Genomic DNA, 56011 nt, shown 5'->3' on the forward strand with positions numbered 1-56011 from the left:
TTCTTCGCTGCGGTCATCGGCTATGCCGTCACTGCCATGGCCAGCCGCAAACCCCTTGCAAGCTAAAAAACAGCGGCAATAAAAAACCCCGACTGGCGTGGCCATGTCGGGGTTTTTTATTGCCGCACTACAACCGGGTCAAGGCTTAGTGCGAGACGCGGCTGGTACCGTCGACGGTCATGATGCGAACACGGTCGCCAACCCGGAAAATCTCGTTTTCCTGAACGGCCTGCACATAGGCACGCATGCTGCCGTCATCTTCACGCACGGTGATTTCAACACCCTGGGTGCGAGTGATGCCTTCCTCGGCGGCAGAACCAGCCAGGCCACCGGCCACTGCACCAATCACGGCCGCAACGATGCTACCGCGGCCCCCACCGACTGCACTGCCGGCAACGCCACCAACAATGGCGCCAGCGCCACCGCCGATTGGGGTCTTGGTGCCTTCGATCTTGACCGGACGGAGGGATTCGATGGTACCCATACGCACTGTCTGCACGCGACGGGCCTCATCACGGGAGTAGCTATCGCCGGTCAGGCTCGAGGCACAGCCCCCCAGCAACAGCGACATGGTGGTAAAGGTCGCCACCAGCAAAGCGGATTTACGCATAGGTAAAATCTCCAAAAGTCATCGGTGTCCATTAGACGCTGCGCGTTGACGGCTGTCACGACGCAGACGCAATAAAATTGTTTTCATTCAGCCTGGGTACAGCCTGCATGGACTGTATCGTGGGGCCTTTCAAGTGAGACCAAGGATAGCCATGGATTACTTCATCGTCGTGGTGACAACTGTCGCAGGGCTGTACTTCCATGGGTGGCTGTATGTGCGCATGCGCCGCTGGATGGACCGCGACCTGGCGCTGTCGATGGCCGGGAAGGATGCGCAGAAGCGTGACTACATGTTGCAGCGGCTGGAGCAGGCACGCCGAGAGAAGGTCAAGCGCAAGGCGCTGGCGAGTTGGTTGGCACGTGAGGCCGAGGCTTATGCCGGCGTAGGGGAATAAACACCTGGGGCCGCAAGCGGCCCCAGGGTTTTCAAGGCGCCAGCCGCTCTCGCAGCCATTGCCCATCGACCAGGCGGTAATTCAACCGGTCATGCAGGCGGCTCGCCCGCCCCTGCCAGAACTCGATACGCTCAGGCAACAGACGGTACCCTCCCCAATGCTCGGGGCAATGCGGCTGAGTGTCACAGAACCGCGCCTCGGTCGCCTTTACCAGCGCTTCCAACGCTTCGCGGCCGGCTATTACCTGGCTTTGCGGCGAGGCCCAAGCCCCCAGGCGGCTGCCCAGCGGGCGCACCTGGTAGTAGTCGTCCGACTCCTTGGCCGTGACCTTTTCCACACGCCCTTCGATGCGTACCTGGCGCTCCAGCGCCGGCCAGAAGAATGTCATGGCGGCGAAAGGGTTGGCCTGCAGTTGCTGGCCCTTGGCACTTTCGTAGTTGGTGAAGAAGGTAAAACCACGGTCATCGAGCCCCTTGAGCAGCAAGACGCGGCAATGGGGCCGGCCCTCGCCATCGACCGTGGCGAGGGTCAAGGCGTTAGCCTCGACCGGGGGTTGTTCAGTCTTCACCGCATCGGCGAACCACTGGTGGAACAAAGCGAACGGCTCCCCCGGGGCCTGGGCTTCTGCCAGGCCATCACGGGTGTAGTCGCGGCGCATATCGGCCAGGGTTTGAGTCATGGCTGCGTTTCCTTGACGATCAGTTGGTCTTCGCAGGGCTGTTGGCGGCTACTTTCTTGTCGGTGGTCGCCTTCTTGGCAGCGGGCTTGGCCGGCGCGGCTTTGCTTTTTGCAGCCGTCTTGGCGGGTGCCTTGGCTTTGGCGACAGGCTTTTTCGCGGCCGGTTTGGCAGCGGCCTTGGCAGCCGGTTTGGTGCTCACGGCCTTGGCGGCAGGTGCCTTGGCATCCTGAACCGCGACCATCGACGCTGGGGTCGGTGCCGGCGCGGCCTGTTGGTATTTGGCCAGCAGCGCGACCATGGTGTTCTGAGGCGTCAGCAGCAATTCCACACGGCGGTTCAGTGCACGGCCTTCGGCACTGTCGTTGGCGGCGCGCGGCATCACCGACCCCATCCCCTTCAGGCTCAGGCGATCACGTTGCAGGCCGCTGAGGCGGAAAATCGCCGACACCGAGGCGGCGCGCTCCAGGCTGAGCTTCTGGTTAGCCGCTGCAACACCGCTGCTGTCGGCATGGCCCAGTACCAACACGGCAGTCTTGGAATCGCCCTCGACGGTCTTGGCCACACGCGTGATCGGGCCCAGGGTCATCGGCAACAGCATGTTCGGGCGGTCAGGGTTGTACGAGCTGTCCACCGGAATGGTCACAGCCAGCACGTTGTCACGGCGCTCCAGCTCCAGCTTGCTGTCCTTGATGGCTTCACGCAGCTTGGGCTCGTATTCGTCCAACCAGGCCTGAGTGGCTTTCTGGTCGATCTTCGGTACAACAGGCCCTTTGGCCGTGTCGTCGCCGCCAAACGGCCACCACCAGCGGCTTGCGCTTTCGGACTTGGCATCGGCCTTGGCGACCTTTTCGGTGACGGCTTGCTTCACTTCCTGCTCGGCAACCTGGTCCGACCCAAAAGGCCACCAGTTGAAACCACTGTCCTTCGCGGCGTCCGGGGAGTGACTGGCGCAGCCGGTAACGGCGGTCAGGCACAGGGCGAGTGCTAAGGTTTTATGTGAAGACATCAGCGATACACCATGAAATAGAAGGAAATTTTGCCAACGCACTTAACGCGTAGACATTGAGGATAGTCAAAGGGGTCAGCCAATACCCGCATTACCCGATCAAAGGCAACTGGCAAGGACCCGTACCAGCTTCTGGGCTCTTGGGTCCATGAGCACATATGGGCCAAGGGTATTGACCACAAAACCGAATGCCACATCATGCTCCGGGTCGGCGAAGCCTACCGAGCCGCCTGCGCCGGGATGCCCGAAGGCACGGGCCCCGAGGCCAAAGGTAGCATTGGCCACCTCGGGCTGATCAAGCATGCAGCCCAGGCCGAAACGGGTCTGGGTCAGCAGGGTGCGATCCTGGCCAATACTGTGCTCGCGGGTCAGTTCGTCGAGCAGTTCGGACTCGAGCAGGCTGCCATCGAGCAGCCCGGCATAAAAACCTGCCAGGCTGCGGGCATTGCCGTGGCCATTGGCCGCCGGCTGCTGCATGCGCCGCCACTCGGGTTTGTTGGTACTGGTGAGAATCGCTGGCGGGTTGGTGAACGCACGGGTCGACAGCGCCTCTGGCTCACGCATGGTCACCTGCAGCAAGCGCTGGGCCGCGGCATCGCCGGGGTTGCCCTTGCCGCGTGCGATATGCGCCACACGGTAAAACGCTTCATCCGCCAGGCCGACATGGAAGTCCAGCCCCAACGGCCGGGCCGTACGGGCTACGATCGAATCGCCGGGGCCACGGCCGTCTGCACGGCGGATCAGCTCGCCGATCAGCCAGCCATAAGTGATAGCGGCGTAGCCGTGTTCGGTGCCGGGCGCCCACCACGGGGTTTCGGCGGCCAAGGCATCGACCATCGCCTGCCAGTCATACAACGCCTCTGCAGGCAGCAACTCACGGATGGCCGGCAGGCCAGCACGATGGCTGAGCAACTGGCGCAGGGTGATGGACTGCTTGCCGGCCTGAGCGAATTCGGGCCAGTAACGCGCGACCGGAACATCCAGCGCCAATTTGCCTTCGCCTACCAGTTGCAAGGCGGTGACGGCGGTGAAGGTCTTGGTGCAGGAGAACAGGTTGGCGATGGTGTCGCTGTGCCAGGCCTGCTGCCCGTCCTTGTCGCTGCTGCCCGCCCACAGGTCGATCACGGTCTCGCCGCCCACCTGGATGCACAGCGCCGCGCCACGCTCCTGGGGATCATCGAACAACTCGGCGAAGGCTGCACGCACCGCCTCGAACTTCAGCTCATAGTGACCCTGGATCTGCACCCACTGTTCTCCGTACGACCTTCTGAAAATGGCGTGCATTGTTTCAGTAGTTGGCGGTTTTGCAAACTGGCTTAGGCTGGGTGGTCGCAGGTAAAAGGGCCGTTTGACGGCCCCGATGGCTCACGGCTGCGGCTTGGCCAACTGCGCGCGCAACTGACCAATGGCCTGCTGGTTGTTTTTACGCACCGCCTCGACGAACCCTGGGTAGGGCACATCGGTGATGGCCACCAGCCCCAAGTGCCCATTCTCACCATCGAGCAGCCGCCCACTGGCCGGTTGGTCCAGGTACTGGAACCAATGCGCGCCGACGATCATCGGCTGCGCCAGCGCGGCCTTGAGGAAGTTGCCATAGGCCGGCCCACGGTCTTCTTCACGCGCCACCTCCAACGGCCCCGGCCAGAACGGCCCGCGGTCGCGGGAGCCAAACTGGAACTCGGACACCAGCACCGGCTTGTCCAGCTCGGCAAGGCGGGCGAAGTCGTAACCGTCCTCAGGTTTGAGGGTATAGAAGTTGAAACTCAGCACGTCGCAGAACTCCGCGCAGGCCTTCACCGCTTCAGGCGTGCTCACCGCATAGCGGCCGCCGAGCAGCAGGTGATTGGGCGCGTGCCACTTCAACGAATCGGCGATGGTCTTGAAATAGGTCTCGGCGAACACCTGTTGGAAGTACTGGTAATCCCGCTCGATTTCCGGGTGCTCCGGGTTGGGCAAGGGGGCCTCGAAACCGGGGTCTTCCATCAATTCCCAGGCAGACAGTTCGATCCCCCAAGCCTTGGACAGCCCCTCCTGGTTGCGGTATTTGTCCCGCAGTTGCTTGAGGAAGGCGCGCTTGGCGGGCACATCGGTGGTCAGGCGCAGTGTGCCGTAGGCCAGCCCGTAGCGGGCCTTGGGGTCATTGCCCGGTGCGGCCCAGGCCAGCTCATTATCAGCGAAGTAGCCAATCAGCCACGGGTCATCACGGTGGTCCCGGGCGGCGATGGCGACCGCGCGCTCAGTGGCCATGGCGAACCGGGGGTCGAAGGGGTCGGGCATGCTGCCCCACCAGTCCATGCCCGTACTGATGCTGGCGTAGTCACCGACAATAGACAGCGGCAAGGTGTAGGGCATGCGCTTGGCCTGGCCCAACGCCGAATCGCTCCAGTTACCCAGGGTGTTGAAACCCCAGGCTTGCAGGCGATCGAGCGCGTGCGTCTGCCAGCGCGAGGCATCCAGCACCCATGGCGGGCACTCTACTGCAGGCTGCCCCTCAACGCTGGGCGGGCAAGGTTTGCCATAGGTGCGCTGGATATTGGCGGCATAGAAGTCGAACCAACGCCCCTGCTTGAAGTTGCGCCCTTGCGACGAGGCATTGCCGTCGTCGTTGTTACCCTTGCCATAGAACGCCGCCAGCGGATCATTATCGCCGGGCAGCGCCTTGAACATGCCGTCACGGCCTTCGACGTAGGTGCGCCCGCCATCCGCAGCCACGGCGTTGACACCCAGCGAGTAGAACGGGTGGCCATCCGGCGTTACCAGGTACCAGCGCCCATCACGCTTCTCGGTTCGGAAAAAGCCCTTGGCCTCGAACGCCACCCCGTCCAGCAGCCCGCCATAGGTGTCCAAGGGCTGCTTGCCAAGCTCTGCCAGCCAGCCCTTGAGTTGCTGCTGTTCGCGCACATCGGCAGCCTTGAGCTGCTCGTCGCTGCCGATTTTTTCAGGCCATTGGCCACGCGTGGACTGGCCATAAGCGTCAATCAGCTCGTGGTAGGCCGCTTTGTAGGCCTGGTCGTCATCCTGAATACCCACTTTCTCGATCAGCAGGCTCTGCGCCACCTTGGGGTTGGGGATCGTCAGGCTGACAGAGGCCACTTGCTTGAGGTCTACCGCGCCCGCGCTACTGGTCAGCAGCAGGCGCTGGCCTGCATACGTCCACGGCATTGGCGGGCCAGCGCGCATACCCTGGCTCAACGGCGAGGTGGCCGTGAGCGGCACCATGACCGTCTGGGCCGGCCCGGCTGGCAGGTCAATGCGGCTGGTCAGCGTGCGGCCATCAGTGCCCAGCACGGTGACATCCACAGTCAGCGCCCAATCCATGGCGCTTTGCAGGCGCAAGGTCAGGAACTGCCCGGCCGACCAGTCCCAGGCACCACTCTGCGGGCTCAGGCGCAGGGTCGGCCGCTCGACTGGGTTGAACACCACGCGCCGCAGCACCTCCCCCCCGGCCGTTTGCTCTGCGTTGTACTGCGGCATGCCGGCATCTTCGGTCACCACATTGACCACCGAGGCCGGGCGCACGAAGCTGAACAGCGTCTGCTGCCCAGCCAGCAAGGGCGAGCTGAACAACAGGGCGAATACGACAGGCAGGGTACGGCGGACCATAGGGCTGGGGCTCTCCTTCAGGGCCCTCGTGAGCCCAAGACTGAGTGATGGACAACAAGCCGGAGCAGTGTGCTCCGGCCGTCAGGAAATCTCCCGCCGGAAGGGCGGCAGCGCATTGAGAATAGCCTTGCCGTAGCGCTGGGTGACCAAGCGCCGATCAAGCAAGGTGATGACGCCGCGATCTTGCTCGGTCCGCAGCAACCGGCCACAGGCCTGGATCAGCCGCAACGAAGCATCGGGCACGGCAATTTCCATGAACGGGTTGCCGCCACGGGCTTCGATCCACTCGGCCAGGGCCGCCTCGACCGGGTCGTCGGGCACGGCGAAGGGGATCTTGGCGATCACCACATGCTCGCAATAGGCACCGGGCAAATCGACACCTTCGGCAAAGCTGGCCAGGCCGAACAACACGCTGTGCTGGCCATCATCGACCCGCGCCTTGTGCTTGTTCAAGGTCTCCTGCTTGGACAGGTTGCCCTGGATCAGCACCAGCTTGCGCCAGTCCCGGTCCAGGCCGTCGAACACATCCTGCATCTGCTTGCGCGACGAGAACAGCACCAGCGCACCGCGGGCATCGTCGAGCATGTTGGGTAACTCGCGGATGATGGCGGCGGTGTGCGCCGCCGCATCACGTGGGTCGGCGCCCAGGTCGGGCACCCGCAGCAGGCCGGCATCGCCATGCACGAACGGGCTGGGGACCACGCAGGTAACGGCATCACGCGGCAGGCCCGAACGCATGCGGTAGCGGTCGAACTTGCCCAGGGCGGTGAGCGTGGCCGAGGTCACCAGCGCGCCGTGGGCGACACTCCACAGGCTGCGACGGAGCATTTCGGCGGCGAGAATGGGGCTGGCGTTGACTTCGATGTCGAACAACGCCCCACTTTCGGCCAGGGTCAGCCAACGCGCCATGGGCGGGCTGTCTTCGGGGTCTTCGGCGGTGAAGGCCGTCCACAGCTCCCAGTTGCCCTGTGCGCGGGTCACCAGGCTGCCGAACAGCGGGTACCATTCTTCGGCCTGGTGGCTGGCGATACCGATATTCACTTCACCGTCCATGCCTTCCTTCAGCAGGTCGGCCAGGCGAGTGAACAGGTCGTTGAGGCGGGCGAAGCCCTTTTTCAGTTCGATGCCCACCTCGCGGATCTGCTCCGGCACCACGCCCCCTTCGAAGCGATAGCGCGGGCGTTCACGGCCCTCGGTGTCTTCGCTGGGGCGGAAGTCGGCGACCTGTTCGCACAGGGTGAACATGAACTGCTGCTGGGTGCGGATCTCCCGTGCCAGCTCCGGCACCTGTTCGATCAGTTTGCCCAGGTCACCCGGCAACGGGTGCTGGGCCAGCAGCTTGGTGAGGTTCTTGGCGGTCTGCTCCAGCCAGTCGGCGGTGGAGCGCAGGCGCGAGTAATGCGCGAAGTGGCCAATGGCTTTGTCTGGCAGGTGGTGGCCTTCGTCGAACACGTACATGGTGTCGCGAGGGTCGGGCAACACCGCGCCGCCCCCCAGGGCCAGGTCAGCCAGGACCATGTCATGGTTGGTGACGATCACGTCGACCTTGCCCATGCCCTCGCGCGCTTTATAGAACACGCACTGCTGGAAGTTCGGGCAGTGGCGGCCGGTGCATTGGCTGTGATCGGTCGTCAGGCGTGCCCAGTCCTGGTCTTCCAGGGCTTCGGACCAGCTGTCGCGGTCGCCGTCCCAGCGGTTGCCCGCCAGTTTCTCGATCATGCTGTTGAACAGTTTCTGGCTGCGCTCGTCGACTTCGATGTGGAAGCCTTCTTCCTCGAACAACTGCGCAGTGGCCGATTGGGCGTGGCCTTCTTGCAGCAGCACATCGAGCTTGGACAGGCACAGGTAGCGGCCGCGCCCCTTGGCCAGGGCGAAGCTGAAATTCAGCCCGCTGCTGCGCATCAGGTCGGGCAGGTCCTTGAAGACGATCTGCTCTTGCAGGGCGACGGTCGCGGTGGCGATGACCAGGCGCTTGCCGGCAGCCTTGGCGGCCGGGATCGCGGCCAGCGCATAGGCAACCGTCTTGCCGGTACCGGTACCCGCCTCGACGGCGACAACGGCGGGCTCGCCGGCACGGCGGCCTTCATCGTCGCAGGCGATGTCGCCGAGCACCTTGGCCACTTCGGCGATCATCAGGCGCTGGCCGTAGCGCGGCTTGAGGCTCTTGGCTTCGAGAAAACGCGAGTAGGCGCCCTGGATGGTGGCTTTGAGTTCGTTGCTGATCATGGTCTGCAGGCGCCCGGAGGGCTGGATATATTTTCAGTGTTTCGCATGGGCGGCTATCATACCCCGCTATTGCCCTTTATGCCGCATGGAGATCCGGATGCTTGCCTTTGCCCTCCCCTACACACTGCATGTCCTGGCCGCGCTGGTCTGGGTCGGCGGCATGTTCTTCGCCTGGCTGGTGCTGCGCCCGGCAACGGTTGCAGCCCTCGACGGGCCTGCGCGCCTGCGGTTGTGGGTGGAAGTTTTCCGACGCTTCTTCAGATGGGTCTGGCTGGCTGTCGCGATCTTGGCGATCAGTGGTATCGGCATGTTGCACATGCGCTTCACAAGCTTCGAGACCGCGCCCAAGTACGTGCATGTGATGATCGGTGGCGGCATTGCCATGTTCGCCCTGTTCATGCGCATCCAGGCCTTGCTGCTGCCAGAGCTGAAAACAGCCGTGCAAGCCGAGGACTGGGCGACGGGGGCCGCGGTATTGGGAAGGATTCGACGGATGGTCGGCATCAACCTGCTGCTGGGCATCGCGGTAGTGGCAGTGGCCAGTTCGCGGTGGGTGCTGTAGGCGACGCGACCCTGGGCCGCGCCGCCCGCGCGGTTCAAAGGCGCTGCAGGATCAACTCACCCGAGGCACCGGCCAGGCCTGGCTGGCCCGGTTGCCCCGGCCGGCCGCTGGCACCGGCATCGGTGCGATAGACCAAACACCCTTTACTCGCCCCGCCTTTGCCTGCCTTGCCCGCTGTCCCGGCCTGGCCCGGGGCACCGCCATCCAGGCGCACCACAATGCGCGATTGAGCAAAGCCCTGCGGCACACTCAGGCGAATTCGCCCACCCGCCGCACCGTCATGCCCGTTGCCGCCATCATCGCCATTGGCACCGCGGCTGGCTTGGCCCCAGGTGCAGCCCCCGGCCTGGCCGTTGGCACCATCGAGGCCTGCATAACCCGGCGCGCCGGCGCCGCCTCGGGCATCGATCGACAGTTGCTCGGCCTCTAACGCATCCAGCTTCAAGTCCAGGCTTCGCCCGGAACGGGCCGCACGCTGGTAGGTGCCTGGCGCACCCGGGGCACTGATCTCGCTACCCTCACCCAGCCGGGCGCTGCGTGCTTCGATGCGCAGCGGGTGGTCAGCCGGGGCAATGGCGATACGCGCCTCACGCCCCAGTTGCAGGTGATCGACCTTCAACTCGGTAAGCGTGGCAGGCAAGAGCAACGTTGCCGAGTCGGCCACGCGCAGAGACTCAAGGTGCACGCTGGCCGACTTGCCGGGCAAGCGCAGCATGGAATTGGAAGCCACTTCAAGGCTTTCGGCCTGGGCCAAGGGCACGGCCAACACCGCCAGCAACAGCAGATTCAGATTACGCATTGCGCGGCGCCTCCTGCGCACGAGGAATGGACATGACATGGAAGATCCCCGTCAACAGGATCTGCAAGCGGTCGAACCAACGGTGGCTGCGCCCACGCAGGCTGGCGTTGAAGAACAACACCTCGAGCACATGCAGGCTCAGCAAGACAATGCCTGCCGCGTTGATCAGAAGATTGAATGGCAAGGGTTGCGGCATCAACAGATTGAACAGCGCCACGCCCCAGAAGATAACGGTCAGGACCTTACCCAGGCCCAAGATGAACTTCATAGCCCCGCCCCTCTACATTTATTGTTATGTCGAAGCGGCCCGTTCGAGCGAGCCGTGCGACCAACAGTACCTGTAATGCCAAGGCGTGCGCCAGAGGCCCTGCAGTGACGCTTGTCGGATCGAACTGCCCAGCAGCCTGCGCCCGCGCCACTGCTCCAGGCGCGGACGCTGGTGCTGGCCGTCACCGCTGGATCTTGATCTCGGTGCGACGGTTCATGGCGCGCCCATCGGCCGTGGCGTTGTCAGCCACTGGCTGGGTTTCACCGGCACCCACTATCGAGACGAAGCTGCTGCGCGGCACACCGCTCTCGACCAGGTAATCGGTCACCGAATGGGCACGGCGCTCGGACAGTTTCTGGTTGTAGGTGTCAGAACCCACGCTGTCGGTATGGCCGCTGACACTCAGGCGGGCACTCGGTGCTTCCTGTTTGAGGCGGGTGGCGATAGTGTTCAGCCGCTCTTTATCCTTGGCGGTCAGACGCGCAGAGTCGAACTCGAAGTGCACATCGCGGATGACGATGACTTCTTCCTTCTGCACCACGACTTCCTCGACCACCGCGACCGGTTCTGGCGGGCAGCCATTGGCGTCGACCTGCACACCGCGTGGGGTGCCGGGGCACTTGTCACGGCTGTCCGGCACGCCGTCACCATCCTCGTCGCCATCGCCATGGGCCCAGCAATAGCCCGCCGCCAGGCCACCGCCCAACAGCGCGCCCCAGCCAGCCCAGCTGGAACTCTCGATGGCACCCAAGGCGGCGCCGCCTACGCCCCCGACGGCAGCACACTTCGGCCAGTCGGTTTTTTGCAAACCTGCACAACCAGTCAACACACTGGTGAGCAGTACCAGGGGTATCGCTGTGCGTACTATGCTCATTTTCGTTGCTTCTCCTAGGGGAATCGGCATAAGGCCGATCTCTGGGAGTAAAGACCGCGCAATCCATCCCTGCCAGCAATAAGCCACGACACGGTCACATGCCGCTTTGCCCAGGCGCTGCGGCCCGTTAGTCTTGGATGACTTGAACGAGGATTGGCAATGACCGACGGTTTTTCCCAGCGCACGCCCCAGCAGGCCTTGGCGGCCCTGCTCGAGCGTTTTACCCCTCAACGCCTGTTGCTGGTAGGCACGCGCTTCCCTGCACTGGACGCCTTTGCCGAAGCACACCCGCAGGTGGCCATCGCAACGGCGGCACCCGGCCCGTTGCCGGCAGACCTTGCCGGTCAACGCTTTGACCTGGCGGTGCTGGTGGACTGCCTAGAGCACCTGCCCAAGCGTACCGGCCTGGAGCTGCTGGGGGGCATTCGTAACCTCAATGCCAGCCGGGTTGCGGTGCTGGCCGACCTCTCGGCCTGCGGCTGGCAAGACACCGACTTTTTCGCCCTGGCCCTGTCTGCCAGCGAAAAATTCCGTCGTGAAGAGCAGGTGTTGAGCCTCTTCACCTATGATCTACATGACTACAAGCAAGTCCCGGACTGGCTCAATGCGCGATTCTGGGCCAACCCTGAAAATTTTGGAAAGTACTGGTGGTGATGATGAGTGTCTCGGTCTGCCCTTGCGGCAGTGGCAACCTGCTCGACGCCTGCTGCGGGCACTACCATGCCGGAACCCCGGCGCCGGATGCCCAGACGCTGATGCGCTCGCGCTACAGCGCTTACGTGCTGGGCCTGATCGACTACCTGGTGAGCACCACCCTGCCGGCTCAACAAGCGGCGCTGGACCGCGCCGCGATGGCCAGCTGGAGCGCCCAGAGCACCTGGTTGGGGCTGGAGGTGGAAAGCGCAGAGGTGCTGGGTGGCCAACCCGAGCACGGTTTTGTCACCTTCACCGCGCGCTGGCACGATGAGGACGGCGATCACCAGCACCGCGAGCGCTCGGCGTTCGTCCAGCATGAGGGGCGCTGGTACTTCATCGACCCCACAGTTGGGCTGAAGGCCGGTCGCAACGACCCTTGCCCTTGCGCCAGCGGTCAGAAGTTCAAGAAATGCTGCGCCAGTTACGTGGCCAGCTGAGCATGATCGCCCAGGCCCGCGCACTGCTGCTCGGCGCCCTGCTGGCACTGCTGGCGGGCTGCGTCAGCTGGGGCGGTGACGACTGGCGCGAACCTGAGGTGCACCTGGTCAGGGTAGAAACGGTCAAGGCCAGGCTGCTTGAGCAGGAGTTCGTGCTGCATTTGCGTGTCGACAACCCGAATGACAGCCGCTTGTTCATCCGCAGCCTGGCGTATTCGATACGGCTCAACGACCTGCTGCTGGTGCAGGATGAGACCAGTGTGTGGCGCAGCGTCGGCGGCCATGCCCGGCGCACCTTCAAGATCACGGCGCGGACCAACCTGTGGCAGCACCTCAAGCCGCTGGCCAAGCTGCTTAAAAGCGAGCAACCGCTGCATTACACCTTGCAGGGCGAACTGGCCACCGGGTTGCTGTTCCACCGGGACCTGCACTTGTCGCGCAGTGGTGAGATAATCCCCGGTGATTTCATACCGGAGTAACCTTGCAATGACCCAGCAACCTCATGTTCATGGCCCTGACTGCAACCACGATCATGATCACCACCACGATCACGACCATGGCCATGTGCACGGCCCGCACTGCAACCACGGCCATCAGGAGCCTGTTCGTAACGCCCTGAAGGACGTTGGCCGCAACGATCCTTGCCCTTGCGGCAGCGAGAAGAAGTTCAAGAAGTGCCACGGCGCTTGATCGGCACGTTGTGCTGAGGGCCTGGTGTAGGGCTTTAGTGTGAGGGTGGCGTTGCGATCGAGCGCCGCCCGCGCGGCGCTTCGCAGCACAAGGCTGCTCCTACATCTGTTTCGGGCCAATTATTCCTGTGGCATGAGCACGCGGTCCCTTGGCGCCTGACACGGTATCGAGTCGAACAAACAAGGCGGTCGCGCGCCTCTCTCACAGGCTGTACTGGCCCGAAACAGATGTAGGAGCAGCCTTGTGCTGCGATGCGCCGCGCGGGCGGCGCTCGATCTTGAGAACACCACATCACTCAAGCCCACACCTGCCGCCCCTCGCCCATCGCCCCTCCCACATACCATTCGTAAATAAACCGCCTCAGCACCTTGCACCGCGCCTGCGTGCTCACTACCTTAGCGCCTTCCAAACCCCCGCCACGCCTTGCAGGAGCCCTTGTCATGGCCGCCCCCGCCTTACCTCCCTTCCGCCTGCGGTTCACGACCGCTGCCACGCTGCTCGGCATGCTCGGACTCGCCGGTTGCCAGATGGGCGGCTACCAGGACAGCGTGCCACCGACCACCGGCGTACAGCCGCTCAAAGGCCTGGCACAAAACGTCTCGGTACGGCGTAATGCCATGGGCGCGCCGTTGATCGAGAGCGGCAACTTCCATGACGCGCTGTTCAGCCTCGGTTACGTACACGCCGGGGATCGTATCGAGCAGATGGTCGCCATGCGCCTGCTCGCCCAAGGCCGCCTGGCCGAACTTGCCGGCAGCGATGCACTCGACATCGACCGCTTGATGCGCGCCGCCAACCTCAAGCAAAGCGCTGCCCAGCAATACGCCGACGCCTCGCCACGGCTCAAGCGCTTCTTCGAGGTCTACGCCCGCGGCGTCAACGCCTACCTGTTCCGCTACCGCGACAAGCTGCCCGCCAGCCTGGCCAGCAGCGGCCATCGCCCTGAGTACTGGAAGCCAGAAGACTCTGCGCTGATCTTCAGCCTGTACGCCTTCAGCCAATCGGTGAACCTGCAAGAAGAACTCAGTGCCCTGACCCTGGCGCAGAAGGTCGGCAGCGACAAGCTGGCCTGGCTGCTGCCCGGCGCACCGGACGAACCGTTGGCCGACAGCGAAGTGGACAAGCTCAAGGGCCTCAACCTTGCAAGCCAGTTACCCGGCTTGCCTGCCCTGGCGGCAGCCAGCCAAAAGCTCGCCGACCTCGACCTGCTCGGCAGCCCAGGCTCGGCCAACCTGGCCTTGGCAGGCCAACGCAGCCGCAGCGGCAAGAGCCTGCTGGCCAGCGACAGCCAGGCCGCCTGGGCGCTAAGCCCGGTGCAGATCCACACTGGCAAATACCAGGTCGCCGGCCTGTCGCTGCCGGGCCTGCCGATCGTGCTGGCCGGCTACAACGGCAAGATCGCCTGGAGCAGCAGCGCCGTGATGGCCGACAACCAGGACCTGTACCTGGAGCAACTGCGCCGCCAAGGCAACCAACTGAGCTACCTGGCCGACGGCAAATGGCTGCCAGCACGGGCACGCAGCGAAACCTTCTTCGTGCGTGGCCAACGCCCGCTGCGCGAGGTCATGTACGACACGCGCCACGGCACCCTGCTTGCCCAGCCGGCAAGCGCCAGCCTGGGCCTGGCTCTGAACCTGCCTCAATTCAAGGGCGACCGCAGCCTCGACGCGCTGTTCGACCTGACCCGCGCCAAGACCGTCGAACGGGCATTCGACAGCACCCGCGAAGTCGCCGCCGCGGCGCTCAACTTCGTCTTCGCCGAGCCAGAGCACATCGGCTGGCAAGTCAGCGGGCGCTACCCTAACCGCCGCGAAGGCCAGGGCCTGCTGCCTTCGCCCGGCTGGGACGGCCGTTACGACTGGGACGGTTACGCTGACCCGATGCTGCACCCTTACGATCAGGACCCGCCCGCTGGCTGGATCGGCCACGCCAACCAGCGCAGCCTGCCGCGCGGCTACGGCATGCAGTTGTCCAACACCTGGTACTACCCCGAGCGCGCCGAGCGCCTGGCCCAGTTGGCAGGCAACGGCCGTCACGACAGCCGCAGCCTGATGGCCCTGCAAAACGATCAAGTCACCCTGCTGGCCGACAAGCTCAAGCAGATGTTCGACGCTCCGGGCATGGCTCAACCACTCAAGCAAGCCATCGATGCCCTGCCACCCGCTCAGCGTGACAAGGCCCGCGACGCCTTGGCCCGGCTCAAGGCATTCGATGGCCGGCTGAGCCCGGTGTCGGCAGATGCCGCGCTGTACGAGCTGTTCCTTCAGGCCTTCGCCCGCGAAACCTTCCTCGACGACCTCGGGCCCGAATCCAGCCCTGCCTGGCAGGCGTTCGTCAGCAACGCGCGGCTCTCCTACTCGGCACAGGCCGACCACCTGCTGGGCCGCGAAGACAGCCCGTTCTGGGATGACCGCAGCACCCCGCAGAAAGAAGACAAACCGGTGATTCTCGCCCGCAGCCTGGCCGCTGCGGTGGACGCCGGCACTGCGCAACTCGGCGCCGACCGCCGCGCTTGGCAGTGGGGCAAGCTGCACCAGTACCGCTGGCCGGCACCGGCCTACCATGGCCTGGGTGACGCCCTCAGCCGTTCACCGCTGGCTGCCGGCGGCGACTTCAGTACCCTGGCCCTCACCCCCTACGCCTGGGGCAGTGACTTCGACACCCGCCTGCCAGCGTCGGCACGCATGGTCGTCGATTTCGGCCAGGCCGAACCGTTACAGGTGCTGACCAGCAGTGGCCAGTCCGGCAACTCGGCCAGCCCACACTACAGCGACGGGTTGGATGCCTGGTTCAAAGGGCGCTTCATGAGCCTGCCGCTGCAACCGCAGAACTTTGGGCGGGCCTATGGGAGCCAGCGGCTGACCTTGGTACCGGGTCGGTAAAGGGGATGGTGTGATGCCGTGAGTGCATGACGCCTCCCTTGTAGCGCCTGTGAGATCGAGCGCCGCCCGCGCGGCGCTTCGCAGCACAAGGCTGCTCCTACATCTGTTTCGGGCCAATTATTCCTGAGACGAGGGCACGCGACCTTCTTGGCGTAAACGTAAAAATGTAGGAGCAGCCTTGTGCTGCGAAGCGCCGCACGGGCGGCGCTCGATTTCACAGGCGCCACAACCCCCACGACGAACTCACTCGAACTTCCCATCGCCCACCGCGCTCCTAACTGGTAACCCACCACCGGCGCCCGTGCCATGGACCTCGTTATCGCCCGCCCCGAAGGCCTCTACTGCCCGCCCGGTGATTTCTACATCGACCCCTGGCGGCCGGTGGACCGTGCCATCATCACCCACGGCCACGGCGACCACGCCCGCACCGGCAATAACCACTACCTGAGCGCCGCGCCCGGCGCAGGCATCCTGCGCAGCCGACTGGGCCAGGACATCAACCTGCAAACCTTGGCCTACGGCGAGCGCATTCTCCACCACGGTGTCACCCTAAGCTTGCACCCCGCCGGCCATGTGCTGGGCTCGGCGCAAGTACGCCTGGAATACCAGGGCCAGGTTTGGGTCGCTTCGGGCGACTACAAAGTCGAACCCGATGGCACCTGCGCCCCCTTCGAGCCAGTGCGTTGCCACACCTTCATCACCGAGTCGACCTTCGGCCTCCCTATCTACCGCTGGCCCCGCCAGCCTGAGGTGTTCGCCGGTATCAACGCCTGGTGGCGCGCCAATTGCGCACAGGGCAAGGCCAGCGTGCTGTTCTGCTACGCCTTCGGCAAAGCGCAGCGCATTCTCCACGGGCTAGACGCGAGTATCGGGCCGATTCTGGTACACGGCGCGGTCGAGCCGTTGAACCGGGTGTACCGCGAAGCGGGTGTGCACCTGCCGGAGACTCGCTATGCCGGCGACATCCCGCGCAACGACCCGTTGATGCGCCAAGCCTTGGTCCTGGCCCCGCCCTCTGCCGGAGGCAGTAGCTGGATGCGGCGCTTCGGCGATTACAGCGATGCCTTCGCCAGCGGCTGGATGCTGCTGCGCGGCACACGCCGGCGGCGTGGCGTCGACCGCGGCTTCGTGCTGTCGGACCACGCCGACTGGCCGGGCCTGCTGTGGGCCATTGGCCAGACCGGCGCGGAGCGCGTGATGGTCACCCATGGTTCGGTCAATGTGCTGGTGCGCTACTTGAACGAACAGGGCCTGGATGCCCGCGCCTTCGCCACCGAATACGGCGACGAAGACGAGCCAGCGCCCTCGGAGCCCGAGGCATGAAAGCCTTCGCCGCACTGTACCTGCGCCTGGACGCGACCACCTCCAGCAACGCCAAGCTCGACGCCTTGCGCGACTACTTTGCCCAGGCGCCTGCCGAGGATGCGGCCTGGGCCGTGTACTTCCTGGCCGGCGGCCGCCCGCGGCAACTGGTGCCAACCCGTGTGTTGCGCGAACTGGCGACTGAGCTGGCAGAACTGCCTGAATGGCTGTTCGAAGAGAGCTATCAAGCCGTGGGCGACCTGGCCGAAACGATCTCGTTGCTGCTGCCCGAGAACAGCCATGGCAGCGACGAGGGGTTGGCCCACTGGGTCGAGACACACCTGCTGCCCCTTCGTGGCCTGCCGCCCGACGTGATCCGCCAGCGCCTGCCGCCGCTCTGGGCGCAGCTCGACCGGCCAAGCCTGATGCTGTGCCTGAAGCTGATCACCGGCAGCTTTCGCGTCGGCGTGTCCAAGCTATTGGTCACCCGCGCCCTGGCGCAACTGGCCGGCCTGGACGCCAAGCGCGTGGCCCAGCGCCTGGTCGGCTACACCGACATCAGCCACCGCCCTACCGCCGCCGGTTACCAGCAGTTGATCGCTGCCGAGTCGGCAGATGAACACCGCCAGCGTGGCGGTCAGCCCTATCCTTTTTTTCTGGCTCACCCGCTGCAGGCGCCCGTCGAGCAGTTTGACGCGCTGCTCGGCCCGCCGAGCGACTGGCAGATCGAATGGAAGTGGGATGGCATCCGCGCGCAGGTGGTCAAGCGTGACGGCCAGCTGTGGGTCTGGTCGCGTGGCGAAGAGCTCGTCACCGATCGCTTCCCCGAGCTGCACAGCCTGGCGCAAACGCTGCCGGACGGCGTCGTGCTCGATGGCGAGATCCTGGTGTGGAAACCAGGGGCCACGGACGATGCCCTGGCCGTGCAACCCTTCGCCCTGTTGCAGCAACGCCTTGGCCGCAAGACGCTTGGCAAGAAGCTGCTGGCCGACGCGCCCGTGGTGCTGCAGGCCTATGACCTGCTGGAATGGCAGGGCGAGGATTGGCGCAACCAGGCGCAGCACGTACGTCGTCAGCAGTTGCAACGCCTGGTAGCGGATTACCCCCTGGCGCCCGTGCTGCTGTCGCCCTTGCTCGAAGGGCAAACCTGGGCCGAGCTGGCCGAACAGCGCGAGCAGTCACGCAGCCTGGGCGTGGAAGGGCTGATGCTCAAGCAGCGCGAGGCCTTGTATGGCGTGGGGCGCACCAAAGACATGGGCACCTGGTGGAAGTGGAAAATCGACCCCTTCAGCGTCGATGCCGTGTTGATCTACGCCCAGCGTGGCCACGGCCGCCGCGCCAGCCTCTACAGCGACTACACCTTCGCCGTCTGGGACGCGCCGCCCGGCACGGCCGGGCGGGCATTGGTGCCCTTCGCCAAGGCGTATTCTGGGCTGAGCGACGAAGAGATGCGCAAGGTTGACGCGATCATCCGCAAAACCACCGTGGAAACGTTCGGCCCGGTGCGCAGCGTGACCCCAACCTTGGTGTTCGAACTAGGTTTCGAAGGCATTGCCCTGTCCAAACGCCATAAAAGCGGCATCGCCGTGCGCTTTCCACGCATGCTGCGCTGGCGCCTGGACAAACCGGTCGAAGAAGCCGACGACCTCGCCACGCTGCAGGCACTGCTGATCTGACAGCGCCTAATTCGCACAGGCGCAGACGCAAAAATTATGCTTCTATCTTTGTGCCGACCCGTGTCGCAGACCGTATTCGCCACGTAGCCAGGACTACCATGCACCATTCGACCCACGACCTGCTTTCTCCCGTACCGGGCATTTCACGCCAACTGCACAGTTTTCACTTTGGCCCACGCGGTGGCGGCAAGGTGTACATCCAGGCCTCGCTGCATGCCGACGAACTGCCCGGCATGCTGGTGGCCTGGCACCTCAAGCGCAGGCTGGCCGAGCTGGAACAACAGGGCCGTCTGCAGCGGGAAATTATCCTGGTGCCGGTGGCCAACCCGGTCGGTCTCGAACAGGTGCTGCTGGACGCCCCGCTGGGGCGCTTCGAACTGCAGAGTGGCGAGAATTTCAATCGCAACTTCGTCGATCTGTCCGATTCCATCGGCGATCAGATCGAAGAGCACCTGACCCAGGACGCCGCACACAACGTCGCCTTGATCCGCGAATACCTGCGCCGCGGGCTAGACGCCCACCCCGCACGCACCCCACTCCAGGCCCAACGCCTGATCTTGCAACGCCTGGCTTGCGACGCCGACCTGATACTCGACCTGCACTGCGACTTCGAAGCCGTCGAGCACCTGTACACGACGCCCGATGCCTGGCCACAGATCGAGCCACTGGCCCGCTACCTGGGCGCCCAGGCCAGCCTGCTCGCCACCGATTCAGGCGGGCAATCGTTCGATGAATGCTTCAGCCTGGTCTGGTGGCAGTTGCAGCAACGCTTCGGCAAGCGTTTCCCGATTCCGCTGGGCTGTTGCTCGGTCACTGTCGAATTGCGCGGGCAGGCGGATGTGAGCCATGACTTGGCCAGCAAGGACTGCCAGGCAATCCTCGACTTCCTGACCCACAACGGCGTCATAGAAGGCACCTGCGCCCCCCTTCCTCCACTGCCCCGCGCGGCCACGCCTCTGGCGGCCGTAGAGCCCGTGTCGACGCCGCTTGGCGGGTTGCTGGTGTACCACGCGCGCCCAGGCCAGCACCTGCAAGCCGACCAGTTGATCGCCGAAGTCATCGACCCGCTCAACGACCGGGTGACTGCGGTGCGCAACAGCCAACCCGGCCTGCTGTACGCCCGTAGCGTGCGCCGCATGGCGACGGCAGGCATGGTCATCGCCCACGTGGCGGGCGAGCAGGTGTGCCGCAGCGGCTACCTGTTGGGTAATTGATCCGGTAAAACCAATGCCCCTGGCGGGCGGTCAGTAGAAGCACAGCCTTCGAAGGATCACCCGCCCCATGGCCGCCTCCACCGACCTCGCCAACGCCTGGTTCGCCCTGCGCGGCTGGAAACCCTTCGCCTTTCAGCGCCGTGTCTGGGCGGCCGTCGAACGCGGCGAGTCCGGGCTGTTGCACGCCAGTACCGGTGCCGGCAAAACCTACGCCGTCTGGCTGGCGGCCTTGCGCGCGTTCGCCGTTGCCAGCTCAACCCGCCAGCCGGCCCCCTTGCAGGTTCTGTGGGTGACGCCCATGCGCGCCTTGGCCGCCGACACCGCGCGTGCCTTGCAAGCGCCGCTCGATGAACTGGGCCTGAATTGGAGCGTGGGCGTGCGCAGTGGCGACACTGGCAGCGCCGAACGCGCGCGACAGGCCCGGCGCCTGCCCAGTGTGTTGATTACTACCCCCGAAAGCCTGACCCTGCTGTTGACCCGAGCACAGGCCCGTGACGACTTCGCCAACCTGCGCCTGGTGGTGGTGGATGAATGGCACGAGCTGCTGGGCAACAAGCGTGGCGTGCAATTGCAACTGGCCCTGGCACGCCTGCGCCACTGGCACCCGCCGCTGCTGACCTGGGGGCTTTCGGCCACCCTTGGCAACTTGCAGCACGCACGCGACGTACTGTTGCCAGGCGATGGGTTGCTGGTGCAAGGCCGGCAAGACAAGCAACTGCAGGTCGATACCCTGCTGCCCGACGCGATCGAGCGGTTCCCCTGGGCAGGGCACATGGGCTTGAAAATGCTCGATCAGGTCAGCCGGGAGCTCGACAGCAGCCCCAGCAGCCTGGTCTTCACCAACACCCGCGCCCAGGCCGAACTGTGGTACCAGGCGCTGCTCGAGGCACGCCCCGACTGGGCCGGCCTGATTGCCCTGCACCACGCCTCGTTGGCCCGCGACACCCGCGACTGGGTCGAGCGAAACTTGAAGCAAGGGGCGCTGAAAGCCGTCATCTGCACTTCCAGCCTGGACCTGGGCGTGGATTTCCTGCCCGTTGAGCGGGTGTTGCAGATCGGCTCGGCCAAAGGCATCGCCCGCCTGCTGCAGCGCGCCGGTCGCTCCGGGCACGCACCGGGGCGCCCCTCGCGGGTAACCTTGGTGCCCACCCACAGCCTGGAACTGGTGGAGGCCGCTGCGGCCCGGCATGCCCTGCTCGCCGGGCAGATCGAAGCCCGGCGCTCGCCACAACTGTGCATGGATGTGCTGGTGCAACACCTGGTCAGCATGGCCTTGGGCAGTGGCTTTCGCCCCGAGCAGTTGCTGACCGAAGTACGCAGCACCTGGGCCTTCCGGGCGTTGCGCGACAGCCAGTGGCAGTGGGCGCTGGACTTCGTCTGCCACGGCGGCAACTCGCTCAGCGCCTACCCTGACTACCAACGTGTCGAGCCCCACGCCGACGGGGTTTGGCGGGTTGCCAGCGAGCGCCTGGCACGGCGCCACCGCATGGGCATCGGCACCATCGTCAGCGAGGCCAGCCTGCAGCTCAAGTACTGGAGCAAAGGCGGCGGTGGCAAGTCGCTGGGCAGTGTCGAGGAAGCGTTCATCGCCCGCCTGCGGCCCGGTGATAGCCTGGTCTTCGCAGGGCGCGTGCTGGAACTGGTGCGTGTCGAGAACATGACCGCCTACGTCCGCCGCAGCACCTCGCGCAAGGCCGCCGTGGCCCGCTGGAATGGCGGGCGCATGCCGCTGTCCAGCGAATTGGCTGACGCACTGGTCGAACAACTCGATGCCGCCGCCCACCAGCGTTACGAAGGCCCGGAAATGCGCGCCGTGCAGCCATTGCTGGCCTTGCAAGCAAGCTGGTCTGCACTGCCGACTACCCGTACGCTGCTGGCCGAAACGTTAAAATCACGCCAAGGCTCGCACCTTTTTCTGTACCCGTTCGCCGGGCGCATGGCCAACCTCGGCTTGGCCAACCTGATTGCCTGGCGGGTCAGCCAGGTGCAACCGCTTTCGGTCTCAATCGCCGTCAGTGACTATGGCTTTGAGTTGCTCAGCCCAAGCGCCGTGGACTGGGCCACGCATTTGCCCAGCGCGCTCTCGACCGAGCACCTGCTAGAGGATGTACTGGCCAGCCTGAACGCAGGCGAGATGGCGCTAAGGCGCTTTCGCGAGATTGCCCAGATCGCCGGCCTGGTGTTTGGCGGCTACCCAGCGGCGCAAAAGAGCACCCGGCAGATCCAGGCCTCGAGCGGGCTGTTCTACGAGGTGTTTCGCAAGCACGATGCCGACAACCTGCTGCTGGGCCAGGCACGGGACGAAGTATTGCGCGAAGAATTGGAAATAGAGCGGCTGCACCGGCAGTTGGCGAAGCTGGGCCAACTGCAGCTGGACCTGCGTGAATTACGCCGCCCAGGGCCGCTGGCCTTTACCTTACTGGTGGAAGGCATGCGCGAAACCTTGAGCACAGAAAAACTCGCAGACCGCATTGCGCGGATGGTCGCAGACCTGGAAAAAGTGGCGGATAACAACGCATGAATGATCACCTGGCCATCGAGCACTGCGGCGAAACCCTGTGGTTACTGCCGGACAAAGCGCTGTACTGGCCTGCCCGCCGGGCCCTGCTGGTCGCGGATCTGCATATCGGCAAAGCCGCCAGCTATCGCGCCCTGCATCAGCCCGTGCCACGGGGCACCACCGAGGCCACCTTGGCGCGCCTGGACCACCTGCTCACCAACCATGAGTGCCAGATGCTGATCATTTTGGGCGATTTCCTGCATGCCAAAACCGCGCGCGCACCGGCAACGCTGGCCAAGCTGCAAACATGGCGGGAACGGCATACCGGACTGCGCATCGTGCTGGTGCTTGGCAACCATGATCGCCACGCGGGCGACCCACCGCAGTCGCTGGGCATCGAGGTGGTCGAAGGGCCATGGCTATTGGCACCTTTCGCCTTGCAGCACGAGCCCGTCGCTCACCCCCAGCACCCGGTGCTGGCGGGCCACGTCCACCCGGTGTTCATGTTGCAAGGGCGGGCCAGACAACGGCTGCGCCTGCCCTGCTTCATGATGGGTGACACGATCAGCTTGCTACCGGCCTTCGGTGAATTTACCGGAGGCTGGCGCGTGTACCCCGACGCCGAAAACCGCGTGTTTCTGGCCGGCGCCGGGCGTGTATGGGCGCTTTAAAGCAGCGCCCACTCAGGCGACGGGCGCGGGAGGTGGTTCGTCGGGCAAGGTCGGCTCACCGGGCTCCATGGGCTGCGTTTCGCCCGGCTCCGGTGGTTGTGGGGAATCGGGATCAGGCTGGTGGGGCACGCCGCCCGCCTGCATCGGCAGCGGGTGCGCCAGCAGTGACCATGGCAACATACCGACCTGGTTAGGCTGCAGGCCAGCCAGCTTGGCACTGATTGCGGGATGGAGTTTCATAGGCAGCTCCTGACGAGAGCCGACACGCATCATGCACATCGGCAGGTTACCCGTTGGAGTACCAAATGCGCGGGGAATTCCCCGCGCTCGTCGGCTCAGGTGCGTGGCAGGGTGACGCCACGCTGGCCCTGGTACTTGCCGCCGCGGTCCTTGTACGACACTTCGCACTCTTCGTCGGACTCGAGGAAGAGCATCTGCGCCACACCCTCGTTGGCATAGATTTTTGCCGGCAAGGTGGTGGTGTTGGAGAATTCCAGGGTCACGTGGCCTTCCCACTCGGGTTCAAGCGGGGTGACGTTGACGATGATGCCGCAGCGCGCATAGGTGCTTTTGCCCAGGCAGATGGTCAGCACGTTGCGTGGGATGCGGAAGTACTCCACTGTGCGGGCCAGGGCGAAGGAGTTTGGCGGGATGATGCAGACGTCGCTCTTGACGTCGACGAAGCTGCCGGCGTCGAAGTTTTTCGGGTCGACGGTGGCCGAATTGATGTTGGTAAACACCTTGAATTCGTCGGCGCAGCGTACGTCGTAGCCGTAGCTGGAGACGCCGAAAGAGATGACTCGGCTGTCCTGCTCGCCGCGCACCTGGCGCTCGACGAACGGTTCGATCATGCCGTGTTCCTGCGCCATGCGGCGAATCCACTTGTCCGATTTGATGCTCATGGCGGGGGGTGTCCTGAAGAGTTGCGAGGTGAAAATCGTGAGGCGCATCTTACCGGTCCCGGCGCCCTCTTCAAAGTTCCATCCTGCATTCTTGCTACAATCCCCGCCAGGCGGGGCCTACAGCTGCCACCGATCTGAATTTCAGTAAAGCGGCTTCTGGCCATTGGCAGGTTGCGGAAAGTGGGTTAAGGTGACGCCACTGTGCTGCACGTGACACCGAGAATCTCTAGTTTGACGCACGATCCTGATCGGCCCATATCTGAATTTTCTGCTCTCTTTGCACTCAGTCCCGGGCAGGGTTTTTCCTGACCGTAATCAACTTTGTCCAAGGAGACAGAAACATGTCCAATCGCCAAAACGGTGTTGTTAAGTGGTTCAACGACGAGAAAGGCTACGGCTTCATCACCCCTCAGTCGGGTGACGACCTGTTCGTGCACTTCAAAGCCATCCAAGCTGACGGCTTCAAGACCCTGAAAGAAGGCCAGGCTGTTACTTTCGTCGCTACCCGCGGCCAGAAAGGCATGCAGGCTGAAGAAGTTCAGATCGCCTAAGTCGATCTCAGCTTTCTAGCTTTCAAAAAAACCCGCCTTCTGGCGGGTTTTTTTATGCCTGGCTGAAACCCGTGCTGGCATTTTCGCGGGTAAACCCGCTCCTACAGGCCTGTGGTGTACCTGTAGGAGCGGGTATCTCAGGTCAATCCTCGCTGATGGTAATGCTCGGCATCGCCGGTGCTGCGGCTTCCTGCAGCACGATCCGCGCACCGACCTGGCGGGCCAGTTCCTGGTACACCATGGCGATCTGGCTTTCCGGCTCGGCAATTGCCGTCGGCTTGCCACTGTCAGCCTGTTCGCGGATCAGCATCGACAGCGGCAGCGAGGCCAGCAGGTCGACGCCGTACTGGGCTGCCAGCTTCTCACCGCCGCCTTCGCCGAACAGGTGCTCGGCATGGCCGCAGTTGGAGCAGATGTGCACGGCCATGTTCTCGACCACGCCCAGCACCGGGATATTGACCTTGCGGAACATTTCCACGCCCTTTTTGGCGTCCAGCAGGGCGAGGTCCTGCGGGGTGGTGACGATCACCGAGCCCGCCACCGGCACTTTCTGCGCCAGGGTCAGCTGAATGTCGCCGGTGCCTGGCGGCATGTCGATCACCAGGTAATCCAGGTCATCCCAGGCGGTCTGGGTCACCAGCTGCAACAGCGCACCCGACACCATCGGGCCACGCCACACCATCGGCGTGTTGTCGTCGGTGAGAAACGCCATGGACATGACTTCTACACCGTGCGCCTTGATCGGCACAAACCACTTCTGCTCGCGAATCTGAGGGCGGGTGCCTTCTGCGATGCCGAACATCACGCCCTGGCTGGGGCCATAGATATCCGCATCGAGAATACCGACCCGGGCGCCTTCACGGGCCAGGGCCAAAGCCAGGTTGGCAGCAGTGGTCGACTTGCCGACGCCACCCTTGCCCGAGGCCACGGCGATGATGTTCTTGACGTTGGCCATGGCGGGCACCTGGGCCTGGGCCTTGTGCGCGACGACCACGCAGTCGATCGACACCTGGACGCTGCTGACGCCGTCAAGGTTGCCGATCGCGGTCTGCAGCACCTGAGCCCAACCGTTCTTGAACAACCCAGCGGCATACCCCAGTTGCAACTGCACACTGACCTGCCCGCCCTGGATATCCACGGCGCGCACGCAGCCGGCGCTGACCGGATCCTGGTTCAGGTAGGGGTCGGTGTACTGGCGAAGCACGCCTTCGACGGCGGCACGGGTGACGGCACTCATGGAGACTCCCATTGGCAAACTGAATGTAAAACAGGCGCCTATCCTAACCCGTCAATCGTCAGCAGGTGCGTCTGTGGGGTGAAATATCTTCGCCAGCCCTTTATAGTGGCCGATCACCCTCATTTTTACCCCGTAGCCAGATAAGTAGCCGAGCCACCATGTCCGAGCCACGTCAGATTCTCGTCACCAGCGCCCTGCCCTATGCCAATGGATCAATCCACCTTGGCCATATGCTCGAGTACATCCAGACAGACATGTGGGTCCGCTTCCAGAAACTACGCGGCAACCAGTGCATCTATGTCTGCGCCGATGACGCCCACGGTTCGGCCATCATGCTGCGCGCCGAGAAGGAAGGCATTACTCCCGAGCAGTTGATCGCCAATGTCCAGGCCGAGCACAGCGGCGACTTTGCCGACTTCCTGGTGGATTTCGACAACTTCCACTCGACCCACAGCGAAGAGAACCGCGAGCTGTCCAGCCTGATCTACACGCGCCTGCGTGACGCTGGCCACATTGCCACCCGTTCGGTAACCCAGTACTTCGACCCCGAAAAGGGCATGTTCCTGGCCGACCGTTTCATCAAGGGCACCTGCCCCAAGTGCGCGGCCGAAGACCAGTACGGCGACAACTGCGAGAAGTGCGGCGCAACCTACGCCCCGACCGAGCTGAAGAACCCCAAGTCGGCCATCTCCGGTGCCACCCCGGTATTGCGTGACTCCCAGCACTTCTTCTTCAAGCTGCCTGATTTCCAGGCCATGCTGCAGCAGTGGACCCGTAGCGGCACCTTGCAGGATGCCGTCGCCAACAAGCTCGCCGAGTGGCTGGACTCGGGCCTGCAAGAGTGGGACATCTCCCGCGATGCGCCGTATTTCGGCTTCGAGATCCCGGGCGAGCCGGGCAAATATTTCTACGTCTGGCTGGACGCGCCAATCGGCTACATGGCCAGCTTCAAGAACCTCTGCGCGCGCCGCCCAGAGCTGGATTTCGATGCCTTCTGGAAGGAAGACTCCAGCGCCGAGCTGTACCACTTCATCGGCAAGGACATCGTCAACTTCCACGCCCTGTTCTGGCCAGCGATGCTCGAAGGCGCGGGCTTCCGCAAGCCAACTGCGGTCAACGTGCACGGCTACCTGACCGTCAACGGCGCCAAGATGTCCAAGTCGCGCGGCACCTTCATCAAGGCCCGTACCTACCTGGATCACCTGCAGCCGGAATACCTGCGTTACTACTACGCGGCCAAACTGGGCCGTGGCGTCGATGACCTCGACCTGAACCTGGAAGACTTCGTGCAGAAGGTCAACTCCGACCTGGTCGGCAAGGTGGTCAACATCGCCAGCCGTTGCGCCGGCTTCATTCACAAAGGCAACGACGGCGTGATGGTGGCCGGTGATGCCGCACCCGAGCTGACCGAGGCCTTCCTGGCTGCCGCGCCGTCCATCGCCGAAGCCTATGAGAGCCGTGACTTCGCCCGCGCGATGCGTGAAATCATGGCCCTGGCCGACCGCGCCAACGCCTGGATCGCCGACAAGGCGCCCTGGTCGCTGGCCAAGCAGGAAGGCAAGCAGGACGAAGTCCAGGCCATCTGCGCCCAGGGCATCAACCTGTTCCGCCAGTTGGTGATCTTCCTCAAGCCGGTCCTGCCGGTGCTGGCTGCCGACGCCGAGGCCTTCCTCAATGTCGCGCCGCTGACCTGGAACGACCACCAGTCGCGCCTGGAAAACCACAGCTTGAATGCCTTCAAGGCACTGATGAGCCGTATCGAACCCGCCAAGGTCGAAGCCATGGTCGCTGCCAGCAAAGAAGACCTGCTGGCCGCCGAAGCCCAGGCGCCGGCCGGCAATGGCGAACTGGCCAAGGACCCACTGTCGGCGGAAATCGAATTCGATACCTTTGCCGCCGTCGACCTGCGCGTGGCCCTGATCGTCAAGGCCGAGGCCGTACCCGGTGCCGACAAGCTGCTGCAACTGACGCTGGACATCGGTGACGAGCGCCGCAACGTGTTTTCCGGCATCAAGTCGGCCTACCCCGACCCGTCCAAGCTGGAAGGCCGCCTGACCATGATGGTCGCCAACCTCAAACCTCGGAAAATGCGCTTTGGCGTGTCGGAAGGCATGGTCATGGCTGCCGGCCCTGGCGGTGAAGAAATTTACCTGCTCAGCCCGGACAGCGGCGCCAAGCCAGGCCAACGCATCAAGTAAGCCCCCAGCCCCGGCCTCTGTGCCGGGGCTGTTCCATCACCCGCTGAATGCCGGACAATCGACCCGATTCCCGGCTATCGTCATGTCATGAGTGACTACCTTCTGGTCCTGATCAGTGCCACGCTGATCAATCACCTGTGCCTGCAGCAACAGCCGATATCTCGGCTGCGCGTGCATGTGCTCGGCTTGGCCTGCGCCTTGTCCGTGGCACTCGCCATGATCGGCGCTCACCTGTTCAAGTGGCTGGTGCTCGACCCTTGGCAGCTCCACGACCTGAGCCTGTTCCTGTTGCTGCCCTGGTTGGCCTTGCTGACCTACGGCGTGCCATGGGCACTGGCCAGGCTACGTGCCGACTGGCCTGTGCCTGACCTGCCTGCAGTGCTGCTGAGCAACGTCGCTGTGCTGGGGCTGGCGCTGGAGGAGGCAGGCGCTGGCACGGCCTGGCTTGCGACGCTGAGCAAAGGCCTGCTGGCCGGAGTGGGCTTGTGGCTTGCGCTGGCCCTGTTCGCGGACCTGCGCCAGCGCAGCGCCCATGCCGACATACCTGTTGCCCTGCGTGGCCTGCCAATCGAATTGCTCGGTGTGGGCATCATGGCCATGGCATTTTCCGGTTTGAACGGACTTTTTGCGCAATGACGCCGATCAAGGCAAAGCCTGACCCACGCCTGCGTACCAGCATGGGCCTGGTGCTACTGGCCTGTGCCCCCGGTTTGCTAGCGCTGCTGTGGATGCAGAGCTGGGGACTGCTGTGCAAGCTGCTGCTGTGTGCCAGTGCAGCGTTGCTCTGCGAAGCGCTGCTATTGGCCCTGCGCCGCCAACCTGTAGGTGCGACGCTGAGCGACGGCAGTGCGCTGGTCACTGCGGTGTTGCTGGCGGCCGCCCTTCCTGCGCTGGCCCCTTGGTGGCTGCCCATGGTCGCCGCTGGGGTGGCGATCGGGTTTGGCAAACAGGCCTTCGGCGGTGTCGGCCGCAACGTGTTCAACCCGGCTATGGTGGGCTACGCCTTCGTACTGCTGAGTTTCCCATTGCAGATGAACCATTGGCCAGGGCACGCGCCGGGGTTGCTCGAGAGCCTGCAACAGGTAGTGGGCGGCGGCGAGCACATCGATGCCTGGGCACAACCGACAATACTCGACGGCCTGCGCCACAACCGCAGCCTGACCATCGATGAACTGTTCGCCAGCCACCCAGGGTTCGGCAGCATCGGTGGGCGCGGCAGCGAATGGGTCAACTTGGCGTTTCTGCTGGGCGGGTTGTTTCTGCTACAGCGCAAAGTGTTCAGCTGGCACGCGCCCGCGGGTTTGCTGGCGGGCCTGTTGTTGCTCAGCCTGCTGGGCTGGAACGGCTCAGGCTCCGATTCCAACGGTTCTCCCTTGCTGCACCTGTTCTCTGGCTCGACCATGCTGGCGGCTTTTTTCATTGCCACTGAACCTGTCTCCAGCCCCAAAAGCGAGTGGGCCAAGCTGCTGTTCGGCTTTGGCACAGGCCTGCTGATCTACCTGATCCGCACCTGGGGCAGTTACCCCGATGGCACGGCGTTCGCCATCCTGCTGATGAACCTCATGGTCCCCAGCCTTGAACGGCTGGCCTTGCGCCGCCAAGAGGCAGCCCGATGAAGCGCCTCGCGCAGGCAGCAGTGCTGCTGGTGACTGCAGCGCTGGCCTTGTCGATGACGCTGATCTGGCGCTCGTGGACCACACCCACCATCGGCGAAGCTGAAAAACAGCTGCAGAGCCGCCAGCGGCTGGCAGTGCTCCCCGAGGCCAGTTACGACAATCACCCATTGGATATCCCCCTGCCAACGCCCGACGCACAACTTGCGCACAGCCGCATCGTGGCAGCCTACCGGGCAACGTTGGCGGGCACACCCTCAGCAGTCATCCTGGTCACCCAGGCCCAGGGCTATGCTGGGCCGATCGTCTTGACCATCGCCATCACGCCTGACGGGCGCCTGTTGGGCAGCCAGGTGGTCGAGCAGCAAGAAAGCCCCGGGCTCGGCGGGCGCCTTGCCGACCCGCAGGTGCACTGGCTGACGCAGTTTGCCAATCGCAGCCTGGGTGATCACTGGGCACTGAAGCGCGACCAGGGTGACTTCGACCAATTGGCAGGCGCAACAGTGACCTCCCGGGCAGTGATCGAGGCGCTGCAAGATGCCCTGCGCTATTTCGATGAGCATCGTCGCGCATTCCTCGAGGTCCCACCCCATGAATAGGGACTACCTGCTGGTCACCGCCCTCGCCCCGCTGCTAGGGGTGACACAAACGCTGCCCATGGCGGCTGTCATGGGCGGGTGCGCGGTGTTGATGGCTTGCCTGCATCAAGCCTTGCTGATGCCGTTGCGCAGCCACCTGCATGGCGCGGCCTACGTGCTGGCAAGCCTGCTGATACTCGCTGGCCTGGCCAGCTGCCTGCAATTGGCCCTGCGTGCCTGGCTGTTGCCCATGGCGCTGCTATTGGGCCCGTACCCGGCACTGATGTGCCTGACGTGCCTGGCAGTGGACCGGCTGCTACCGGATGCAGGCCGCTGGCGATCATTGCTGCTGCACCTGGGTGGCCTGCTGGCCGCTTACCTGCTACTCGGCGCCTGTCGCCAAGGGCTGGCCGAAGGGCTGGGGGTGCACCTTGCCAGCCTCGCCCCGGGCGCACTGCTACTGCTCGGACTGCTGTTGGCCCTGTACAATCACCTGCGTCCGGGCCCTGCCCACCCACGTCGTCAAGGAAAGCCCTGAGTCCATGAATGCCGCAAAACGCCTGGAGATCTTTCGCAGGCTGCACGAAGACAACCCTGACCCGAAAACGGAACTGGCCTACACCACCCCGTTTGAGTTGCTTGTCGCCGTGACCCTTTCAGCGCAATCCACCGACGTAGGCGTCAACAAGGCCACAGCAAGGCTGTTCCCGGTCGCCAATACCCCGGAGGCAATCTACGCCCTCGGCGTCGAAGGGCTGAGCGAATACATCAAGACCATCGGGCTCTACAACAGCAAAGCCAAGAACGTGATCGAAGCCTGCCGGCTTTTGATCGAGCGCCATGGCAGCCAGGTGCCAGAAACCCGAGAAGCGCTGGAAGCGCTGCCCGGCGTGGGGCGCAAAACGGCCAACGTGGTACTCAACACGGCATTCCGGCAGCCGACCATGGCGGTGGACACGCATATTTTCCGGGTCAGTAACCGCACCGGCATCGCACCCGGTAAAACCGTGCTGGAAGTCGAGAAGAAGCTGATCAAGTTCGTACCCAAGCCCTACCTGCTCGATGCCCATCACTGGCTCATCCTTCATGGGCGCTATGTATGCCAGGCGCGAAAGCCCCGCTGTGGGAGCTGCCGAATCGAGGACCTGTGCGAATACAAGCACAAGACGTCTGACGATTGAGCCGATAGTTAAAAACCCCCCTGCGCGATTGAAAAAATCTTTTTTACCAGCGTCAGCTTTCTGGTTATAAGGACGGCCAATGGCCCCTTGGCTTGGAGCGACTCATGAGTGCTGATAAAGACGACCTGTCAATCGAAGATGATTTTGTTGCCGCGGATGATGAAGCGGAGCCCCAGGTAGAGACTGCAAAGACCAACCTCAGTAAACGTCGCACCATCGACAACCTGCTGGAAGAGCGACGCCTGCAGAAGCAACTGGCCGACTTCGACTACGACTTATAAACCCTTGCAAAGCCTCCCACCGGGAGGCTTTGCAGCGCAGCGGTCAGTTCAACCCGTGGCGCTGGGCCAGCTCGATCAGGTCTACCAGCGACCGGGCGTTGAGCTTGAGCAACAAGCGGGACTTGTAGGTGCTGACAGTCTTGTTGCTGAGGAACATGCTGTCGGCAATTTCCTTGTTCGAGCGCCCGCGCGACAGCTGCTGCAAAACCGTCATTTCCCGGGCCGAGAGACGGTTGACCATGTCCGTCTCGCTGCCACCGCTGCCCCTGCCTCGCGAGGCATGCAAGGCCTGATTAGGGAAATAGCTGTAGCCTGACAACACCGCCTTGATGGCGCTTAGCAGCTCGGTCAGCTCCTGCTGCTTGCACACATACCCCGCCGCCCCCGCCTGCATGCAACGCATCGAGAAGTTCCCAGGCACCTGGGAGGTCAGCACCAGCACCTTGCTGCCTGGGCTGAATGCCGCCATACGGGCGATGACCTCGAGGCCATCGAGCTTGGGAATCCCGATATCCAGCACCACGATATCCGGGAGGTGCTCACGCGTCAGTTGCAAGGCGGCCACGCCGTTATCGGTTTCCGCAACGACGTCATACCCATGCCGCTCCATCAGCATGCGCACGGCCAGGCGTATGACCGGATGGTCATCCACGATAAGGACTTTATTCATGTGATATCCATTCATTCATTATTTTTGCTGTGGCACGCCACGATAACCGACAGAACGCTTCATGGCGCGACGATTTGTCAATGAAACTCATGAATAGACGAGCCCTACAACACTTACAGAAATTTCCTACACAAAACCTTGCAGCACGCTAATCGTGAGTGTTCATGTCTCGCAAGAAACGTAGCACTGACCCAATCGACTGAACCAGTTGAAAACAAACTTCCGCGCGAAGAATATTCCACTTTAAATGCGCGAAACAATCAGGCACCCCCTGTTCTGGCGACAACGCTCAGTCAGGAAACACTACAGTCTTTAGTTGAGCGTAACAGTACGGTAATGATGAGCAAAACCGCAGGAGACAGCCATTATGCCCGACGTACAACCTGTCGCCCCGCTGACGATCATTGCTATCTTCGCGGGGATCATCGAAGCATCCGCCCTTGCAACACTGCCGTTCCTCAGCGAATCCAGCCAGAGTCTCTATACCTGGTTTCTGGTCGGTTTTCCGTTTTTCCTTACAGCACTGTTCTTTCTAACGTTGAACTTCAATTACAAGTCGTTCTATAACCCCGCCCTAAAAAAAGTTAAAACCGACACCCCAGATACTGAATTGCTCGAACCCGTGACCGTTATCTTTTCCGGCCCCGATGCACAACAACGGCTGGAACAGCATATCCTCGTGGCACTCGCACACGCGCCGGCATCAACACGCACTTGGCACTTCCTTAATCTGGACAAACGCCAATGCGCACGCCTGTCTATCAGTGCGCTTGAGGAGGATGTCGTCAATCGCAGGGTGTGAAGGCCATTGGCATAACGCCGCAAAAAAAAACCCCGGCCTAAGCCGGGGTTCGTGCAACGCTTGCCAGTACTTAGAGCAGCGAACGGCCCTTGTTGGCGGCAATGCGCATGCGCAGAGCATTGAGCTTGATGAAGCCCGCAGCATCGGCCTGGTTGTAGGCGCCGCCGTCTTCTTCGAAGGTCGCGATGTTGGCATCGAACAGCGAGTCGTCCGACTTGCGGCCGACAACGGTGACATTGCCCTTGTACAGCTTCAGGCGTACCACGCCATTCACGTTGACCTGCGAAGCGTCGATCATCTGCTGCAGCATCACGCGCTCTGGGCTCCACCAGTAACCGGTGTAGATCAGGCTGGCATACTTCGGCATCAGCTCATCTTTCAGGTGAGCGACTTCGCGGTCCAGGGTGATCGACTCGATCGCACGGTGGGCGCGCAGCATGATGGTGCCGCCTGGGGTCTCGTAGCAGCCACGCGACTTCATGCCGACGTAACGGTTCTCGACGATGTCCAGACGGCCAATGCCGTTGGCACCACCGATGCGGTTCAGGTCAGCCAGGACGGTAGCCGGGGACTTCTCGACACCATCGATGGCAACGATGTCACCGTTGCGGTAGGTCAGTTCGATGTAGGTCGCCTGGTCCGGGGCGTTCTCCGGGGAGACGCTCCAGCGCCACATGTCTTCCTCGTGCTCGGTCCAGGTATCTTCCAGGACACCGCCTTCGTAGGAGATGTGCAGCAGGTTGGCGTCCATCGAGTACGGCGATTTCTTCTTGCCATGACGCTCGATCGGGATGCCGTGCTTCTCGGCGTAGTCCATCAGCTTCTCGCGGGACAGCAGGTCCCACTCACGCCATGGGGCGATGACCTTGACGCCCGGCTTGAGCGCGTAGGCACCCAGCTCGAAACGTACCTGGTCGTTGCCTTTGCCGGTTGCGCCGTGGGAAATGGCGTCGGCGCCGGTTTCGTTGGCGATTTCGATCAGGCGCTTGGCGATCAGCGGACGGGCGATGGAGGTACCCAGCAGGTACTCGCCTTCGTAGACGGTGTTGGCGCGGAACATCGGGAATACGAAGTCACGCACGAATTCTTCGCGCAGGTCGTCGATGTAGATCTCTTTCACACCCATTGCCTGTGCCTTGGCACGGGCCGGCTCGACCTCTTCGCCCTGACCCAGGTCAGCGGTGAAGGTCACCACTTCGCAGTTGTAGGTATCCTGCAGCCACTTGAGAATCACCGAAGTATCAAGGCCGCCGGAATACGCCAGTACGACCTTATTTACGTCCGCCATGCCATCACTCCACGGGGTTGTACGGAAAGGGGTCGATTCTAACGGCGTTATGGAAAAATTTACAGTGGGGCGACAGCTTCTGACGACAAAGCGACAGTAATTGTCGAGGGCGCGACGTTGCCTGAATGGTGCTTGAGAGGTGTAGCGCCTATCAGATAGAGCGCCGCCCGCGCGGCGCTTCGCAGCACAAGGCTGCTCCTACAGTTGTTTCGGGCCAGTCACGCCTGTGAAGGCGGCGCGCGACCGCCTTGTTGGTCCGACTCAATATCGCGCCATGCGCCAGGGGGCCGCGCGCCAATGCTCCAGGAATAACTGGCCCGAAACAGATGTGGGAGCAGCCTTGTGCTGCGAAGCGCCGCGCGGGCGGCGCTCGATCTCACAGGCGCTGAATAGGTTGTGGCGAACCCCGAAGCAATCACTTGCCATGCCCCACGACCTCAGGGTAGCTTCGCCCCCGGCGCCACGGCAGCCGGGCTAGCTGGCGCCGGAGCAGCAGCTGGCACTGTTTGCTCAACCGGCTTCTCCACCGGTTTCTCAACCTCCGCAACCCGGCCCAGCTCGATACTCACCCGCCGATTGCGGGCCCGGTTAGCGGCATTGTTGTTCTTCGCCAATGGGTAACGCTCGCCATGGAAGCGCACGGTGATTTGCGCTTCGGGCACGCCATGGGCCTTGAAGTAGTCCGCCACTGCCACTGCCCTGCGGCGCGACAGATCACGGTTGGTCAGGCGGTTTCCGCTGTTGTCGGAGTGCCCGTCGAGCTCGATGTGGTTAACCGTGGGGTCGGCCTTCATGTAATCCAGCACAACGTCCAATCGTGCCCGAGCCGAATCGTCCAGGTCGATGCCGCCCCCCGGGAAGCCTACCTGCGTCTGTCTCACCTGGTCATAATTCATCGGCAGCAACTTGCTGGCGCAGGCCTGGTAGTCGCTGTAGGCCTTGGCGAAACTCACCGGCAGTACCCGCACCTCCATTGCCCGCCCCGCCTCACCGGTGTAGTTGCGCACCACCGTGCTGCGGCCATCGAGCAAACCATTGATCAGTCGGCCCGCCTGCCCCTGAGACGAGCTGAACAGCACGCCGCTACGCGCCATCCGCACCACACCCAGGTTGATATCACCACGCCCCGGCTGCCAGGGCGCAGCTGCGGCCAGCAACGTGGCAGCCCCAGCCCCCAGCGCATTACTGTGCGAACGCAGCTGGAACACCGGCAGTTCACCGGCCCGGCGCACGAATTCGCCACTGCCAAAGCCGTCGATCGGCTGGATCAGGCGGCACTCGAACTGGTCGCCCTCGACTTGCCAGGCAATGTTCTCCATGCGCGTCTGGAAAGTCAGTGCACCGGCCGGCAGGCTGGCGAACAGGGTCAACAGGGCTAGGTAACGCTGGCGCACGGGCGGCTCCACAAATTCTGACGGCTTACCTGCAGGGTATCGGACGCCACCCGAAAAACTTGATAGCCGTGCTCGGCCCAGGGTTTTCCGGTAGCATTGGGCCTTGAGTTCGACCCGCCTGGAATCCCCAATGTCCGATCGCCTGACCCTCCTGCGTCCCGACGACTGGCACATCCATCTGCGCGATGGTGCCGTCCTGCCCCATACCGTTGGCGATGTGGCGCGTACCTTCGCCCGTGCCATCATCATGCCCAACCTCGTACCGCCGGTGCGCAATGCCGTCGAAGCTGGCGCCTACCGTGAGCGCATCCTTGCCGCGCGCCCGGCCGGCAGCCGCTTCGAACCGTTGATGGTGCTTTACCTCACCGACCGCACCAGCCCCGAGGACATCCGCGCGGCCAAGGCCAGCGGTATCGTGTACGCCGCCAAACTGTACCCGGCCGGCGCCACGACTAACTCCGATTCAGGCGTGACCAGCATCGACAATATCTTCCCCGCTATCGAAGCGCTGGCCGAAGTTGGCATGCCGCTGTTGGTGCACGGTGAAGTGACCCGCAGCGAGATTGACGTGTTCGATCGCGAGAAGCGCTTCATCGACGAGCACATGCGCCGCGTGGTCGAACGCTTCCCGACGCTCAAAGTGGTGTTCGAACACATCACCACCAGCGATGCCGCGCAGTTCGTCACCGAGGCCTCGGCCAACGTCGGTGCCACCATTACCGCCCAGCACCTGCTGTACAACCGCAACCACATGCTGGTTGGCGGCATTCGCCCGCACTTCTATTGCCTGCCGATCCTCAAGCGCAACACCCACCAGGTGGCGCTGCTGGATGCTGCCACCAGTGGCAGCCCGAAGTTCTTCCTCGGCACCGACTCGGCCCCTCATGCCCGTCACGCCAAAGAAGCCGCTTGCGGTTGCGCGGGCTGCTACACCGCGTACGCGGCCATCGAGATGTACGCCGAAGCGTTCGAGCAGCGTAACGCGCTGGACAAACTCGAAGGCTTTGCCAGCTTGCACGGCCCGGCCTTCTATGGCCTGCCGGCGAACACCGACACCATCACCCTGGTCCGCGAAGAGTGGACTGCCCCTGAAAGCCTGCCGTTTGGCGAGCAGACCGTGGTACCGCTGCGCGCCGGCGAGAAGCTGCGCTGGCGCCTGCTGGAGGAAAACGCGTGAGCGAAGACCTCTACGAAGACGATCAGGACGGCCAGGCCGGCAGCGGCTCGCGTCACCCGATGGCTGAGCGCTTCCGTGGCTACCTGCCAGTGGTGGTGGATGTCGAGACCGGCGGTTTCAACAGCGCCACCGATGCCTTGCTGGAAATCGCCGCCGTCACCATCGGCATGGACGAGAAAGGCTTCCTGTTCCCCGAACACACCTACTTCCACCGGGTAGAGCCGTTCGAAGGCGCCAATATCGAGGCTGCCGCACTGGAGTTCACCGGCATCAAGCTGGACCACCCGCTGCGCATGGCAGTGAGTGAAGAAAGCGCGCTGACCGATATCTTCCGCGGCGTGCGCAAGGCGCTCAAGGCCAACGGCTGCAAGCGCGCAATCCTGGTCGGCCACAACAGCAGCTTCGACCTGGGCTTCCTCAATGCCGCGGTCAACCGCAACGACCTCAAGCGCAACCCCTTCCACCCGTTCTCCAGCTTCGACACCGCCACCCTCGCGGGCCTGGCGTATGGCCAGACCGTGCTGGCGCGGGCCTGCCAGAGTGCCGACATCGACTTTGACGGGCGTGAGGCGCATTCGGCGCGTTACGACACCGAGAAGACGGCTGAGCTGTTCTGCGGCATCGTCAACCGCTGGAAAGAAATGGGCGGCTGGCGCGATTTCAACGACTGAGTTGAATGCCTCATCGCAGGCAAGCCGGCTCCCACAGGATTACCACAGGCTTGAATAGTGTGGGGTACCTGTGGGAGCTGGCTTGCCAGCGATGAGAGCAGAACAGAAACTGGAAGACTCAAATTCCAGACACAAAAAAACCGGCCACCAGGGCCGGTTTTTTTATGCGCTTGGCAATTACAGCTTGCCAGCGTTCTCGCTCAGGTATGCAGCAACGCCTTCTGGCGAAGCGTTCATGCCTTTGTCGCCTTTCTTCCAGTTGGCAGGGCAGACTTCGCCGTGCTCTTCGTGGAATTGCAGGGCGTCAACCAGACGCAGCAGCTCGTCCATGTTACGGCCCAGTGGCAGGTCGTTGATGATCTGCGAACGGACAACACCGTTGGTGTCGATCAGGAAGGCACCACGGAAGGCCACGCCACCTTCGGACTCGACGTCGTAGGCTTTGCAGATTTCGTGGGTCATGTCGGCAGCCAGGGTGTACTTCACCTGGCCGATACCGCCGTTGTTGACCGGGGTGTTACGCCAGGCGTTGTGAGTGAAGTGCGAGTCGATCGAAACGCCGATCACTTCAACGTTGCGAGCCTGGAAGTCTGGGATGCGGTTGTCCAGGGCGATCAGCTCGGACGGGCAGACGAAGGTGAAGTCCAGCGGGTAGAAGAACACCAGGCCGTACTTGCCCTTGATGGCCGAGGCCAGGTTGAAGCTGTCGACGATTTCGCCAGTGCCCAGTACAGCGGGAACGGTGAAGTCGGGGGCTTGTTTACCAACGAGTACGCTCATTGTTATCTCCTGATGAGGGTGAAAAACCGTTTGCCGGGCCAGACGGGCTTGCCCGACATCCAACAAAGGCCGACCATCATACACGGCTTCTCATGACAGACCGAATCCAACCGCCGGTCGCTCAAGCACGCACCTCTTAGAAAGACTTTTGACAAGCATTCTCATTACCATTAAGCTCCAGACCATCTCAACCAGCGATGGTCCGACTTTATGTATGTGTGTCTTTGTGTCGGCGTGACCGACGGACAGATCCGCGATGCGATCTATGACGGATGCTGCAGCTACAAGGAAGTTCGAGCCGCGACCAACGTCGCTAGCCAATGCGGTAAATGTGCCTGCCTTGCCAAGCAAGTGGTCCGCGAGACCTTGACCGATCTTCAGGTTAGCCAGGCTGCCCTGCCCTATCCGGTAGAATTTACCGCCGCTTAAACCCCCTATTTTGAAGAACCGGACCTAGCGTCCGGTTTTTTTATGCCTGCAATTCAATAACTTAGCACTCCAACGCGCTTCACAAACATTCTTATTCCTATTCATTTTCACTTATTATTCAATAACTTAGGTTTGACAGCCCTAAGTATCAGGCTCAAACTTCTCTGCATTGGCACACTTCTACAGGGCAGGAACCCGTCATGAAAGGCGACGTAAGCGTCATCCAGCATCTCAACAAGATCCTCGGAAACGAGCTGGTCGCGATCAACCAGTACTTCCTGCACGCACGCATGTACGAAGATTGGGGCCTGAACAAACTCGGCAAGCACGAGTACAAGGAATCCATCGACGAGATGAAGCACGCTGACAAATTGATCAAGCGTATTCTCTTCCTCGAAGGCATACCGAACGTGCAGGACCTGGGCAAGCTGCTGATCGGCGAGCACACCAAAGAAATGCTCGAGTGCGACCTGAAGATCGAACAAAAAGGCCTGATCGACCTGAAAGCCGCCATTGCTCACTGCGAAACCGTTGGCGACTTCGGCTCGCGTGAAATGCTCGAAGACATCCTCGAGTCCGAGGAAGAGCACATCGATTGGCTGGAAACCCAGCTGAGCCTGATCGACAAGATCAGCATCGAGAACTACCTGCAGTCGCAGATGGGCGAAGAGTAAAATCCCGCCCATAAAAAAACCCGCCATGAGCGGGTTTTTTTATGGGCGTTCGAGGATCAGGCTTCAGAAGCCTTCGCCTTGGCAGCAGCATCCTTGATCAGGGTTTGCAGCTCACCGTTTTCAAACATTTCCAGCATGATGTCGCTACCGCCGACCAGCTCGCCTGCCACCCACAGCTGCGGGAAGGTTGGCCAGTTGGCGTACTTGGGCAGGTTGGCGCGGATTTCCGGGTTCTGCAGGATGTCGACGTAGGCGAACTTCTCGCCACAACCCATCACAGCCTGCGATGCCTTGGCCGAGAACCCGCACTGCGGGGCATTCGGCGAGCCTTTCATGTAAAGCAGAATGGTGTTGTTGGCAATCTGCTCTTTGATCGTTTCGATGATATCCATGGAACACCTCGTCTGAACTTTCCGACTCGATGGTCGGCACGGTGACGCATTGTATCGGAAAGCCGAGCGGTATGCTCGGCCTTGCCGTTGCTCAGGCGGCCTCGACGTGCACGGGCACGCCATTGAGGGCGGCATTGCCCGACACCTGATCGCGCAAGCGCTCATCGGTGAGGTCATTGGCACTGACCCCGGGTTGCCCCTGGGCGACCTGCAGGTGTACGCCCTGGCGAGCATGGCCGTAGCCGTGTGGCAGGCTGACCACGCCCGGCATCATGTCGGTACACGCCTGCACTTCAACCTCAAGGGTGCCGGTACGCGAACGTATGCGCACGCGCTGGCCATCCTGCAATTGCCGTTGCAGCAGGTCATCAGGGTGCATCAACAGCTGATGGCGCGGCTTGCCTTTGACCAGCCGGTGGAAGTTGTGCATCCATGAGTTGTTGCTGCGCACATGGCGGCGGCCAATCAACAACAGCGCCCCAGCGGCCAACGGTGCCTGCCGGGCAAGCCTGGCCAAGTCGTCGAGCAGCACCTGAGGGGCCGCTTCGATGGCCTGGCTGGCGGTGCGCAGGCGCGCTTGCAGATTGGCGCCTAGCGGCCCCAGATCGAGCCCGTGGGGGTGTCGATCCAGTGTTTCGATCGAGAGTTTCCAGGCCGATTCATCCCCATAACGCCCCTTGCGCAAAGCCCAGTCGATCATCTGCGCCGGGGGCAGGGTCGGCTTGAGCGCCAATGCCGCACGCTCGGCAAAGGCCTTAGCCAGGCCAACGAAGATCTCCCAATCGTGCAACGCGCCTTCTGGCTTGGCGAGGATCGCGCGGTTGAAGCGCGTCACGTTGCGTACCGCCAGCAAGTTGAAGGTGCTGTCGTAGTGGTCGTTCTCCAGCGCCGACGTGGAAGGGAGGATCAAATCGGCATGGCGGGTGCTCTCGTTGATGTAGAGGTCGATGCTGAGCATGAACTCGAGCCCCTCCAGCGCCTCGTCCAGCTGTCGACCATTGGGCGTGGACAGCACCGGGTTGCCCGCCACGGTCACCAGCGCCCGTACCTGGCCGTCACCGGGCGTGAGCATTTCTTCGGCGAGTGCAGCCACCGGCAGCTCGCCAGCGTACTCCGGCAGCCCCGAAACCCGGCTTTGCCAGGCATTGAAGTGCCCACCCGACGTACTCGCCACCAAGTCGACTGCAGGCTCGGTACACAGGGCGCCGCCCACCCGATCCAGGTTGCCGGTGACCAGGTTGATCAGTTGCACCAGCCAGTGGCACACGGTGCCGAAGGCCTGGGTCGATACGCCCATGCGGCCATAGCAAACGGCCTTGTCGGCAGCCGCAAAATCACGCGCCAGCTGGCGAATATCGCTGGCGGCAATGCCGCACAGCGGGCTCATGGCTTCGGCGGTGAGCGGGGCGATCGCGCTGCGCACCTGATCAAGGCCATTGACCGGCACGTGCGACGCACGGGTCAGGCCTTCGTCAAACAGGGTATTGAGCAGGCCACTGAGTAATGCTGCATCGCCGCCGGGGCGGATAAACACGTGGCGGTCAGCCATGGCCGCCGTTTCGCTGCGCCGCGGGTCCACTACCACCAGTTGACCGCCCCGGGCACGCAGGGCCTTCAGGCGCTTCTCCACATCTGGCACGGTCATGATGCTGCCATTGGAGGCCAACGGGTTACCGCCCAGAATCAACATGAAGTCGGTGTGATCGATGTCCGGGATCGGTAACAACAGTCCGTGGCCGTACATCAGGTGGCTGGTCAGGTGCTGGGGCAACTGGTCCACCGAGGTGGCCGAGAACCGGTTGCGGGTCTTCAACAAGCCGAGGAAATAGTTGCTGTGGGTCATCAGCCCGTAGTTGTGCACGCTGGGGTTGCCTTGATACACCGCCACCGCATTGCGGCCATGCGCCTGCTGGATGGCCCACAGTTTGTCGGCCGCCAGGGCGAAGGCCTCGTCCCAGCCGATCGCCTGCCAGCGTTCGCCAACCCGACGGTGCGGCTGACGGAGGCGGTCAGGGTCGTTCTGGATGTCTTGCAAGGCCACCGCCTTGGGGCAGATATGGCCACGGCTGAACGGGTCATCGGGGTCGCCCTTGATCGAGCTGATCAGCGCCCGGCCATCGTCTTCATGGCTGACTTCGATGTTCAGCCCGCAAATGGCTTCGCACAGGTGACAGGCACGGTGATGCAGGGTCTTGGTCATGGCCGCCTCTGCGTTGTGATGGGTCTGATCACGACTATGCGCCGGGCCCACGGCCCTCGCCAGCGCGCTTTGCGCTGTGAATTCCCCGACATCAGGCAAACGATTCGCGACACGCATTTGCCAAATTGCGGGCAAGCCGTGTACAACCTCTGTAGCAAATAAAAAACAGCGCACGCTCAAGGGGTAACGACACCCTTTGCAACAGAGCTGCTGTTTCCCCTCTTGGTTTCAGGCGACATTTAATTATAGTATTGCGCCTTTCCCTATTTCGTCCGCCCCGTGCGGCTTACGCCGCAGGTCACTCCCGTTGTCAAAAAAAACCATACGGTCGACCTGCATACCGTTGCAGATAAGGTAGTCAAACATGAGCGCTAGGCACTTTCTCTCCCTGCTGGACTTCACCACCGACGAATTGCTCGGGGTGATCCGCCGCGGCATCGAGCTGAAGGACCTGCGCAAGCGAAGCGTGCTGTTCGAGCCGCTGAAAAACCGCGTGCTGGGCATGATCTTCGAAAAGTCCTCGACCCGGACCCGCGTGTCGTTCGAGGCAGGCATGATCCAGCTCGGCGGCCAGGCCATCTTCCTGTCACCCCGCGACACCCAGCTGGGCCGCGGCGAGCCGATCAGCGACAGCGCCATCGTGCTGTCGAGCATGGTCGACGTGGTGATGATCCGCACCCACGCCCACAGCACCCTCACCGAGTTCGCCGCCAACTCGCGCGTACCCGTTATCAACGGCCTGTCCGATGAGTCGCACCCGTGCCAGCTGCTGGCCGACATGCAGACATTCGTCGAACACCGTGGCTCGATCCAGGGCAAGACCGTGGCGTGGATCGGTGATGGCTTCAACATGTGCAACTCTTATATCGAAGCCGCCCAGCAGTTCGATTTCCAGCTGCGCATCGCCTGCCCCGAAGGCTACGACCCGGACCCACGCTTCATGGCGCTGGGCGGTGATCGTGTGCAGATCATCCGCGACCCGAAGGAAGCCGTACGCGGCGCGCACCTGGTGACCACCGATGTCTGGACTTCCATGGGCCAGGAGGAGGAAACTGCACGCCGCCTGGCGCATTTCGCGCCTTACCAGGTCACCCGCGAACTGCTCGACCTGGCGGCACCCGACGCCCTGTTCATGCACTGCCTGCCCGCCCACCGTGGTGAGGAAATCAGCCATGACCTGCTCGACGACCCTCGTTCGGTCGCCTGGGACCAGGCTGAAAACCGCCTGCATGCACAGAAGGCCCTTCTCGAATTCCTTGTAGAACCGGCTTACCACCACGCATGAGTCAACCCCTACTGCTCAACCTGCGCAACCTCGCCTGCGGCTACGGCGACCAGCGCATCGTCCAGAACCTCAACCTGCACCTGAACGCAGGCGACATTGGTTGCCTGCTGGGTTCATCCGGTTGCGGCAAGACCACCACCCTGCGCGCCATCGCCGGTTTCGAGCCTATCCATGAAGGCGAGATCCAACTGGCGGGCGAGGTCATTTCCCGCGCTGGCTTCACCCTGGCCCCGGAAAAACGCCGCATCGGCATGGTGTTTCAGGACTACGCCCTGTTCCCGCACCTGACCGTGGCCCATAACATCGCCTTCGGCATCGCCAAGCACCCGCGCCAGGGTGAGGTGGTCGAAGAGATGCTCGAGCTGGTCAAGCTGGGCGGCTTGGGCGGTCGCTATCCGCACGAGCTGTCCGGTGGGCAGCAGCAACGGGTCGCCCTGGCCCGCGCGCTGGCGCCAGAGCCTCAGTTACTGCTGCTCGACGAGCCGTTTTCCAACCTCGACGTGGAACTGCGCCGCCGCTTGAGCCATGAGGTGCGCGACATCCTCAAGAGCCGGGGGACCAGCGCCATTCTGGTGACCCACGACCAAGAGGAAGCGTTTGCCGTCAGCGACCAGGTGGGTGTGTTCAAGGAAGGTCGCCTGGAGCAGTGGGATACGCCTTACAACCTCTACCACGAGCCGCAGACGCCGTTCGTGGCCAGCTTCATTGGCCAGGGTTACTTCATCCGTGGCCAGATGAGCAGCCACGAGGCAGTCAATACCGAACTTGGCGAACTGCGGGGCAACCGCGCCTATATCATGGCGCCAGGCAGCTCGGTGGATGTGCTGCTGCGCCCTGACGATATCGTGTATGCGCCAGACAGCCTGCTGCGGGCCAGTATCGTGGGCAAGAGCTTCCTGGGGGCATCGACCCTGTATCGCCTGCAACTGCCTACCGGTAGCCAGCTGGAGGCGATCTTCCCAAGCCATATCGATCATCAGGTCGGTGAGGATGTAGGAATTGCCGTGGCGGCTGATCACCTGGTGCTGTTCCCGGTGCCGGGCAGTGTCGCGGCGCAGTTGCCACGGCAGGAAAATGGCGTTCGCCGCTACAGTTCGGCGACCTGATTCTCTATTCAGGGGCTGCTGCGCAGCGGCCCCTGCGATTTCAACCCCTGCCAATACCGGCAAACGTGCCCTGGGTGTGTTCAGCCAGCACCGCCGCCGCCAACTCCACCTCCAGCCCGCGCCGCCCGGCGCTGACATGGATGGTTGCAAAGTTCTGCGCCGAATCATCAATAAAGGTGCGCAAGCGCTTCTTCTGGCCTAACGGGCTGATGCCACCGACCAAGTACCCCGTAGCCCGCTGGGCCGCGGCCGGGTCGGCCATCTCGCACTTCTTCACCCCCGCCGCATGGGCCAGTGCCTTGAGGTCCAAGGTGCCCACCACCGGCACCACGGCCACCAGCAACTCACCTTTCTCACTGCTCGCCAGCAAGGTCTTGAACACGTGCTGCGGATCGAGCCCGAGCTTTTCCGCTGCCTCCAAACCATAGGATGCCGATTTAGGGTCGTGCTCATAACTGTGCACACGATGCTCGGCGCGGGCTTTTTTCAACAGGTCTAGGGCGGGGGTCATGCGCAGGCTCCGGTCAGGGATAAGTCGGCGGCTACTTTAGGACATATCCCACATCCCAGCCAGTTCGGAGCCTACGCGCCTGTCTAGCGTGCGGTTTCGCGACCCCACACTACGTCCAAAACGTGACTGACCGTTCACTTTCGACCTTTGACATAAGCGTTTCTTGTCTATATTTTTTCGTTTCTGAAGAAATGGTGCACATTTAAGGTGCATTTCCTGTATCTGCCTGGGGTCAATGGGGATCGACTCCGGGCTTTGCTGTCGAGCGCCACGCGCCTCACAACAAAAAAAACGAGGTCATACATGACGACTGCTCTACGCGAACCCACCTTGTCCAGCCAATGCCTGGCCGAATTTCTTGGCACCGCCCTGCTCATCTTTTTCGGCACCGGTTGCGTCGCCGCGCTCAAAGTCGCGGGTGCCAGCTTCGGCCTGTGGGAAATCAGCATTATCTGGGGCGTCGGCGTGAGCATGGCGATCTACTTCACCGCCGGTGTTTCCGGCGCGCACCTGAACCCGGCCGTGAGTATCGCCCTCACCCTGTTCGCCGGCTTCGACAAGCGCAAACTGCCGTTCTACATGCTGGCCCAGGTATGCGGCGCCTTCTGCGGCGCCGCGTTGGTCTACACCTTGTACAGCAACCTGTTCTTCGATTTCGAACAAGCCCACGCCATGCTGCGAGGCAGCAGCGAAAGCCTGGAGCTGGCGTCGGTGTTCTCCACCTACCCGCACCCCTCGCTGTCCACTGGCCAGGCATTCCTGGTGGAAGTGGTCATCACCGCCATCCTCATGGCCGTGATCATGGCCCTGACCGACGACAACAATGGCCTGCCCCGTGGCGCCGTGGCGCCGCTGCTCATCGGCCTGCTGATTGCCGTGATCGGCAGCGCCATGGGGCCGCTGACAGGGTTTGCGATGAACCCAGCCCGCGATTTCGGGCCAAAATTGATGACCTTCCTGGCCGGTTGGGGCGAAATCGCCTTCACTGGCGGACGGGACATTCCTTATTTCCTGGTACCGGTGTTCGCACCGATCCTTGGCGCATGCCTGGGCGCCGCAGCGTATCGCGGCCTGATCGCCCGCAACCTGCCAGTAGCGCCAACCGCAAGCGCTGAGACAAACGACAATCGCCAGGGCGATACTCAAGTCAACTGATGTGGCCTCACGCCCAAGCCCTGACTTCCCATTTTTGCAAGGCCTACGACCATGACAGACACCCTGGATAAGAACTACATCATCGCCCTGGACCAGGGCACCACCAGTTCGCGGGCCATCATTTTCGACCGCGACGCCAATGTGGTCGGCACCTCCCAGCGCGAATTCGCCCAGCATTATCCGCAGGCAGGCTGGGTCGAACACGACCCGATGGAGATTTTCGCCACCCAGAGCGCCACCTTGGTCGAGGCCCTCGCCCAGGCGGGCATCAGCCACGCCCAGGTCGCTGCGCTGGGCATTACCAACCAGCGTGAAACCACGGTGGTGTGGGACAAGGAAACCGGCCGCCCGGTGTACAACGCCATCGTCTGGCAGTGCCGCCGCAGCACCGAAATCTGCGCGCAGCTCAAGCGTGACGGCCATGAAGACTACATTCGCAAGTCCACCGGCCTGGTCACCGACCCGTACTTCTCCGGCACCAAGCTCAAGTGGATCCTCGACAATGTCGAAGGCGTCCGTGAGCGCGCCGAACGTGGCGAGCTGTTGTTCGGTACCGTCGACACTTGGCTGATCTGGAAATTCTCCGGCGGCAAGGTGCACGTCACCGACTACACCAACGCGTCGCGCACGCTGATGTTCAATATTCACACACTGGAATGGGACGAAAAACTGCTGAAAATCCTCGGCATCCCACGCCAGATGCTGCCCGAGGTTCGCCCCTCCTCCGAAGTTTACGGCCACACCAAGAGCGGCATTGCCATCGCCGGTATCGCTGGCGACCAGCAGTCTGCGCTGTTCGGCCAGATGTGCGTCGAGCCCGGCCAGGCCAAGAACACCTACGGCACCGGCTGCTTCCTGCTGATGAACACCGGTGACAAGGCCGTCAACTCGTCCCATGGCCTGCTCACCACCATCGCCTGCGGCCCGCGGGGTGAAGTGGCCTATGCACTGGAGGGCGCCGTGTTCAATGGTGGCTCTACCGTGCAGTGGCTGCGTGACGAGCTGAAGATCGTCAACGACGCACTCGATACCGAGTACTTCGCCAGCAAGGTCAAAGACAGCAACGGCGTGTACCTGGTGCCCGCCTTCACAGGCCTGGGCGCCCCCTATTGGGACCCTTATGCCCGTGGCGCCCTGTTCGGCCTGACGCGCGGGGTGAAGGTCGACCACATCATTCGTGCAGCGCTGGAATCGATCGCCTACCAGACCCGTGACGTACTGGACGCCATGCAACAGGATTGCGGTTATCGCCTGTCCGAATTGCGCGTGGATGGCGGTGCGGTGGCCAACAACTTCCTCATGCAGTTCCAGGCCGACATCCTTGGCACCTGCGTGGAGCGCCCGAAAATGCGCGAGACCACAGCCCTCGGCGCCGCCTACCTGGCAGGCCTGGCCTGTGGCTTCTGGAGCAGCCTGGACGAGTTGCGCGACAAGGCGATCATTGAGCGCGAGTTCAGCCCGCAATTGGACGAGACGCAGAAAGAGCAGCTTTACGCCGGGTGGCTGAAGGCCGTCGACCGTACCCGTGACTGGGAAGATCACGAAGCCTGATCCGGGGTCAGGGGCCGCTGCGCAGCCCATCGCCGGCAAGCCGGCTCCCACGATCACAGCTCCTTTTTAGGCAGCAGAGCTGATCGGTGTGGGAGCCGGCTTGCCGGCGATGGGCTGCGTAGCGGCCCGATACTCCACTGGCCGTCATCCGCTTCCTACGGCATCATTGCAGAATTTGTCCGGCAGCCCATAAGGACCGCCCATGAATCTGCCCCCTCGCCAACAACAAATCCTCGAGCTGGTCCGCGAACGCGGCTACGTCAGCATCGAAGAAATGGCGCAGCTGTTCGTCGTCACCCCGCAAACCATCCGCCGCGACATCAACCAGCTCGCCGAGCTCAACCTGCTACGCCGCTACCACGGGGGTGCCGCGTATGACTCGAGTATCGAGAACACCGCCTACGCCATGCGCGCCGACCAGATGCGCGACGAGAAGCAGCGCATCGCCGAAGCCGTAGCCTCGCAGATTCCCGACCATGCCTCGCTGTTCATCAACATCGGCACAACGACCGAATCGATCGCCCGCGCACTGCTCAACCATAACCACCTGAAGGTGATTACCAACAACCTGCACGTGGCCTCGATCCTGGCGGCCAAGGACGATTTCGAAGTACTGGTTGCAGGTGGCACGGTGCGCCGCGATGGCGGTGTGGTAGGCCAGGCCAGCGTCGATTTCATCAACCAGTTCAAGGTCGACTTCGCCCTGGTTGGCATCAGTGGCATCGACGAAGATGGCAGCCTGTTGGACTTCGATTACCAGGAGGTACGGGTTTCCCAGGCCCTGATCGCCAATGCACGCCAGGTTATCCTGGCCGCCGACTCCAGCAAGTTCGGGCGCAATGCCATGGTTCGCCTGGGCTCGATCAGCCTGGTGGACTGTTTGGTGACCGACCAGACGCCGACGCCCGCCCTCGCCCACTTGCTCAACCAGTACAAGATTCGCCTCGACGTGGTGTGAAGCAGATTGTGGGACTGAAGCGTATGGATTGAGATTTTTATCGCTCTCGAGATCGAGCGCCGCCCGCACGGCGCATCGCGAGCAACGCTCGCTCCTACGTTTGTTTCGGGCCAGTCACGCCTGTGCCAGCGCGCGCGACCGCCTGGTTGGTCCGACGCTACATTGAGGCGGGCGCCAAGGGGCCGCGCGCCAATGCCACAGGAATAATTGGCCGGAAACAAACGTAGGAGCGAGCGTTGCTCGCGATGCGCCGCGCGGGCGGCGCTCGATCTCGACAACGCCTAATGAATCAAGCCCTACACCCGAATTTTCGTAAATGTTCACTTTATTGTCATCCGATCAGTATTTTCTATAAAGACTGACTGGATACCCGCCTTCTATTGCGCTAGTATTTTCGGAAACGAACATCAATGTTCATATTCGATGTGAACAGCCCCAGGAGGCCTTGCCCGTGTCCCAGCCCGTTTCGTCCCAGCCACCCCTCGCTGACTGTTATGACCTCGCCGTGATCGGCGGTGGCATCAATGGTGTGGGCATTGCTGCCGACGCCGCCGGGCGCGGCCTGAAGGTGTTCCTTTGCGAAAAGGACGACCTGGCGCAGCACACCTCGTCAGCGAGCAGCAAGCTGATCCATGGCGGCCTGCGCTACCTGGAACACTACGAGTTCCGCCTCGTGCGCGAAGCCCTGGCCGAGCGCGAAGTTCTGCTGGCCAAGGCGCCGCACATCGTCAAGCCGATGCGTTTCGTGCTGCCCCACCGCCCGCACCTGCGCCCGGCCTGGATGATCCGTGCCGGCCTGTTCCTCTACGACCACTTGGGCAAGCGCAAGCGCCTGGGCGCTTCACGCAGCCTGCGCTTCGGCCCGGGCTACCCGCTCAAGCCGGCCATCACCCGCGGTTTCGAATACGCTGACTGCGCCGTGGACGACGCCCGTCTGGTCGTGCTCAATGCCATGGCAGCCCGCGAAAAAGGTGCGCACATCGTCACCCGCACCCGCTGCCTGCGTGCCGAGCGTGTCGATGGCGTGTGGCAGGTCGAGCTGCAGCATGCCGACGGCAGCCTGCAGAGCATTCGTGCCCGCGCCCTGGTCAACGCTGCTGGCCCGTGGGTGGCCAGCTTCATCAAGGATGACCTCAAGCTGGATGCGCCTTACGGCATCCGCCTGATTCAGGGCAGCCACCTGATCGTCCCGCGCCTGTACGAAGGCGAACACGCTTACATCCTGCAGAACGAAGACCAGCGCATCGTGTTCTGCATCCCTTACCTGGACCGCTTCACCCTGATCGGCACCACCGACCGTGAGTACAGCGGCGACCCGGCCCAGGTGAAAATCACCGAGGCCGAGACCGACTACCTGCTCAAGGTGGTCAACGCACACTTCAACCATCAGCTCAGCCGTGACGACATCCTGCACACCTACTCCGGCGTACGCCCGCTGTGCAACGACGAGTCGGACAACCCGTCGGCCGTGACCCGCGACTACACCCTGGCGCTGTCGGCAGGCGAAGGCCAGGCGCCGCTGCTGTCGGTGTTCGGCGGCAAGCTCACCACGTACCGCAAGCTGGCCGAATCGGCCATGGCCGAGCTCAAACCGTTCTTTACCCAGATGCGCGCCAGCTGGACCGCTGCCGCGCCGCTGCCCGGCGGGGAAGACATGACCACCGCGCAGGCACTGACCGACGCCATTCTGGCGCAGTACGGGTGGCTGCCGGTGGACATCGCCAAACGCTGGGCAGTGACTTACGGCAGCCGCGTATGGCGCCTGCTCGAGGGTATTCAAGGCCCGGAAGGTTTGGGCCAGGCCATTGGCGGCGGCCTCTTCAGCCGTGAAGTCGATTACCTGCGCAGTGAAGAATGGGCAGTCGATGCGGCCGACATCCTGTGGCGCCGCACCAAACTGGGCCTGTTCACTTCGCCTGCAGAACAGCAGGCGCTGCACGACTACCTGAAGAAAGCGCCAGTAAGCCAGGCATCGTTCAAGGCCGCCTGAGGCCAACCTGAAGCCGGTGCCGCCTCAGCGGCACCGGCTCACGGCAACACCCCATCAATACCGAACCAACGGTCGAAAGCCTCGCGAGCCAAGGTTACAATCAGGTCTCGTTCGCCGTCGTGTATGGCTTGCACGGTACCTTCGCAGTACGTCAGATACTGCTCCTCACTGACCTCTCCCGCTTCTGCACGCTCCCGGTAGGCCTCTTCTGGCGCCCGGAAAGCGTCCACCAGCGCCGTGAAGCGGCGCTCGTAACGGTCTCGCACGTAACGCTCCCAAAACTCTCGTTCGGCCAGCGCTTGGGTCAGCCGCTCCGGGGTTTCCGCCCTTAGCACTTCAATCCTGGCGTTATTCAGGTCGGCCGGTGTCAGGCCGGCATAGGCCTCGAAATGCAGTGCAGCGGGTTGGGCCGGCAGCCGCAGCGAGCCGGCCAGCCGCACACGGTAGGTCAGATAGACTTCGATGTCGTCCACGTCACGCCCGGCAGCGCGAATCCCCTGGATACGCCGAGCGGCGATGTGGTCAAGTTCATCCAGGCGAAACAGCGAGCGGTTCAGGCGCATCAGCTCGACCTCGCTTTGCGCGATGGATAAGCCCGCAGTGTGTCGGTGAATCAACGCCCGCACTTCCATCTGGCTGAACAGCCACAATAACCGGTCCTCGCACGAAGCGGTGCCGCCGGACATGACAAACAGCTGCTCACGCAGCTCACTGTTCTGTTCACAAGCCTCGATGATGTTCCAGACCCGAGCCCGATAGAAGAGGGGCCGCTGCACAAAGTCAGGAGACCGAGATAAGTCGCGCAGGAAGTTGAAGAAAGGCCGGGATTCACGTTCCAATTGCAGGTTACGCCACTGCATCTCGCGCTCGCTGCGTTGTGCGCCGGAAGAGCCGACCAGCCATTGCTCACGCTCGTTCTCTTGCACCAGCTGATGCCGAAACGATGGGCTGTGCCTGACGTCTTGGTGGCGGCCACTGGCAGGGGCGGGCAATTGATGCAGATACTGCTCGCTCACTTCATCCAGCGGGTTGTCATGCAAGGCCATACGCCGTAGGCGCTGGCTTAGTCCATGCAAGTCCTGATTGACCTGGCGGATCTGGTTGTTGCGCAGGTCGGCGATACCCCGCAGCGGTAACTGCTGCAGGCGCGATGGGAATGCGCTGATGCCCGTTGAACGCAACCCCAACGGGCCAAGGTGAATCAGCCCGCGAATATCAGGAGCGAACCCGAGTGGATTGAAATTGAGCTCCAGCCGCTGCAGATTGACCAAGGCATTGATCCGACGGTTGCCAGCGACGTCCATAATGATCCGGTTGTGGTCCAGCCGCAGCCCTCTCAATTGGGCCAGGCGCTCGACACCTGGCGGTACGATGGCCAGATGATTTTCGCGCAGGTCGAGTTCGCGCAAGTTAGGAAAACGCGCGAGGAAATCAGGGTCGATTTCCGACAAGTCCATGTCGCGCAGGGTCAGCCGCGTCACATGCGGAAAACTCACCCCCTCCTCCAGCGTCGGCAGGCTGCCGACACGCTCCCCCGCAATATCAAGCGCATACGTGCCGTCGCTGCGCAGGCCTGTCTTGCAACGCCAGGCGCGGCGGATAATGTTGGCGACCCGACCACGCCGCATCAGGTCCAGTACACCGGCATGTTCCATACGCCACCGCCGCAAGACCTGGCGCAAGCTTGCCAGTTGGTCGCTGAGCTGGCTGTAGTGCTGCCATGGGTCGACCCCACGCCCGATCAGGTCCAGCAGGTAGCGTTGCAGTTGGCTGTCGTCGAGGGTCGGGAAAATTTGCCGCATCCCGCGTCTGCTGGCCTGCCCGCGGCTTTCGCCCCGGCCACTGAGCGGATAACCCAAGCGCCCATCCCCCCAGCGCACCGGCGGCCGTACAGCACCGCCTATTGGCGCCTGGCCAATCAGTTGCGCAGCCACATCACGATGGGTGCGGGCGTACTCGGCCAGCAAGTCGCTCAGTGCCTGGGCGTCTAGCGCGCTGCCTCCCAGGGCGATTTTTTGCCCTTCATTCAGGGTCAATGAAAGTGCCTTCAGCAGGCTGTCAGTTGGCGCAGCACCTGGCAGTGGCTCGCCTGTCGCCGCGTAAGCGGTGTATCCGGTCGGTACCCTGACAAGACAGAACCACTGATCAGCGCCCTCTGCGCCTGCCTGCGCCAATATCGCCCCCGTGCGGTCGTCTGCACGCACTTCGAGGGCATACGGCTCTAGCCAAGGCGCCAACTGCTCGATAAGGCCAACGGCCAGTTTTGCGGTATCGGCATTGGCCGCCGACGCCTGGCACAAGCCTGCGCAGGCACGGTCGAGGCGGCTGTCGCGCAAGAACCAGCGGGCGCGTTCAGCCAAGGCCAAGGGTACGCGATCACTGGCCAGCATCTGCTCGACCTGCTGGCTTTCGACGTGTTGGATGATCTCTTGTGCCCCGCGCTGCGATAGCCCTGGGAAGTCCCGGCGCAGCACGACACTGGCCAATTCCTCACTGTCTTGTGAGTTACTGACCAGAAACTCGAACGCCTCTCCTTGCACGGTGGGGAATTGCTCATGCAATCGGTAGCGCTCCAGTGCATCGAGCAACCGCGCCGGTGGCGGAGCGTTTTCCAGGTGCAGACGCCTTAGCTGTGCGTCATCAAAGCCGGTGCTGTCGAGCACCGTGCGCACCTCCTCCTCGCTGACGTCGGCCAGCTCAGCACTCAACCGGCGCATCAAGCGCGCCGGCTCCGCCCATTCTTCTGCACGCTCCAGCGCATGCCGCCAGCCGCCACTGCCGTTGTGCTCGAGCATTGGCTGAAAGGCCTCGCTGCGCTGAGGGTGACGGATGAACAGGTGCTCGCCATCCTTGTAACCCGCCAATTGAAAACTGGCTTCGTGCAACTTCAACTGCCACTGGTCATCCTCTGGGATCAGTTCGCCCACCGTCACGCCCTGCTCCTTTACCCGATAGGCATTGAGGTCGTGAGCGCAGAGCTTGACGTGACCGGCATCAGTACGAATCGGCGACAGGTCATCAACGAACGCGATGCGCTTGAGCACTTGCCCGGCCGCTGCCGTGCCAGCCCCAATCGCGGCGCCCAGCGCCACACTTTCAGCGACACCGAACACGTGCTCCAATGCGCCCTGGCGATCGCCCAGCTGCCAATCCTGGTACCCCTCATAGACCTCATCAGCGATCTGCACCGCAGCGACCGCGAGCATCAGTTCCCCCAACACCGGCACGAACAGCCCAGCCAGGTTCAGCAAGGTCAGCCCCGCCTGCTGGTAGCCCTGGAGCCGCTCGTCCCGTGCCTTCCTGTCCTCATCAGCCGTTGGGACCGCCAGCACACGGGCATCATCGAGCACCTTGTCGATGCGCGCAGCGCGCAGAAAGGCAAACAACGGTTGGGTGATGGCGAAGTTGCGGCCATCGAGCCTGAGGACTGAGCCCTCGGCACTCGACGACAGCAAATGCCTCAAGGCGCCAAAAAATGCGACCCGGTCACGCTCGGCGATAAACCGCGCCATGAACGCCGCATAGTGAGAATCGCGCAAGCGCAGCCCCATGGCCTGAAAGAATGCCCACCAAGATTCGAACACCTGCACAGGTTGCTGGGGGTCCCCCGGTATCCAGAGCAGGATCCCGCGCAAATAAGCCTGATCGCGGTCTTGAATCTCGATGGCCACCACTCCGTGCAGGCACTTGCCCAGCAAGTACACCTGGCGGGTACTCAACACCACGGGGTAGGCAGGCACAACGGCAGTCTTGGCAAAGATCGGCAGTGTCTGCAGGTAGATGTCATGGCTGATCTCGCCCTTGACGACCGCCAGGCGTACGGCAGCCTCCAACGAGGAGCGCAGAGCCTCCTCCAGCAATACCTCAACCTGGCGACGGGCCTGGCCGGGTTCGTCGCCTGGCCGATCCGCTGGCAGCAGATGCTCGCGCAACAGGGCCTGATAGCGCCCACCCAGGTCGAGCGTGCGGCACAGCTTGGCAAAGCGCTCGAATGACACCGAGAGTGTCACACCGGCCACATCGCGCAGCGCGACCTGGGTGAAAGGCCCTGGCTTGGTTTCCGCCTGGGTGAAGTTGTGCAGCGCGGTCGTCAACAGGGGCTGAGTCGAGATGCGGACAATGTTCGGCGATGGCGTTGGTGGCATGGGCGTTGCCAGAATGATCTGCACCACCTTGCGCAGCGTTGCCTTGCGTACATCGGTGGTGACTTTAAAACGCTGGCGCAGGGCTTCGTGCAGCAGCGCCTCGGCAAAATCATCCAGGGGTGGAATACGGCTGAACAACTGTCGGACACGCTCAGCGCTGTCCTGCTGCTGGCGCAGGGCACGGTGAAGCGCACGCTGCTGGTCGACCGTGGCCGCGGTGAGCCAAGCCGGTAAACGCTGGGAAATCAGGGCATCAATCGACGCGGGCGCTTCATTGGGAGAAAGGGTCATGGCAGTGCGGTCCGTAAAAGCCGTTAACAGACCACACGGCAAACCGTCACCTGCGGTAACTAAATCAAGGCTCCATTCATTCGGGTTTCCGAACAGCAAAAGCCAACCCATTCGGAATCACGGACAACACATGCTGTCGATTTACTGTCAAAAAAGATCGATACCCCGTAATTTCGGGGCGTTATGATCAAGAAGGAAGCTTGGCACGACTCATGCTCTACACTCTTTAGCCGAATGCACCCGCTTCATGTTGTATTCGTTGAACGAAAGAGTCCGCCAACGGCTCCATAAAAAAAACAAACATGTCGAGGAAAATTTGATGCGTATCGTTCGTCAATTGCTGGGCGCCGCTATCGCGGCTGCAGTCATCGCTTCGCCGGCCATGGCCGAGGAGCTGACCGGCACCCTGAAGAAGATCAAGGACTCGGGCACCATCACATTGGGCCACCGCGACTCCTCCATTCCATTTTCCTACCTGGCAGGCAAGCCGGAGCCCGTGGGCTACTCCCACGACATCCAGCTGGCCGTGGTCGAGGCCCTGAAAAAACAACTGGGCACCGACATCAAGGTCAAGTACAACCTCGTCACCTCCCAGACCCGCATCCCGCTTGTGCAAAACGGCACCGTCGACCTGGAGTGCGGCTCCACCACCAACAACGTCGAGCGCCAGCAGCAAGTCGGCTTCTCGGTTGGCATCTTCGAAGTCGGCACCCGCCTGCTGACCAAGGTCAAGGACGGTCAGCCTTCCTATAAAGACTTCCCGGACCTGGCTGGCAAGAACGTGGTGACCACCGCCGGCACCACCTCCGAACGCATCCTCAAGGCAATGAACGCCGACAAGCAAATGAAGATGAACGTGATTTCCGCCAAGGACCACGGTGAAGCCTTCAACATGCTGGAAAGCGGCCGCGC

At 62.7% G+C, this 56011-nt stretch carries 53 protein-coding genes (2 of these 53 running past the window's edge); 33 read left to right on the forward strand and 20 right to left on the reverse strand.

The annotated features are described in order from the left end of the window. Window positions 1-66, forward strand: partial view of a Na+/H+ antiporter NhaA gene (gene nhaA / locus LOY53_RS20925; RefSeq protein WP_099455125.1) — the 3' end only. 1110 nt of this gene lie to the left of the window's left edge; only the last 66 of its 1176 coding nucleotides appear in the window; its start codon lies off the left edge, out of view; its stop codon occupies window positions 64-66. Between the two features lie 79 nt (window positions 67-145). Here nhaA and LOY53_RS20930 read toward each other — a convergent pair whose 3' ends face one another. Beyond that, on the reverse strand, window positions 146-610 hold the full coding sequence (locus tag LOY53_RS20930) for a glycine zipper 2TM domain-containing protein (RefSeq protein WP_027594232.1): 465 nt from the start codon (window positions 608-610) through the stop codon (window positions 146-148). A gap of 151 nt (window positions 611-761) precedes the next feature. Here LOY53_RS20930 and LOY53_RS20935 point away from each other — a divergent pair, with 151 nt between their 5' ends. Continuing rightward, window positions 762-1004, forward strand: a complete 243-nt coding sequence (locus LOY53_RS20935) for a hypothetical protein (RefSeq protein ID WP_258703251.1) — start codon at window positions 762-764, stop codon at window positions 1002-1004. A 31-nt stretch (window positions 1005-1035) separates the two neighbouring features. On the opposite strand, the gene pdxH is transcribed toward LOY53_RS20935, so the two are convergent. From pdxH to dinG, 5 genes are all read right to left on the reverse strand, one after another. Continuing rightward, window positions 1036-1683, reverse strand: a complete 648-nt coding sequence (gene pdxH / locus LOY53_RS20940) for a pyridoxamine 5'-phosphate oxidase (protein ID WP_258703252.1) — start codon at window positions 1681-1683, stop codon at window positions 1036-1038. Between the two features lie 19 nt (window positions 1684-1702). After that, window positions 1703-2689 carry an OmpA family protein gene (locus LOY53_RS20945; RefSeq protein ID WP_027594229.1) on the reverse strand — a complete coding sequence of 329 codons (987 nt, stop codon included), beginning with the start codon at window positions 2687-2689 and terminating at the stop codon, window positions 1703-1705. 99 nt (window positions 2690-2788) lie between these two features. Beyond that, on the reverse strand, window positions 2789-3934 hold the full coding sequence (locus LOY53_RS20950) for a serine hydrolase domain-containing protein (RefSeq protein ID WP_258703253.1): 1146 nt from the start codon (window positions 3932-3934) through the stop codon (window positions 2789-2791). A gap of 120 nt (window positions 3935-4054) precedes the next feature. Beyond that, window positions 4055-6292 carry a beta-galactosidase gene (locus LOY53_RS20955; RefSeq protein WP_258703254.1) on the reverse strand — a complete coding sequence of 746 codons (2238 nt, stop codon included), beginning with the start codon at window positions 6290-6292 and terminating at the stop codon, window positions 4055-4057. A gap of 81 nt (window positions 6293-6373) precedes the next feature. Next, a complete protein-coding gene (dinG, locus tag LOY53_RS20960; protein ID WP_027594226.1) occupies window positions 6374-8518 on the reverse strand; it encodes an ATP-dependent DNA helicase DinG in 2145 nt (714 codons plus the stop codon). A 97-nt stretch (window positions 8519-8615) separates the two neighbouring features. On the opposite strand from dinG, the gene LOY53_RS20965 reads away from it, so the two are divergent. Continuing rightward, window positions 8616-9080, forward strand: coding sequence for a CopD family protein (locus tag LOY53_RS20965; RefSeq protein ID WP_252825618.1), 465 nt, complete (start codon window positions 8616-8618; stop codon window positions 9078-9080). Between the two features lie 34 nt (window positions 9081-9114). On the opposite strand, the gene LOY53_RS20970 is transcribed toward LOY53_RS20965, so the two are convergent. The 3 genes from LOY53_RS20970 to LOY53_RS20980 form a co-directional block, all read right to left on the reverse strand. Next, the gene (locus tag LOY53_RS20970) at window positions 9115-9879 is read right to left on the reverse strand and encodes a collagen-like protein (protein ID WP_252825620.1); all 765 of its coding nucleotides are present in this window, start codon (window positions 9877-9879) and stop codon (window positions 9115-9117) included. After that, a complete protein-coding gene (locus tag LOY53_RS20975) occupies window positions 9872-10147 on the reverse strand; it encodes a DUF1145 domain-containing protein (protein WP_027594223.1) in 276 nt (91 codons plus the stop codon). The genes LOY53_RS20970 and LOY53_RS20975 overlap by 8 nt, the downstream gene beginning before the upstream one ends. A 181-nt stretch (window positions 10148-10328) precedes the next feature. After that, window positions 10329-11021 carry an OmpA family protein gene (locus tag LOY53_RS20980; protein WP_027594222.1) on the reverse strand — a complete coding sequence of 231 codons (693 nt, stop codon included), beginning with the start codon at window positions 11019-11021 and terminating at the stop codon, window positions 10329-10331. Window positions 11022-11180: 159 nt separating this feature from the next. On the opposite strand from LOY53_RS20980, the gene LOY53_RS20985 reads away from it, so the two are divergent. From LOY53_RS20985 to pdeM, 10 genes are all read left to right on the forward strand, one after another. After that, window positions 11181-11675 carry a DUF6231 family protein gene (locus tag LOY53_RS20985; RefSeq protein ID WP_258703255.1) on the forward strand — a complete coding sequence of 165 codons (495 nt, stop codon included), beginning with the start codon at window positions 11181-11183 and terminating at the stop codon, window positions 11673-11675. A 2-nt stretch (window positions 11676-11677) separates the two neighbouring features. Then, window positions 11678-12154: a YchJ family protein gene (locus LOY53_RS20990; RefSeq protein ID WP_099430254.1), complete on the forward strand. Its 477-nt coding sequence runs from the start codon at window positions 11678-11680 to the stop codon at window positions 12152-12154. A 2-nt stretch (window positions 12155-12156) separates the two neighbouring features. After that, entirely contained in the window at window positions 12157-12633 is a 477-nt protein-coding gene (locus LOY53_RS20995) for an LEA type 2 family protein (RefSeq protein ID WP_099455890.1), read from the forward strand. 7 nt (window positions 12634-12640) lie between these two features. Further along, complete coding sequence (locus LOY53_RS21000) at window positions 12641-12844, forward strand: SEC-C metal-binding domain-containing protein (RefSeq protein WP_033694179.1); 204 nt, start codon at window positions 12641-12643, stop codon at window positions 12842-12844. A 440-nt stretch (window positions 12845-13284) separates the two neighbouring features. Beyond that, window positions 13285-15726, forward strand: coding sequence for a penicillin acylase family protein (locus LOY53_RS21005; RefSeq protein WP_258703256.1), 2442 nt, complete (start codon window positions 13285-13287; stop codon window positions 15724-15726). A gap of 306 nt (window positions 15727-16032) precedes the next feature. Beyond that, entirely contained in the window at window positions 16033-17049 is a 1017-nt protein-coding gene (locus LOY53_RS21010) for a ligase-associated DNA damage response exonuclease (RefSeq protein WP_099455132.1), read from the forward strand. Then, window positions 17046-18704, forward strand: a complete 1659-nt coding sequence (locus LOY53_RS21015) for an ATP-dependent DNA ligase (RefSeq protein WP_258703257.1) — start codon at window positions 17046-17048, stop codon at window positions 18702-18704. The genes LOY53_RS21010 and LOY53_RS21015 overlap by 4 nt, the downstream gene beginning before the upstream one ends. Window positions 18705-18802: 98 nt before the next feature. Beyond that, window positions 18803-19918 (forward strand): succinylglutamate desuccinylase/aspartoacylase family protein, encoded by a 1116-nt coding sequence (locus LOY53_RS21020; RefSeq protein ID WP_252825627.1) that lies wholly within the window; start codon window positions 18803-18805, stop codon window positions 19916-19918. A gap of 67 nt (window positions 19919-19985) precedes the next feature. After that, window positions 19986-22439, forward strand: a complete 2454-nt coding sequence (locus LOY53_RS21025; RefSeq protein WP_258703258.1) for a ligase-associated DNA damage response DEXH box helicase — start codon at window positions 19986-19988, stop codon at window positions 22437-22439. Next, window positions 22436-23089, forward strand: a complete 654-nt coding sequence (gene pdeM, locus LOY53_RS21030; RefSeq protein WP_252825630.1) for a ligase-associated DNA damage response endonuclease PdeM — start codon at window positions 22436-22438, stop codon at window positions 23087-23089. The genes LOY53_RS21025 and pdeM overlap by 4 nt, the downstream gene beginning before the upstream one ends. Before the next feature lie 12 nt (window positions 23090-23101). On the opposite strand, the gene LOY53_RS21035 is transcribed toward pdeM, so the two are convergent. Both LOY53_RS21035 and dcd read right to left on the reverse strand, forming a co-directional pair. Continuing rightward, window positions 23102-23329 (reverse strand): hypothetical protein, encoded by a 228-nt coding sequence (locus tag LOY53_RS21035; RefSeq protein ID WP_252825631.1) that lies wholly within the window; start codon window positions 23327-23329, stop codon window positions 23102-23104. Window positions 23330-23424: 95 nt separating this feature from the next. Beyond that, entirely contained in the window at window positions 23425-23991 is a 567-nt protein-coding gene (gene dcd / locus LOY53_RS21040; RefSeq protein ID WP_008096785.1) for a dCTP deaminase, read from the reverse strand. A 341-nt stretch (window positions 23992-24332) separates the two neighbouring features. On the opposite strand from dcd, the gene LOY53_RS21045 reads away from it, so the two are divergent. Further along, window positions 24333-24542 carry a cold-shock protein gene (locus tag LOY53_RS21045; RefSeq protein ID WP_027594207.1) on the forward strand — a complete coding sequence of 70 codons (210 nt, stop codon included), beginning with the start codon at window positions 24333-24335 and terminating at the stop codon, window positions 24540-24542. Window positions 24543-24684: 142 nt separating this feature from the next. On the opposite strand, the gene apbC is transcribed toward LOY53_RS21045, so the two are convergent. After that, window positions 24685-25779 carry an iron-sulfur cluster carrier protein ApbC gene (gene apbC / locus LOY53_RS21050; protein ID WP_252825632.1) on the reverse strand — a complete coding sequence of 365 codons (1095 nt, stop codon included), beginning with the start codon at window positions 25777-25779 and terminating at the stop codon, window positions 24685-24687. Between the two features lie 158 nt (window positions 25780-25937). Here apbC and metG point away from each other — a divergent pair, with 158 nt between their 5' ends. The 7 genes from metG (at window position 25938) to LOY53_RS21085 (ending at window position 31630) form a co-directional block, all read left to right on the forward strand. Beyond that, entirely contained in the window at window positions 25938-27977 is a 2040-nt protein-coding gene (gene metG / locus LOY53_RS21055; protein WP_027594205.1) for a methionine--tRNA ligase, read from the forward strand. An 87-nt stretch (window positions 27978-28064) separates the two neighbouring features. Next, window positions 28065-28613, forward strand: a complete 549-nt coding sequence (locus LOY53_RS21060) for an Rnf-Nqr domain containing protein (protein WP_252825633.1) — start codon at window positions 28065-28067, stop codon at window positions 28611-28613. Next, window positions 28610-29593 (forward strand): RnfABCDGE type electron transport complex subunit D, encoded by a 984-nt coding sequence (locus LOY53_RS21065; protein ID WP_258703259.1) that lies wholly within the window; start codon window positions 28610-28612, stop codon window positions 29591-29593. Before LOY53_RS21060 ends, LOY53_RS21065 begins: the two co-directional genes overlap by 4 nt. Beyond that, on the forward strand, window positions 29590-30189 hold the full coding sequence (locus LOY53_RS21070) for an RnfABCDGE type electron transport complex subunit G (protein ID WP_252825635.1): 600 nt from the start codon (window positions 29590-29592) through the stop codon (window positions 30187-30189). Before LOY53_RS21065 ends, LOY53_RS21070 begins: the two co-directional genes overlap by 4 nt. After that, on the forward strand, window positions 30182-30706 hold the full coding sequence (locus LOY53_RS21075; RefSeq protein WP_252825636.1) for an Rnf-Nqr domain containing protein: 525 nt from the start codon (window positions 30182-30184) through the stop codon (window positions 30704-30706). The genes LOY53_RS21070 and LOY53_RS21075 overlap by 8 nt, the downstream gene beginning before the upstream one ends. A 4-nt stretch (window positions 30707-30710) precedes the next feature. Beyond that, window positions 30711-31349, forward strand: a complete 639-nt coding sequence (nth, locus tag LOY53_RS21080) for an endonuclease III (protein WP_027594200.1) — start codon at window positions 30711-30713, stop codon at window positions 31347-31349. Window positions 31350-31453: 104 nt separating this feature from the next. Next, window positions 31454-31630, forward strand: coding sequence for a PA3496 family putative envelope integrity protein (locus LOY53_RS21085; protein ID WP_027594199.1), 177 nt, complete (start codon window positions 31454-31456; stop codon window positions 31628-31630). Between the two features lie 43 nt (window positions 31631-31673). Here the strand turns inward: LOY53_RS21085 and LOY53_RS21090 are convergent, their stop codons facing one another. After that, a complete protein-coding gene (locus tag LOY53_RS21090) occupies window positions 31674-32300 on the reverse strand; it encodes a response regulator transcription factor (RefSeq protein ID WP_033702663.1) in 627 nt (208 codons plus the stop codon). Window positions 32301-32667: 367 nt separating this feature from the next. Here LOY53_RS21090 and LOY53_RS21095 point away from each other — a divergent pair, with 367 nt between their 5' ends. After that, window positions 32668-33102, forward strand: a complete 435-nt coding sequence (locus LOY53_RS21095; RefSeq protein ID WP_252825637.1) for a hypothetical protein — start codon at window positions 32668-32670, stop codon at window positions 33100-33102. A gap of 70 nt (window positions 33103-33172) precedes the next feature. On the opposite strand, the gene LOY53_RS21100 is transcribed toward LOY53_RS21095, so the two are convergent. Both LOY53_RS21100 and LOY53_RS21105 read right to left on the reverse strand, forming a co-directional pair. After that, window positions 33173-34390, reverse strand: a complete 1218-nt coding sequence (locus LOY53_RS21100) for an argininosuccinate synthase (RefSeq protein ID WP_027594196.1) — start codon at window positions 34388-34390, stop codon at window positions 33173-33175. Window positions 34391-34827: 437 nt separating this feature from the next. Beyond that, the gene (locus tag LOY53_RS21105; protein WP_258703260.1) at window positions 34828-35784 is read right to left on the reverse strand and encodes an OmpA family protein; all 957 of its coding nucleotides are present in this window, start codon (window positions 35782-35784) and stop codon (window positions 34828-34830) included. A gap of 130 nt (window positions 35785-35914) precedes the next feature. Between LOY53_RS21105 and pyrC the strand changes: the two genes are divergently transcribed. Together pyrC and rnt are read left to right on the forward strand one after the other, a co-directional pair. Continuing rightward, window positions 35915-36961: a dihydroorotase gene (pyrC, locus tag LOY53_RS21110; protein WP_099455143.1), complete on the forward strand. Its 1047-nt coding sequence runs from the start codon at window positions 35915-35917 to the stop codon at window positions 36959-36961. Window positions 36962-37020: 59 nt separating this feature from the next. Continuing rightward, the gene (gene rnt, locus LOY53_RS21115) at window positions 37021-37632 is read left to right on the forward strand and encodes a ribonuclease T (protein WP_371097688.1); all 612 of its coding nucleotides are present in this window, start codon (window positions 37021-37023) and stop codon (window positions 37630-37632) included. 177 nt (window positions 37633-37809) lie between these two features. On the opposite strand, the gene LOY53_RS21120 is transcribed toward rnt, so the two are convergent. After that, window positions 37810-38412: a peroxiredoxin gene (locus LOY53_RS21120; protein WP_027594192.1), complete on the reverse strand. Its 603-nt coding sequence runs from the start codon at window positions 38410-38412 to the stop codon at window positions 37810-37812. 210 nt (window positions 38413-38622) lie between these two features. On the opposite strand from LOY53_RS21120, the gene LOY53_RS21125 reads away from it, so the two are divergent. Together LOY53_RS21125 and bfr are read left to right on the forward strand one after the other, a co-directional pair. Beyond that, window positions 38623-38841 (forward strand): bacterioferritin-associated ferredoxin, encoded by a 219-nt coding sequence (locus LOY53_RS21125; protein ID WP_099455144.1) that lies wholly within the window; start codon window positions 38623-38625, stop codon window positions 38839-38841. 200 nt (window positions 38842-39041) lie between these two features. Continuing rightward, complete coding sequence (gene bfr, locus LOY53_RS21130; RefSeq protein WP_027594191.1) at window positions 39042-39515, forward strand: bacterioferritin; 474 nt, start codon at window positions 39042-39044, stop codon at window positions 39513-39515. A 56-nt stretch (window positions 39516-39571) separates the two neighbouring features. On the opposite strand, the gene grxD is transcribed toward bfr, so the two are convergent. Beyond that, entirely contained in the window at window positions 39572-39907 is a 336-nt protein-coding gene (gene grxD, locus LOY53_RS21135) for a Grx4 family monothiol glutaredoxin (RefSeq protein WP_012313029.1), read from the reverse strand. Between the two features lie 91 nt (window positions 39908-39998). Then, window positions 39999-42107 (reverse strand): molybdopterin-dependent oxidoreductase, encoded by a 2109-nt coding sequence (locus LOY53_RS21140; RefSeq protein ID WP_258703261.1) that lies wholly within the window; start codon window positions 42105-42107, stop codon window positions 39999-40001. A gap of 364 nt (window positions 42108-42471) precedes the next feature. Between LOY53_RS21140 and argF the strand changes: the two genes are divergently transcribed. Together argF and LOY53_RS21150 are read left to right on the forward strand one after the other, a co-directional pair. Continuing rightward, complete coding sequence (gene argF / locus LOY53_RS21145; RefSeq protein ID WP_085273557.1) at window positions 42472-43392, forward strand: ornithine carbamoyltransferase; 921 nt, start codon at window positions 42472-42474, stop codon at window positions 43390-43392. After that, entirely contained in the window at window positions 43389-44498 is a 1110-nt protein-coding gene (locus LOY53_RS21150) for an ABC transporter ATP-binding protein (protein ID WP_252825642.1), read from the forward strand. Before argF ends, LOY53_RS21150 begins: the two co-directional genes overlap by 4 nt. A gap of 40 nt (window positions 44499-44538) precedes the next feature. On the opposite strand, the gene ybaK is transcribed toward LOY53_RS21150, so the two are convergent. Further along, complete coding sequence (gene ybaK / locus LOY53_RS21155; protein ID WP_099455146.1) at window positions 44539-45009, reverse strand: Cys-tRNA(Pro) deacylase; 471 nt, start codon at window positions 45007-45009, stop codon at window positions 44539-44541. A gap of 303 nt (window positions 45010-45312) precedes the next feature. Here ybaK and LOY53_RS21160 point away from each other — a divergent pair, with 303 nt between their 5' ends. The 4 genes from LOY53_RS21160 to glpD all read left to right on the forward strand — a co-directional run bounded on the left by LOY53_RS21160 (window position 45313) and on the right by glpD (window position 50663). Further along, window positions 45313-46164 (forward strand): MIP/aquaporin family protein, encoded by an 852-nt coding sequence (locus LOY53_RS21160; RefSeq protein WP_027594186.1) that lies wholly within the window; start codon window positions 45313-45315, stop codon window positions 46162-46164. Between the two features lie 51 nt (window positions 46165-46215). Next, entirely contained in the window at window positions 46216-47715 is a 1500-nt protein-coding gene (gene glpK, locus LOY53_RS21165) for a glycerol kinase GlpK (RefSeq protein ID WP_258703262.1), read from the forward strand. Window positions 47716-47917: 202 nt separating this feature from the next. Continuing rightward, window positions 47918-48673 (forward strand): DNA-binding transcriptional repressor GlpR, encoded by a 756-nt coding sequence (gene glpR / locus LOY53_RS21170; protein WP_186677481.1) that lies wholly within the window; start codon window positions 47918-47920, stop codon window positions 48671-48673. Window positions 48674-49124: 451 nt separating this feature from the next. Beyond that, window positions 49125-50663, forward strand: coding sequence for a glycerol-3-phosphate dehydrogenase (gene glpD / locus LOY53_RS21175; RefSeq protein WP_252825645.1), 1539 nt, complete (start codon window positions 49125-49127; stop codon window positions 50661-50663). 38 nt (window positions 50664-50701) lie between these two features. Here the strand turns inward: glpD and LOY53_RS21180 are convergent, their stop codons facing one another. Continuing rightward, entirely contained in the window at window positions 50702-55099 is a 4398-nt protein-coding gene (locus LOY53_RS21180; protein ID WP_258703263.1) for an NEL-type E3 ubiquitin ligase domain-containing protein, read from the reverse strand. Window positions 55100-55418: 319 nt separating this feature from the next. Here LOY53_RS21180 and LOY53_RS21185 point away from each other — a divergent pair, with 319 nt between their 5' ends. After that, window positions 55419-56011, forward strand: the 5' portion of a protein-coding gene (locus tag LOY53_RS21185) for a glutamate/aspartate ABC transporter substrate-binding protein (RefSeq protein WP_252825647.1). 325 nt of this gene lie beyond the right edge of the window; the window shows 593 of its 918 coding nt (coding positions 1-593); the start codon lies at window positions 55419-55421; its stop codon lies beyond the right edge, outside the window.

The sequence above is a fragment of the Pseudomonas sp. B21-031 genome, from assembly GCF_024748985.1.
In the GTDB taxonomy this organism is placed as follows: Bacteria; Pseudomonadota; Gammaproteobacteria; order Pseudomonadales; family Pseudomonadaceae; genus Aquipseudomonas; species Aquipseudomonas kermanshahensis.

Excerpts from the sequence above, each read along its gene's own strand:
- LOY53_RS20995 (WP_099455890.1), top strand. The coding sequence starts at position 12,157 with ATGATCGCCCAGGCCCGCGCACTGCTGCTCGGCGCCCTGCTGGCACTG.
- LOY53_RS21140 (WP_258703261.1), bottom strand. The coding sequence starts at position 42,107 with ATGACCAAGACCCTGCATCACCGTGCCTGTCACCTGTGCGAAGCCATT.
- LOY53_RS21070 (WP_252825635.1), top strand. The coding sequence starts at position 29,590 with ATGAAGCGCCTCGCGCAGGCAGCAGTGCTGCTGGTGACTGCAGCGCTG.
- LOY53_RS20985 (WP_258703255.1), top strand. The coding sequence starts at position 11,181 with ATGACCGACGGTTTTTCCCAGCGCACGCCCCAGCAGGCCTTGGCGGCC.
- LOY53_RS21180 (WP_258703263.1), bottom strand. The coding sequence starts at position 55,099 with ATGACCCTTTCTCCCAATGAAGCGCCCGCGTCGATTGATGCCCTGATT.
- LOY53_RS21010 (WP_099455132.1), top strand. The coding sequence starts at position 16,033 with ATGGACCTCGTTATCGCCCGCCCCGAAGGCCTCTACTGCCCGCCCGGT.
- argF (WP_085273557.1), top strand. The coding sequence starts at position 42,472 with ATGAGCGCTAGGCACTTTCTCTCCCTGCTGGACTTCACCACCGACGAA.
- glpR (WP_186677481.1), top strand. The coding sequence starts at position 47,918 with ATGAATCTGCCCCCTCGCCAACAACAAATCCTCGAGCTGGTCCGCGAA.
- LOY53_RS21015 (WP_258703257.1), top strand. The coding sequence starts at position 17,046 with ATGAAAGCCTTCGCCGCACTGTACCTGCGCCTGGACGCGACCACCTCC.
- LOY53_RS20970 (WP_252825620.1), bottom strand. The coding sequence starts at position 9,879 with ATGCGTAATCTGAATCTGCTGTTGCTGGCGGTGTTGGCCGTGCCCTTG.
- metG (WP_027594205.1), top strand. The coding sequence starts at position 25,938 with ATGTCCGAGCCACGTCAGATTCTCGTCACCAGCGCCCTGCCCTATGCC.
- LOY53_RS20955 (WP_258703254.1), bottom strand. The coding sequence starts at position 6,292 with ATGGTCCGCCGTACCCTGCCTGTCGTATTCGCCCTGTTGTTCAGCTCG.
- glpK (WP_258703262.1), top strand. The coding sequence starts at position 46,216 with ATGACAGACACCCTGGATAAGAACTACATCATCGCCCTGGACCAGGGC.
- pyrC (WP_099455143.1), top strand. The coding sequence starts at position 35,915 with ATGTCCGATCGCCTGACCCTCCTGCGTCCCGACGACTGGCACATCCAT.
- rnt (WP_371097688.1), top strand. The coding sequence starts at position 37,021 with ATGGCTGAGCGCTTCCGTGGCTACCTGCCAGTGGTGGTGGATGTCGAG.
- LOY53_RS21020 (WP_252825627.1), top strand. The coding sequence starts at position 18,803 with ATGCACCATTCGACCCACGACCTGCTTTCTCCCGTACCGGGCATTTCA.
- pdxH (WP_258703252.1), bottom strand. The coding sequence starts at position 1,683 with ATGACTCAAACCCTGGCCGATATGCGCCGCGACTACACCCGTGATGGC.
- LOY53_RS20975 (WP_027594223.1), bottom strand. The coding sequence starts at position 10,147 with ATGAAGTTCATCTTGGGCCTGGGTAAGGTCCTGACCGTTATCTTCTGG.
- LOY53_RS21095 (WP_252825637.1), top strand. The coding sequence starts at position 32,668 with ATGCCCGACGTACAACCTGTCGCCCCGCTGACGATCATTGCTATCTTC.
- LOY53_RS20965 (WP_252825618.1), top strand. The coding sequence starts at position 8,616 with ATGCTTGCCTTTGCCCTCCCCTACACACTGCATGTCCTGGCCGCGCTG.
- LOY53_RS20930 (WP_027594232.1), bottom strand. The coding sequence starts at position 610 with ATGCGTAAATCCGCTTTGCTGGTGGCGACCTTTACCACCATGTCGCTG.
- LOY53_RS21090 (WP_033702663.1), bottom strand. The coding sequence starts at position 32,300 with ATGAATAAAGTCCTTATCGTGGATGACCATCCGGTCATACGCCTGGCC.
- pdeM (WP_252825630.1), top strand. The coding sequence starts at position 22,436 with ATGAATGATCACCTGGCCATCGAGCACTGCGGCGAAACCCTGTGGTTA.
- apbC (WP_252825632.1), bottom strand. The coding sequence starts at position 25,779 with ATGAGTGCCGTCACCCGTGCCGCCGTCGAAGGCGTGCTTCGCCAGTAC.
- LOY53_RS21005 (WP_258703256.1), top strand. The coding sequence starts at position 13,285 with ATGGCCGCCCCCGCCTTACCTCCCTTCCGCCTGCGGTTCACGACCGCT.
- LOY53_RS21160 (WP_027594186.1), top strand. The coding sequence starts at position 45,313 with ATGACGACTGCTCTACGCGAACCCACCTTGTCCAGCCAATGCCTGGCC.
- LOY53_RS21125 (WP_099455144.1), top strand. The coding sequence starts at position 38,623 with ATGTATGTGTGTCTTTGTGTCGGCGTGACCGACGGACAGATCCGCGAT.
- LOY53_RS20945 (WP_027594229.1), bottom strand. The coding sequence starts at position 2,689 with ATGTCTTCACATAAAACCTTAGCACTCGCCCTGTGCCTGACCGCCGTT.
- LOY53_RS21120 (WP_027594192.1), bottom strand. The coding sequence starts at position 38,412 with ATGAGCGTACTCGTTGGTAAACAAGCCCCCGACTTCACCGTTCCCGCT.
- LOY53_RS21025 (WP_258703258.1), top strand. The coding sequence starts at position 19,986 with ATGGCCGCCTCCACCGACCTCGCCAACGCCTGGTTCGCCCTGCGCGGC.
- LOY53_RS20990 (WP_099430254.1), top strand. The coding sequence starts at position 11,678 with ATGAGTGTCTCGGTCTGCCCTTGCGGCAGTGGCAACCTGCTCGACGCC.
- bfr (WP_027594191.1), top strand. The coding sequence starts at position 39,042 with ATGAAAGGCGACGTAAGCGTCATCCAGCATCTCAACAAGATCCTCGGA.
- ybaK (WP_099455146.1), bottom strand. The coding sequence starts at position 45,009 with ATGACCCCCGCCCTAGACCTGTTGAAAAAAGCCCGCGCCGAGCATCGT.
- dinG (WP_027594226.1), bottom strand. The coding sequence starts at position 8,518 with ATGATCAGCAACGAACTCAAAGCCACCATCCAGGGCGCCTACTCGCGT.
- LOY53_RS20935 (WP_258703251.1), top strand. The coding sequence starts at position 762 with ATGGATTACTTCATCGTCGTGGTGACAACTGTCGCAGGGCTGTACTTC.
- LOY53_RS20980 (WP_027594222.1), bottom strand. The coding sequence starts at position 11,021 with ATGAGCATAGTACGCACAGCGATACCCCTGGTACTGCTCACCAGTGTG.
- LOY53_RS21100 (WP_027594196.1), bottom strand. The coding sequence starts at position 34,390 with ATGGCGGACGTAAATAAGGTCGTACTGGCGTATTCCGGCGGCCTTGAT.
- LOY53_RS21075 (WP_252825636.1), top strand. The coding sequence starts at position 30,182 with ATGAATAGGGACTACCTGCTGGTCACCGCCCTCGCCCCGCTGCTAGGG.
- LOY53_RS21000 (WP_033694179.1), top strand. The coding sequence starts at position 12,641 with ATGACCCAGCAACCTCATGTTCATGGCCCTGACTGCAACCACGATCAT.
- LOY53_RS21035 (WP_252825631.1), bottom strand. The coding sequence starts at position 23,329 with ATGAAACTCCATCCCGCAATCAGTGCCAAGCTGGCTGGCCTGCAGCCT.
- LOY53_RS21065 (WP_258703259.1), top strand. The coding sequence starts at position 28,610 with ATGACGCCGATCAAGGCAAAGCCTGACCCACGCCTGCGTACCAGCATG.
- LOY53_RS21045 (WP_027594207.1), top strand. The coding sequence starts at position 24,333 with ATGTCCAATCGCCAAAACGGTGTTGTTAAGTGGTTCAACGACGAGAAA.
- dcd (WP_008096785.1), bottom strand. The coding sequence starts at position 23,991 with ATGAGCATCAAATCGGACAAGTGGATTCGCCGCATGGCGCAGGAACAC.
- grxD (WP_012313029.1), bottom strand. The coding sequence starts at position 39,907 with ATGGATATCATCGAAACGATCAAAGAGCAGATTGCCAACAACACCATT.
- LOY53_RS21060 (WP_252825633.1), top strand. The coding sequence starts at position 28,065 with ATGAGTGACTACCTTCTGGTCCTGATCAGTGCCACGCTGATCAATCAC.
- nth (WP_027594200.1), top strand. The coding sequence starts at position 30,711 with ATGAATGCCGCAAAACGCCTGGAGATCTTTCGCAGGCTGCACGAAGAC.
- LOY53_RS21150 (WP_252825642.1), top strand. The coding sequence starts at position 43,389 with ATGAGTCAACCCCTACTGCTCAACCTGCGCAACCTCGCCTGCGGCTAC.
- LOY53_RS21085 (WP_027594199.1), top strand. The coding sequence starts at position 31,454 with ATGAGTGCTGATAAAGACGACCTGTCAATCGAAGATGATTTTGTTGCC.